Origin of the sequence: Rhodococcus sp. IEGM 1318, from assembly GCF_033142465.1 — a bacterium.
Lineage (GTDB): Bacteria > Actinomycetota > Actinomycetes > Mycobacteriales > Mycobacteriaceae > Rhodococcus_F > Rhodococcus_F qingshengii_B.
In genome coordinates this window covers 1-40,578 of the sequence record NZ_JAWLSC010000022.1, presented here as the reverse complement: position 1 = coordinate 40,578, position 40,578 = coordinate 1, and the positions used below count along the sequence as shown (strand labels likewise).

The window sequence follows — 40,578 nt, the reverse complement described above, 5'->3', positions numbered from 1 at the left end:
GGAAACGGCGGCGCCCCGACCACGACGGTCGCGCCTCCCACGACGACAGATTCGAGTGGCGGCGGAAACAACGGCGGAAACAACGGCGGCAACAACGGCAACAACGGCAACAACGGCGGCGGCAACAACGGCAACAACGGCGGCGGAAACGGCGGCGCCCCGACCACGACGGTCGCGCCTCCCACGACGACAGATTCGAGTGGCGGCGGAAACAACGGCGGCAACAACGGCAACAACGGCGGCGGAAACAATCTGTGGGGTGGCGGTGCGGGTGTGAAGCGTACGAACTCGGATTCTTGTGGCGGCCCTGTTGAGCAGCCCGCTGCGCCCACTGTTGTCCATGCGGGTGACGGCATTTCGATGGGTAATGGTGCGGCTGCGGGGAGTGCGATTGTCGGCGTGGGGGTTCTGGCAGTGGGTTCGGGATTCGTCTTGGCTCGTAAACGTGCGCTCTGACCGACGATGCGAAGTTCGATGAATACCCGGGGTCAGCAAACGATGACGCCATCGTGGTTTTCTCGCAGATTTGCCCCAAGTGCGCTGATCGTACTGGGGGCGGTTGTAACTGTCATCGGGGTCGTCGTCGCTTTCTGGTCGCCGGATGCCGATCGTCATGCCATATCGCAGTCTGCACCTGCGGTGAGCACAGGCGCCGCCGCCGTTGCACCGATATCTGCGCAATACCCGCCTACACATCTGCGGATTCCGTCGATCGCCATCGACGCATCCATCGATGAGGTTCGCAACAACCCTTCCGGCGAGCTCTACCCACCTGAAGATGTCGATCGGGTTGGATGGTGGTCACCGGGTGCACGTCCTACGGGTCCTGGTTCGACGGTCCTGCTCGCGCACGTCGACAGTCAAGTCCAAGGCCGCGGGGTGTTCTTTGATCTACGGAGCACAGCCACCGGCGCGGACGTTGTCGTCGACACCGCTTCCGGGCCTGTTCACTACGTCGTGACCTCGGTGGAGGAGTACGACAAGAAGGAACTTCCGGTTGAACTGTTCTCGATTGTCGGAGATCGACGGCTCGTCTTGATCACCTGTGGAGGTGACTTCGATCGGGAAAGTGGTAACTACGATGACAATATCGTCGTCACTGCAACCCCAGCCTGAGACAGGCTGCTCACGGGCTAGGCAAAGAACGTGCCATTGAACGGAGACGAATGCCAGCTGCACACTTTGTTGGCCTATCGTTTTCGTGTGGGGTTTTCCCAGCTCGGCTGCCCGCAGAGGTCAAAGGTGGGAGACCTGGTGATCACCGTTTCCGGTTGAAGATCAGCCTCGATTTCCCCGCAGCCCTCGGCGCATTCCCCGAACTGTCCTAACTGGAATGCGCCGAACAGGGAACGAATGCTCTCCTGCAAGTCCCCGAGCACACTCCAAGACGGCATGTCGCGGACAAACCCGCTGAGGGCGTCTTTGCCAATCAGTGGCCACATGCCGGTGAGCATGGATGCGGCTTGGTTCACCTGGTTGAAGGCGCCGAGGTCGATCCGCGGCAAAACTGTGTCCCAGTTCCCGAGCATGCTCGCTGTTGGAGTGTGTCAAGGTTCTTGGACAGCGACTCGGCGGTTTCAGGCAGCTGCTGCTGCGTTTGGATACTCGGCGAGGGCTTCCGCGGGGGTGCGATAGCCCAGCGTCGAATGCAGACGTTGCCGGTTGTAGAACACCTCGATGTACTCGGCGACCGCGAACCGTGCCCGGCTCCGGGTGCCGAACCTCTGCCGGTAGTACATCTCGTTCTTCAGAGTCGCGAAGAACGACTCGGCCGCCGCGTTGTCCCAACACACCCCTGTTCGCCCGACACTGGTTCGCAGGTACCTCGACTCGGCGAACTCTGCGAATCCCGTTGATCTGTACTGACTTCCGCAATCTGAATGGAACACTGCGCCCGTCCTGACGTGCCCACCGGTGACGGCCATCTGCAACGCGTCGACGATCAGCGACGTGCGCATGTGCGACGCGGCCTGCCATCCGACGACCATCCGCGTCGCGAGATCGATCACCGTCGCCAGATACAACCATCCCTCACTGGTGCGTAGGTAGGTGATGTCACCGACCAGACGCACGCCCGGAACCTGTGCGGTGAAGTCCCGGTCGATCAGGTCCGGGATCGCCGCTACCTCGCCGGCAATCGTGGTCCGCTTGTACGCACGTGGTTGCACCGCGCACAATCTCAGCTCGCGCATGATGCCGGCGACAGTACCGACGCTGACCTCGATACCGTCCCGATTCAACTGGGCGGCCACGCGCCGGCACCCGTACGTCTGCCGCGACGTGTCGAACACCCGCCTGACCTGCTCGCGCAACCCTCGCCTGCGCGAGGCGGTCGGCGTCTCGACCCGGACACGCCAGACATAGAACGTCGACCGCGGCACATCCAACAGTGTGCACATCCAGCCGATCGAGTAGTTGGCCTTCTCCGCTTCGATCAACGCGCAGCGCTCGGCTACGGGTGTGTCCTGGCGAAGAAGGCCGCGGCTTTTTTCAGAAACTCGTTTTCCATCCGCAGCCTGCGGATTTCTGACTCCATCTCCGCCACACGTGCCGCCTCCACAGGGTTCGTCGCGGTCGCCGGGTCGGGATTCTCCTCCCTCCACGCCTTGACCCAGTTACCGAGCGTGCCCGGATTGATCTCCAGGTCCCGGGCGACAGCGGTGAGTGAACGTCCCAGTCCGACAACCATTTGCACCGCTTCCGCCTTGAACTGCGGGCTGAACTGACGACGCTTCTCGGTCATGTACAGATCCTCTCTCATCCCGAGATTCACTGTCCAAGATCATTGGTACACCCCAAGCTAGCCCACGTCTCGATGCTGCTGCCGCCAACCACACGCACAGCCGGGTCCTTCTCACACCCCTGAACAGGGCAAACGACACGCCCCCTCGTATCCCGATGGCGACGTCCTCTACTGCTTGGATCCGGTAGTGCCGTCAGGTAGCCGGCACAAGATTGGCCAGCTTCGCCGGAAACGGGTACTTGCCGGGTGCGTCCGCGGTGGATTCGATGATTGCGGAGTGAGCGTCCTCGTCGACGCTGACGATCGTGAACACCGAGACGCCTCCGGTCCCGATTCTCACTTGGTCGGCCTGCTGCACGAAATTCTCCTCTGTCGAGATGCCGATGACTGCCTATCTTCTCAGCTGCTCGTCGACGAATTTCCGGCTGTCTCATTCCACGACGTCGCGGTGAAGGGGTTCGCGAGATTCGCTGGTATCGCGGCGATCGGGGTCGACATCGGGGTCAGCAGGTAGTCCGCAGACCGTGCATTCTGCATCGTAACGATGTCGCTGCCGTAGATCCAGCCTGTCGGGTCGACTTGGTTCCCGCCGCCACCATCCCTGTTCGACTCCCCCACACCTGGCAACAAGTCACGGGCGCGTGCCTCGGCCCCGTTCCACAGCGAGAGGCCGGGATTACCACCGACACAGCCTCCGGCGATCGACCCGATCGACACGGGCGTACCCGAACCCTCTACAAGGGTCGTGGGCCAGAAGTCCTCGGTGGCCGCATGCGTGGCGGGGAGAGGGATCTCGGAAGACGGGCACCGGTCGTGATCGCCCCCGATGCCCACCCAGATCAGCCGCGGAGCCTTTCGACGTCGCCACCGTCGTTCGGCCGGATCGTTGAATCCGCGGATCCAGTGCCGGCCCTGCGCATCAGTGATCGGCGTTCCATCTGGAGTAGCGCGCAATTGCTCGGCACTGCCATAAACGCGCCCCCGGTTAAGTGCTGCGTCGAAGTCGCTTTCGTAGCTGGCCATCATTCCCCTGTAGTTCGTCGAGTCACATTACTGATGCGTGCGTGCCGGAATACCCCGATCTACCAGTCGATTTCGAGCACCTTCGTGGAGCCGGTCAGCGCAGCATCGCGATGAGGATCAGGCTGAATCCTCCTGAAGGATCTCGCGGGCGGGGCGGTTCCGGTGATCGCTGAATACCCGAAGGTGAGTGGACAGAAGGACAAGCCCGACCAGAATCGCCATTATCACTGGGGAGTAGGTCATCATGAAGTCGCGCGCTGCGGTGGGGCATTGCGGTGCTCCGGTGCTGCCCAACAAGGTGGTGTAGCACTCGGGGGCTGGTTCGCGGGGTACGTAGCGAGGCTGCATGAACAGTCCTGCAAAGGCAGCGACCACAACGATGTCGATCAGCATGAGGACCCGGAACGGTGTGATCACTTCGCCGACCCCCTTGGGTCCTCAGTTCTCTTGACCCCGCGTGTTGACCTGTTCGCATCGCGGAGATTCTCTACGGCCTCTGCGGCGCCGAAGACAATGCCGGAGGGTGCATTCGGCCACCGCACGATGACTACGAACGGCACGAGGATAAGAGCCATCACCACCACAGACCAGTCGTTGACTGCACCTGCGATCAATGCCGCGCCGGTCGACGCGACTATCGCGTAGTGAGCGACAGTGTCGAACGTCGTGGGGGAACTCATCGCGCCCGCCGAACCTTCGAGTGCTGCGAGAATCTTCCACACCGTTAACCCTTCGTGTGGCGTAGGCCGCACAGATCAAATGGTTGATCTGAAGTTTGCGTCCTTCGCGGGCAATGAATGCGAGAACCTCGCTGAATGCGAGAACCTCGCTGCTGCTCGCTGGTGCCGGTTCGGCCTGAGGGGTGATCTGGATTTCGTCGAGTGCCAGGTGCTTCATGGTTCTTCTCCGTTTCGTGTGGGCATGTCAGAACAGGTGGGTGGCGCGGTATTCGTTGGTGCCAGGACATTCTTCGACGGCCGCGGCGGTGAATTCGGTGATCGGGGGTCGCCATCGGGCGCGCTCGGCTTTGCTGATGTGGCACCACATCGTGGTGTCTCAGAGGTCGAGGTCCTCGTCGCCTTCGCGTGCGATGAACGAGTCCGGGGATTGGTGGGTCAGCGCGGCCAGGGCGAGGAGTTGCTCGAATGAGGGGTAGCGGGTGCCGGCCTCCCATTCGTCGACTGCCGGCTCTTGTGCCCCACATGCAACGTCGACGTCAGGGCCGTACAGCTCGGCGGCGTCGAGGGCGCGGGTGATCCGGTACGGGACCAGCGCGCCGGTGATCCACTGTTCGTAAGCCCGGTCATGGGCAGCTCGGCGCTGCGCCGCAGTGAAAGCCCACTCGGCTCGTTTCCGCAGACGCGCTGCTGCACGGTCCCCGGCTGCACGGAATCTGGTAGGTGTCGACATGGTGTGCTCATCGGTCACAGCGTCTGCGGTTTCTCGTCGGCGCGACCTGCGTCCTCACTGACAGCGTGGCCGGCAGGGGTTCGGAACACGTCTTCCCCACGAAGTGTGAGAACGGTGATGAGAGCTTCTCGCGGTGTGCAGTCGGGACGCATATGACGCACCTCGATCGCTGCCAACCTTTCCCCGTCGGTGGCCTTGATCTGCGAAATCAGATCCCGCTCGGCATCGGTGAGCTCGAGGACGCCGGAGGTCTTGTGCTGGGCGAGGTAGCTACCGATTCGACCTGCCCATCCCCGACGAATCGCTCGGGCTTGCGCGATGCGACGAGGACGCGCGGTCAACTCGCCGCCGCAGTTCGGGCATTCGTTGTCCATCGCCGCTGAGCAGTCGACGCAGAAGGTGCATTCGTAGCTGCATATTGTTGCGGCGTTGTCGAGGGCGGTGCGGCACCTCTCGCACATTGTTTTCATCGCCAACATCGCCGCTCCTGGAGTCGTCTCGCCTTCCCGCGCAGTGCACCTTCCGGCGCAGTGCATCTGTCAGCGTCAGAGAACCACACCTGCCCGGAATCGGCCTACGTGGTCGACCTGCCTTTGGGCAGGACAATCAGCGGGTCGTCGCTGGGTCAGTTTCACTGCGGCCCCGACTTCGTACGGTTCGAGATGCGGCTCCGGAACGGAATTGATCATGGCCTGGACCACGTCTTTGTCGGTGAGGTTCGGGTCGAGCCAGTGTTCCCAGAATGATTCGGGCAGGATCAGCGGGGATCTGTCGTGTATGTGTCCCGTGGAATCCGTAGCTGGCCCTATCTACCCCTCAACCAGTGCCCGAACGGCTAAACGCAGGGTGAGCAGGAAGTTCAGAACCCTGCGTTCCCACACATGGCACCGAATAAGGCATGGCGGCGCACTCGTCGTGGTCACAACGTCGGCGACCGAGACGAAACGATGGTCGGGCACCGGAGGGCGATCCATGCGCTCAGAGAACCGCTTCTGTCTCCACTGTTCATCGCACGCAGAGCCAAGACTCGTCAGGGGCCGAAAATCGCAGCCGGGTCATGTCTTTCGCCGCGGAGCTCGCCAGCAACGATCGCCTGCTCGATGGTCAACATGCCCGGCGCCAGGCCGAGCACCACCATCGGATCTGCTCGAAGGACCGTCTCGGGTTGTCCGTCGAGTTCGATCGCGACGCGGGCACCCGTTTCGTCTACGCGAACGGCGAGGGTCATGCCGTCGACCTCGAAGCCGATGATCGCCGGTACCGCTGTTCGCTTGCCCCCCCATCAGTGATTCGAGCGCGACCACCAATCAATGAGGTTGGAAACTGTCGCCACGCGGACCGACAACCATGAGCGGCGTGCTCCAGTTCACCAACGCTGTGACAGCGCCGTACGACGGCATCGGGCTGGTCACGTCATATTCTCCCAGTTTGCCGCGTTCAACAACGTGACAGTGCCGTTCCTTTCGACCTGCCCCAAGTTTCGGAATCAGCGACGCGCGGTATCGACGGCAATCCGCTCATAAATGTCAACGCAGTCGAGCATCTCGTCCAGGGAAATCCGATCGACTCCGTCCGGCGACGGAAGTGAAATGAATGGTCCTACTCGTGCGGTATCAATTCCTGCCGCACGAAAGACGACGCCATCCGTCGATCCTTTCCACCGCGAGATCACCGGCAGGTCATCTGATTTCACTGTCTGCCAGTGTCTTTCAGCAGAGCGCACGATGGCCGATAATCGAGGTGTCGCGGCGCCCTGATCGATATGGACGATATCCACATCAATACGCACGCATTCGAGATCCAATGCCGTACCTCGAATGGAAGAGCGTAAATACCCGCCCAGTGATTCCCGGATGATCACAGCGTCGATCTCGCCGGGATGCACGAGGTAGCCGTACAGTTCCACCACTGCAGGAATCAGATCCGGCTTTGCCTTGATCCCACCGCGAATCGCACCCAAACCGACTTCGGCGCCACACTGCTCACCGGCCTCTGCAGAATCCACATAGCCTCGACCCCACTCCTCAATGGCCTCGATGATCAGACCACAATGCCGCAGCACCCCACCTTCGGGCGAATTGGTAGCCCGCCACATCACTGGACCCCACTCACCTGAAAGGCGAACTCGGAAATAGAGCGCACCCGGTTCGTCGTACAGAACCCCTCGCGGTCCGGCCTTCGCCACAATCACATGTCTCGGGTGTGATTGTGCTGCTAGGTATTCCGTAACTCCGGTCCGTCTTCGCGACGGGCTGTCAAAAGCTGATTCGAGTGTGCGGTGAGTACCGCCCGCAGCCAATAACAGTTGCAGGCGATACGGTCCTGACATGTCGGACACTTTTTCGGCCGCCAGTACAAACGCAGTGAGGGCAGCCGCTGCCGGTCCTTTGGCGACTCCCAACCCCAACCCGGAAACAATGCGAGATGCACCGTCTAGCTGAAAGCACTCATCCCGCACCACATCACCAAGAATTGGACGATCCACCACCAGATCTCCGAAGAGCGACGTGTCCAGGTGTGAATAAAGGAGGAGTCCGCCGGTTTCAGCATCTCGCGAAGCTGTCACCAGCACCGAGGACGAATGTTCCCCGTCGCCCTCGATGAGCTCCCAACGAAGGTGGGGAAACTGCGACATACCCCAACTGACGATGGACTCCGCAAGAAGTCGTTCCTCACCCGCGGGGCTCGACACACTGGTCAGCAACTCGAGCGCCTCCATGAGGAGGCGCTGACGAGTCGCGACCGGTGTCAGCTCAGAAACGTTCCCAGTCATCCGACGCTGCTCGCCATACATCGATGTTTCGGGGGTCAGCCGTCATCCGTCGCGCCTGATGAGTCTCGTGCTCCTCAGAGGTGAAAACACGATGTCCGTCGCACAATTCAATTCGGGGTCCGTGCTGCGGCTCATAGAGGTAGAAGGCGATCGAAGTGGATGCCGAATGATTGACGATATCGGAGGCGATGTTCACGTCTTTGTAGAGCGCCTTCGCGCGTCCCCTCATCACGTGGTCGAGGCTCTTCATCTTGAAGCAGAGATGGGCAACGTAGTACGAGTTGTCCTGCCGCAGTGCAAGTGAATGATGGTATCGATCTTCGCCGCGAATGAAGGAAGAGGCACCGAATCCGTCCGAGATGATGAAATCTGACGCGAGGAATCCGAGAACATCGAGGTAGAAATTCTGGGACTCACGATACGCCGGCGTGGACAGGAATGGGTGAACGATTTCGAGGGGGCGCCACTCTACGAGGGGCGGTTCCGCGTATTCCTCGAACCCGGTAAAGATTTCGATTGTCTGACCATTCGGATCCTTGACGGCAAATCCGTCTTCGACCAACGCCGCAGCGCGCGGATGCATGTCGAATACCTCAATGCCGTTGTCTTCGAGTCGCTGCCGAATCTCGGCAAGCACAGTCGCCGACTCTGCACTGTAACCCAAAGCAAGACAATGGAAATCGGATAATGTTGTGTCCTCCACCAGCTCGATCACATGGTGAGAGATATCTGCGCGCATAAATGCATGCTCGGCCGAGCGTTCTTCCAGACTCAATCCGACGTGATCGGTGTAGAAGTCGATCGAACTGGCCAGGTCGGGCACAGCGAGCCGCGCGTACTCGAACGCGTAAGGACCGCGCGGCCGTGTTGCGGTAGCAGTCATGGGATCAGTCCTATTCAGATGATACGAATCGACCGTGACGATTGTCTGTCGAGCGATTGCCGGTCGCCATTTTTCGGCCACGAACGATTCGTGTGATGGTCCGTTGAGGTATGCGTTCAGCTCTGTACGACTGGGGAATTCGACGGTAAATACATGAGACATCGTGGTGTCTCGTTCGCTGATGTTGGGTCCCAGTACCCAATTGCTCATGGCTGGATATTGAGCGGGGAAGGTGTCGAGTTCGTCGAGGATCGCTTGCCGATCCGTTTCCTCCACCTCCGGTTTGAAACTGAAGGCGACTACGTGCTTGATCATGTCGCTCCCCCGTTAGATGATGAAGCTCAGTCGTGCACCGGGAGTTAGCAGTTCATGCGAAAGCACCGAACGCCTGCGCCGGAAGCGAAGCCCGGACTCCGTGATCTCGAGAAGGTGCTTGTAGTAGCCCACGTAGCACTGGGTCGTTTCGTCGCGGAAGCGGTGAATCACGAACGACGCCTTGATCTCGACCAGATTTCCGGTTCGTTCGCCCACTGCGACATTGCTGATCATGCGGTGCACACGAGATTTGGGGTTCTCGGCGTGTGCCTTGCGACTCTTGAGTCTCTTGACCCTCGCCTGAATCAGGTCGTAATTGTCCAGGATGAAGAACCCGCCGCCGCGTTCGTCCCAGCCGCTCCAATCGGTAGTCGGTACCTCGTACACTGATTCAGAGGTGAAGAGCGCCAACCAATTATCCAACTGCCACGCGTCAAGAATCTCGGCCTCGCGGTACAGAAACTCCTCGACGTCGAAACGAGAGACATCCGCATGTTGTGTTGTGGGTGTAATCGATGCAGTCATGACTGATCCTCCTCCGCCGACCCGTTGACCTCTCCTACTGCTCGGCTCCAGTGACGCCAGAAAGTTCGCATCTGACCTTCGTCGATGGAACGCCCCTTTTCCCCGCGTACTTCGGAGATCATTCCGCGCGACATATCGCTGTAGTCGTTGATTCCACGTCGGTCACCGGCCGTTGCGACGATGCCACGCTGCACGGCTTCATAAGCCTCGATGTCGTCCGGCGTGGCCAATCCTCCTGGACCGACAAAGCTGGCCATGGTTCGCAGGCGGATTTCGCGGGCCTGGTCAGACTCGTCGGTGGGGACGTATTGCCAAGCGCGGACATCAGTTTCACCTGCTGCAAGCGGCTCGAGCTGACGAATGGTCAGGGCTTCGAGGTCGAAGAGCAGGAGATTCGGGAAGACAAAGAGTATTCGGCTCGCATCACCGACCGTGTCAGCACGCTCACGTCCGAGCCTTTCGGCCATCTCTTCCCGTGTTTTGCGGGTGCGCTCTTTCTCTTCCTCGCCGAACCGGGGCTCCCACAACATTCCGAGACGACCGTTGTGACCGGTGAGCACCAGCATGGAATGACCGTTGCCGAGGTTGTATCCGTACTGATCGTCGTCGGTAACGTGAAATCCGGTTTCTCTCAGATACCCGACAAACGTGTTGTGTGTAGGAGCGAAATGGTAACCGTCCATGGCATTTTCGACGGCAAGCTTCCAGTTTCCTTTGATGCCGTACCGCTGAATTCCGGGCACCGCGGCCATGCCGGCCGCACTCTGCTCGGTGGCCATGCTGATGACATCCGCTGCAGCGCCTAGGTGCTCTTCCAGCGAAGGTCCTTCCTCTGCGAACGAAATGAAGACGAATCCCTCGTGGCTGTCGACCCGCGGAACGGCACGCAGTTTCACCGAATCCCGAAAGTCACGTGAAAAGTCGTATGCATCCTCGCCCGGGATAGCTGCGATCTCGCCTGAGGTTGTGAAAGTCCATGCGTGATAGAAGCATTGAAGGTGGCGGGAATTTCCTTCCGCCTCACGACACAGTGTCGTTCCGCGATGCGGACAGGAGTTGAGGAATACCCTGATTTTGCCTTCGTTGTCGCGGACGAAGATCAGTGGCTTACCGGCTATCACCCGAACTCGGTAGTCGTTATTCCTCGGAATCTCGGTCTCGTGTCCGAGATAGACCCAGGTCTTCATCCATACCCGTTCGCGTTCGGCCGCGAATACCTCGGCGGATCGGTAGGCCTCGCGGTCTACACGAAAGGTCAAGTTGTCCCAGTCTTCTCGAACAAAATCGTTGCCCAGTCGTTCGGGTACATGCTGGGTGGTGCTTTGCGTCATGTTGTCAATCTCCTACAGTCGTATCTCGGGCTGAGCGAGAAACGGAGGGTTTGTGAACAATCTTTCGAGTCATGGTGCGATACAACGCTCAATGAGATTCGGTACGCCAGGTTGTTTCGCCAACCCTCGCCCGTGCTCATCTCACGGTCATTCCATCTGGGAGCAGGCTTGTCCGGTCAGGAGGTCCTGACAGTGATCAGCTGCAGCGAGTTCCAACCAGTCTCTGCTTGGCCTCGTCGAATCCGTCCCCAGCCTCTCGCCGGTTATCTACACCACCGCGGCTCGGTGACCGGTCGCGAGACGGTCCGCTGCGATCATGCGCCATAGGTCGTGAATATCCCCGACACGCGACTGGTCGGCAACCTCGAGTTCAGCGCACTCCGTATCGAACGCCGCTAGTTTCGCTCGTCGCTATTCCACTACCGCGCCGTGCAGCCTCAATCTTGATCGGAGTGAGAGTTTCATTCGCTGTCATTGATCGTCCTTGCGTTCGTGGCCGCGTAGCAGTTGCTAGATCGAGGAGTGCGACGACCGAAAGAGGCGGACAAAGGCACCCTCTCGACGCGATTCTCGACACAGCCGAGAGTATCAATGCGTGTCACTTTGCGCAATGGTATATCGCATATGGATATGATAGGGCTGGGAGGACCTGGTGCCGGCACCGCCACGAAAAGGGGGTCCGACTCAGTGACATGACAAACTGACAAAAGCTATGCTCAGCATTTAACCGTAGTCGAACCGGCGCACTCGCGAGTGTGTTCTGACTGATATTGCCTGGTTGAAGTACATTTTGGGCGGCCTTCCCACTGCCCGATTCGACCACATCGAATCAAGAGCAGCGCAGATGTGAACCTTGCCCCCACAAGGCATCCGTTCCACATCGCAATATGTAACACCAGAAAGCAATACACAACGATCGATCAGGACCAGCAGTACCTACCCACAGGCTGCGATCCGAATCGATGCATTAGCCAGTCACGCATACCGTAGGCTCTGGGGAAACAATTCGAACCCGGGGACACGATGACAAAGAAAACCGATCAACCCGATAATGCTGCTGAAGCCAGCCCCAATGCGATACAGGCCGTCGAACGTGCTGCGATGATCCTGTCCGCATTCACCGTTCGCAAGCCTTGGCTGAGCCTCAACGAATTGACCGCACATCTCGGCACCAGCAAACCCACTGCACACCGCTACACAAAAGCCCTCCGTGCTGTCGACCTACTCCGTTACGACGAAGCCAAGGCACTGTATTCGCTGGGACCCCAGATCTTGGCGCTGTCGTCAGCGGCCCGTGCCGGACTACCCATCATCACCGCAGCCGGCCCCTTCATGGATCGCCTCATGCGGGAGATCAACGAAACCGTCGTGTTGAGCATCTGGGACGGAAGCGATTCCGTTGTAGTTGTCCGCGCCGAAGACAACACCGACCGAACCACGAGAGTCAGCATTCGAGCAGGCACTCGGCTGCCGCTGTTCACATCCGCGCAGGGTCGCATATTTTGCGCATACGTCGACAACGACGAGAATCCGATACTCGTCAAGCGAATGGGCCGGGTTCCCGGATTGCGGGAAGAGCTTCGGCGAGTACGTTCGAGCGGCTTCTCAGTTAATTCGCCCGACGGCCACGGAACCAGGACCATCGCCGCACCAGTATTCGCCGATGGCGAGGTAGTAGCAACGATTGCAGTAGTCGGGACCGCAGAATCCATCTCGGCAGCGCCCGAATCCCCCATGGTCCGCGCATTGCTGCAGACGACCGCAGATCTTGCATCCGGACTAGGATCCTGATTCTTACTGGGGCACAATGTTTTTCGTCACTTGTGCCCCAGCAATATCAATTCTTTTCACACGATTCGTCTGCCGGCTCCTACCCTGCACAGCTATTCGCATCTGTTGTCCGGACCTTTGACAATGCCTTCGATATCGGAAAAGTGCCGCCAACCGTCGCAGACGGTTGGCGGCACTTCTTCGACAGCAAGGCTCTCAAGCACGGTTCAACAACAGGTTCCGTCGTCTACTGGAGCCAGATGGCGCACGTTCGTTCCGCGCCACGGCACCTGATCCACAAGTTCGCCCCGATTTACTACCAGTACCGGTTCCAGTCGTTTCACCGGCAGTCGATCATCACTTGCGTCCGGCAGAATATCGGGTTCCGTCAACTGCTCGAGGACTGTGATCGATGCCATCCCGCCCTCTGCCAAGACTCCGTATCCGTCCACGCTGATACCCAGAAGCTCAGCGGGACGTAGTGTCGACGCAACAAGCACATCGGACAACGGCATTCCCAGTGCAATCATTTTCGACATGACCGTCAGTAGGTCGTATGCAGGTTCACGCCAATTGCGCAGGCTGAGATCGGATCCGATCGTATCTGGATAAAATCCTTGTTCGAGTGCGATTCGCGCAACTCGATAGGCCAGTTGCGTCGTACCGTGGCCGACATCGAACAACACACCGCGTTCCCGCGCTGCGAGGGCGGCCTCATTCAGCCGGCCTCCATCGAGAAGCCCAGCGGACTTACCGTGGAATGAATGTGTGAGGATGTCTCCTGGACGAAGCTCGTCAAGAACTTCCTCAATCGAACATGCTGTCTCCCCGAAGTGCACCATGACGGGCTTGCCGATGCTCTCGCCTACTTCGATTGCTGCGCGCAAATATTCGAGTGGAGTTTCAGCTGCCTGACTTCGGGAGAGCCGAACCTTGACGCCCTTGACAATGTCGGGGTAATCCTTGCCGACTGCAATTGTCTTGTCCTGCATGACTGCTGCGGGCGACGCGAACTCGCTCACCTCCATGTTCGACAGACCCACCGAGGAAATATTGACGAACCCCACCACTCGGCACGGTGAATCCTCGACAATGTATCGACGAAAGCCTTCAAAATTGCTGCAACCGAAGCTACCTGCATCGGCCACTGCCACAACACCGCGTCGAAGGTGCGCTTCCACCACTGGAACCGACTTCTCGAAAACGCCGTCGTAGACATGAGTGTGCATGTCGACCAGGCCCGGAGAAACGATCTTGTCACGACAATCAACGACATGTGTAGCGGTGCCGGCGATGTCTTGGGCAATTCGTGCGATATGACAACCTTTGATGGCAATATCTGAGGTGCGGAAGGTCCCCGTCGTGGATTCGAAGACGTTACCTCCCCTCAAAATTATGTCGTACTGCCTGACAGAGGTATCTTCCGGCATTCGATTCTCCAAGTACTAGTAGTAGTACGCAGCACCCTGCGTACGAGATGACAGTTGTGAGTTACCGATATGCACGAAATCCACTGCCCTCGTAATCTTTTCGAGGTGGCGCGAAAACATCGATGTTGATGCAAAATTCGGTGACCGGTTCGATGTAATGCGGCCGCTTCGCGGGCACGAAGAGCATTGATCCCGCTCGCATCCGGTGCGGTATTTCGTCGACGTAGTAGTCCGCTTCGCCCTCGAGAATCAACGCAAGTTGGTCGAAGTCGTCATGCGAATGAGGACGAAGCACCATGCCGCGGGACAAATGATGCCAACACAGCATCACGTCAGGTGTCGAGTAGATCTTCCGGCGCACTCCGGGGCGAATTGTTTCTTCGTCAATCTCGTCCCAATTCACGGCTACGGGAAGGTGCTGCATGTCGTTCACGATTGCTCCTGGATGGTCCCGATCGGGTCGTACGTAGGTTCAGATTCGGGTGCCGGAATCAATGTGCGGAGTCCACTTGCAAGAATCTGAAGGTCTGATCCGATCACGGTGTAGCGGTCGCCCCATCTTGTTGATGTATCGAGTGACGACCGATCTGCAACCCACGATCCGGTCGGAACTCCTGCATCGCGGGCAGCATCCCTCAACCGAACGCGCTCTGATCGATACGCCTCACCGTCTGTGGCACCCGCAGCTCCCAGAGCGACGGACATATCCGTAGGGCCGTGGAACGCCACATCGACTCCGCGCACTATCTGGTTAAGTGGGTCAGACAAATTCGGAGACTCGATCTGGACAACGAGCACGGGCGGCTGCGCGACCTCTCCTGCCAGGTATTTCGGAATCCCTGAGCGGCCGAAATCGGCCTGGCTGTGAGCAAGACTGATACTCCGTTTCCCCGAACGGGCGTATCGTGTCGCCATTTTCAAATCGTCAACTTGCTTACGCGAGAGAACATTCGAGAGTTGAATGCCCACTGCCCCGGCTTCCAACGCACGATTCACGTACCCGATATCCAGCGTAGGTATACGGACCAATGCCGGAAAGCCAAGTGCACATGCATATCCGAGAAGTTGACGAACACTGTCGTCACCGAGTTGAGAATGCTCGGCATCGATGACAACAAAATCAAGCCCGGCGGTGTGCGCGATATCGACGACGCTGCGATCATTGAGCTTGACGAATGTCCCTATGACACTTCCAGTCTCGGCCAACCTTCGGCGAAGACCAGCACGCATATCCAGCATTCGCATCGACATCTCACACCGCCATCTCTGAGGAATGCCCCGGCGAGGCCGACCACGATGAATTGACCAGCGGCGCCAAGTTGTTGACAGCGGTGGCAGCCTCAGCGAATCCAACGGCGATGATCCTGATCTTGCCGTCGAAGTCTGCGATGTCACCGACCGCGTAAATCCTGGGTATGTTCGTCTGCATCGTACGGTCGACGAGGATACGACGCTGGTGGAGCTCGAGTCCCCACTCCTGCAACGGCCCCAGTTCCGCCAAGAAGCCGAGCGCAGCCACCACCGTAGTCGCGGGGAGCGTCGTACGGTCGCCGTGTACACCGCGCGCGACCACTGATTCGATGCGCTCGGTGCCACTGACAGATTCGATTTCGCATGAGGTAAGTACGTTCACCGACGAACTGCGAAGCTGAGCGACGCTGTGTTCGTGCGCACGAAAGCTCTCGCGCCGATGCACGAGGGTTACCGACGATGCGACGCCTTCCAGGGCGAGCGCCCAGTCCACCGCAGAGTCACCGCCGCCGACGACCACAACCTCGTGCCCGGCTAAGTCAGCCAGGCGCGGAACAAAATACTGGAGACCGCGGCCGAGGTAATCAGCTGCCGGTTCGAGCACGCGCGGTTCGAAGTTACCTATTCCGCCGGCTATGACAATGCCCTTGGCAGTGAGGGTAGTCCCCTGCGCGGTAGTCAGTTCCACGCCGTCGGCAGAGCAACTCAACTTTTCTGCGCGCTCACCGAGAACCCAGAGCGGCTTCGCTTTTTGCGCCTGAGCAACAAGACCATCGATGAGTACCTGCCCCTTGACCTCTGGGAAACCCGCAATATCGAAGATTTCCTTCTCCGGGTACAGGGCAGAACATTGGCCACCGGGCTCCGGTAGCGAATCCACGATCGCGACGGACATACCTCGAAATCCCGCGTAATAGCCGGCATAGAGCCCGACCGGACCCGCCCCGACAATCACTACATCGACCTCATGGTTTCCGGACGGGCCGACGCCGTTCATACCCGTCGGAACCAGCGGATCTCGCACCGGAATCCGCTCAGCGGCGGTCTCCGGCATCGATGCCGCACTGGCGAGCGGTGTGGTGTGGGTTATGTACTCCGGCTCAGCGGTTTTCACGGCGGGCGCCGTGAGCGGCAACGCCGCGACGTGCGGGTGATCGACGGCGAGGGGACCAATCTTGCGGGCACCTCCGGGTGAAGGCATTCCGAGGTTCACGAATACGGTCTCGTTGATCTCGCGGTACGGCAAGCGGTCTTCAGGCAAATCTTCTTCATGGAAAATTGAGATTGTCGGACAAACCGGTTCGCATCGGCCACATTCGACGCATTCGTCAGGATTGATGTACATCATTCGCGGGCCTTCGTAGATGCAATCCACGGGACACTCTTCCATACAAGATTTGTCCTGGATATCGACGCACGACTCTGTCACCACGTAAGCCATGTCACCCTTCCTTCATAAGCTCGCGAAGCGAGACCGAGCCCGAACGAGCACCGACGGTATTGACCAACGGCGCGCAGGTTCCCACCGAAATCGTCACAACATCACCAACATTCAAATATTGCCCGGAATCAATCCCCCGTCCTTTCGGTCCACCTGTGAGCACGACATCTCCGGGTAAGAGAAGCGCGAACCGTGAAATACGGGCGAGCAATTCCGGTACGGAATAGACCAGCTCGCGAGTGGAAGAATCCTGCCGAGGTTCTGAGTTCACCCAACTCCGGACCGCAATATCGTCGCGATTCTCGACACAAGACAGCGGCAACAGTGTCGGACCGATCGCCGAGAACTGTGGGAAGGACTTCCCGAGCGTGGGATTATCCGTTGCCTTCATCACGTCTCGGGCAGTGGAGTCGTTTGCGGCAGTGATCGCGGCTACGTAGTCCCACGCATGTTCCTCGGACACGTCACACATGTGCCGACCAATCACGACGGCCAGCTCGCCCTCATAGTCAAGCTGGTCTGCGATTGTGGCCGGAGCCCCGATCTCCGCACCCGGATTCGCCAGGCTGCTCGGAGCTTTCATGAAGATGGTCGGATTGCCCGAGCGAACAAACTGCGTCCACGTCTGCGGTCGATAATTCGATCCGACACCCCATATCGAAATCCGACGTCCAAGCGGGGTCAATACCCGGGCATCAGAGAATGCGATCTCGTTCCGAACCGGCGCCTTGCGAAGCTCCTCCAATGTGGATCCAGCCGCAAGAACTTCCGAAAGATCCGCAAACTCTGTGGCCAGCAATGTAATTGATTCGCCCTCTAACACCCCGATTCCGTCATCGGTAAGAAGTAGCTCCATGTCTCGTATATTGCATTGTGAGACGACATGATGTCAAGCAATACGCAGTGGCGTGCACACACTCTGCGGCCACTGCGCCGGAACGGCCCGGCTACAGCGCCTCCACCAGCACAGCTGGGATCGATGCACGAAGCCAGAGCGCCGGACTGACACTGCCGGTCGATCACAGCCCACCGCTGTTAATATCAAGCAAGACAATGAATTTCAGTCGACCCGGGGTTCCAACGTGGAATTGTTGATATATTCCGTGCGGACCATTTACGCGAATGGTCAAGAAATAGTCACAGTCGGCTTTCCGTCGACGGATTGTCAGGAGGGGTCTGAGTGGAACTCGCGGGTGACGTGCCACTGACGCCCCTGGGAATCACCGTCCTGGGCCTACTGTCCGAGCGTCCGATGCACCCCTACGAGATGTATCGACTTGCCTCGGTTCGCCGGGGGGATCAACTGGTGAAGATCAAGCCCGGCTCGCTCTATCACACGGTGTCCATCCTGGAAAAGCGGGAACTTCTCACCTCGATCGGTACCGATCGTGAAGGAAATCGTCCTGAGCGAACGACCTACGGGATCACCGCACGAGGCCGGATGGCCCTCGAACACCAAACGCGTGAGATGCTGGCAATTCCAGTGCGGGAGTATCCGCGACTGCCACTCGCACTCGCCGAAATGCACAACCTCCCGGCCGCGACCGCGTGTGAGATGCTTCGAATCCGCCTCACGCATCTCGACGAGACAATTGCGAAATTCGAGGCCGACTGCAAAGCGATAAATGGCGCGGAAAAGCCACGAATCTTCACGGTGGGCGCCGACTACGCCTACGCACTCACGGTCGCCGAACGAGAGTGGATCAACGCGTTGATTACAGACATCGAGAGCGGCGAAATGCCCTGGCTCTCACAAGAACTCATCGACCAGATGTCCGGCTCCACATACTGAATCTCGAACTCCGCGGCGACTGAACTACGCGATCGACACGACCGGTCCGGCCAAGTCGGATGCGACTCGGGCCGGGCCTGGCCATGAGCTAGGCGATCCTGGCATTCCAGCCCTTGATTCTTCACTCTCTGCCGGCCTGGTGGCGGCGCTTCCACCGTCTCGTGGGGTCGATGCGGCGGGAAATGCTTGACAATCTCGCCCGATGCCCACAGCATATCTCGTACTACGAGTTACCGAATCGCAATGCGAGATGACAATCGTCCGGTACACCACGGCGACAGTCGAAATCTTGCCGACAGTAGTCACCACGTCAGGTAGTTCAAGGCCCGCGTGACTCCACCAGCCCGAAAGGACACACCAGTGAGACCCTTCCAGCGAGGTAATGCCGCAAAGGTGGCAATGGCTGCTGTTGTCGTACTCTCGCTCGCAGCGTGTGCGAGCAACGAAGCATCCGGCAGCGAGCAGGGAAGCAAGGAAACGGCTTCGACCCCAGCGGGGCAGCCGGATGTCAACGGAGACGGCAAGGTCGTCATCGGAATTCTCAGCCCGGGCGACATCAACGACGGGGGCTACTTCCAGAGCTTCGTCGATGGCGCGGAGACGTTCTCAAAGCCCAAGGGCTGGACGGTCATCGCTCGTGGCAACGTCAGCACGGCCGATGCCCTGAGCGCCGCTCGTGCCTTGTGCGCGCAGAAGGTCGACATGATCGCCCTTGGTGCGGGTTCGCTCGCCGACGCGATCCCGGCATCTGAGGAACCTGCATGCAAGAACACCGTCTGGTACGTCCCCGCACAGGGCAACATCGCGCAGACTCCGCGCATCCTGCTCTCCGAGGACAGCGTCAACCAGAACCTTCTGGCCGCGGGCTATGCGGCCGGCCTGCTGATGCAGGACAATCAACTCAACCAGGCCGGTTTCGTCGGCGGACTCGACGTCGAGTTCGAGCGACGCGCCGCAGCGGCATTCAAGAGCGGAGTTCGCTCGGTTCTGCCCGATGCCAACGTGCTGACATCGTTCGCGGGCGATCAGAACGACTCGGCCAAGGCCAAGGAAGCCACCCAGGCGCAGCTGCGTCAGGGCGCAAAGGTCATCTATCCGTATCTGGGCGGATCGACTGATGCTGCTGCCCGCCTTGCCAATCAGGCGGGCGCGCTCACGCTGACACCGGGAACCGACCGGTGCGCGTCGACCGATCCGACGTTCGACATCTCGGTCATCTTCGATCCGGGTTCCTATCTGACCGCGGCGCTCGCACAATTCGCCGACGGCAAGCTCGAGATCGGCACGAAGAAGACATGGAAGATGGGCGTCGACGCCGTTCCAACCGTCAAGTTCTGCAACGGAACCGACGAGCAGAACCAGAAGCTTGATCAGTTCATTCAGGATATTGGTTCAGGAAAGATCAACGCCGATGACGAAGTCAAGCGCCTTGGTTCCTGAGGTCGCGCAGCGGGTTTCCGGGACTGCCGCGGCGGTCCCGGAGCCAGCGTTGGAGCTGCGCGGAATCAACAAAGCCTATGGCAAAGTCGTTGCCAGCGAAGACGTCAATCTGTCGATCAAACCCGGTGAGATCCATGGACTTCTGGGTGAGAACGGTGCCGGCAAGTCGACCCTCATGAAGATCCTTCTAGGCCTGGAGAAACCGGATTCAGGCATCATCCGTATGCAGGGCAACGAGATCCGCATCGCCAACCCGCAAGACGCGCGCAAGCACGGGATCGATATGGTCCACCAACATTTCAGCCTGATCGGTCCAATGGCGGTGTGGGAGAACGTTATCCTCGGAGACACCGGTGCGATCAACCGGTCGTCGGCCTGTGAGCAGATCGAGCACGTGGCCCACCGTTACGGACTGCCGATCGACCCGCTCGCGCGAGTCGATGCACTGTCCGCCGGCGAACGTCAGCGGGTCGAGCTGATCAAGTGCCTTCGCCGTGAGCCTGAGTTCCTGGTTCTCGACGAACCGACCTCGGTCCTGACGCACGAAGAGTCCGAGGAGCTGTTCGACGTCCTGCGTCTCATGGTTCAGTCGGAAAACCGGGCCGTGATCCTGATCAGCCACAAGCTGGCCGAAATCACGGCTGCGACGGACTCGATCACAGTCCTACGCAAGGGACGCGTCGTATTCCATCAGGAAACGTCGCTGACGACGCACCAGGAACTCGCCCGTCAGATGGTCGGACGCGATGTCTCGCTACTGGCCGACGCGGCAGCGGTCGGTGTTCTGCCCGTCCAGGGTGCCGACAGCCGGACGGGTGAATCCGCTTCTGATTTCTCGAACCAGCCGCCTGCCTTGAGCCTGCAGGAACTGACCGTCGTCCAGGACGGCACAGTGCTGCTCGACAAGTTCAGTCTCGACGTCGCTCCGGGCGAGATCGTGGGCCTGTACGGCGTCGAGGGCAATGGTCAGTCGGTGCTCGGCGATGTCCTTTCCGGCCTGGTCCTTCCCAGCTCTGGCTCCGTGTCGGTCCAGGGCGAGATCGTCGATCTGGGGCGTGCTGACGCACTGACTCGCGCGGGCATCGGCATCGTCCCGGAAGATCGGCACCGCTCCGGTGTCATTCTCGCTCTGAGCGTTGCCGAGAACCTGGCGATGAAATCCCTGAACGCTGTCAGTGGACGCTTCCTGCTGAGCCAACGTGCAATGCGGGAGAACGCCCAGCGACTGATGGCTGAGTACAACATCACCGCCCCGTCGGTAGATGCTCCCGTCGGCCGATTGTCCGGCGGTAACCAGCAGCGACTGGTGCTGGCACGTGAGCTCTCCAACCAGCCGCGTGTCTTGGTGGTTGCCCAGCCGACCCAGGGACTGGACATCGGCGCGATCGAAGACATGTACCGCCGCATTCGTATGGTGGCTTGGAAAGGTATTGGTGTGCTGCTGATCTCGACGGAGCTGGAAGAGGTCATGACGCTCGCATCCCGAGTCGCTGTCATCTCCTCGGGCATTCTCAGTGGTGTCCTTGCCGCCGAAGACGTGACCGCCGAGCGTCTCGGGCTGATGGTGGGAGGAGCTTCCTGATGGATGCATCGCAGAATCCGGCCGAGTGGAACTCGACCGAACCGAACCGTTGGCGTGAGCGCCTGGTCGGACTCAAACCTTCACGGTCGACCGCTCAGCTCGCGCTGGTGACGGTCGGGGCTGTACTTCTGGCGATGACACTGTCGCTGGGGCTCATCGTCTGGACCGGTGGTTCCGCGTGGGACGCGGTCAACGCGCTCTACACCGGAAGCATGGCCTCGACGTCCGCTTGGTCCACGACCTTGCTGTACGTCGCTCCGCTCCTGCTGGTCGCGATCGGATCATGCGTCTCGATGCGCGGCGGCATCTTCAACATCGGCCAGGAAGGTCAGGTGCTGATAGGTGCGCTAGCCGGCAGCTGGGTCGCACTACGACTCGCACTGCCCGGAATGTCACTCGTGATCGCGACGCTGGTAGCAGCAACCGTTGCCGGCGCTCTGTGGGCCGGCCTCAGCTCACTGATGTACCGACTGCGCGGGGTCAATATCGTCGTCAGCACCTTGCTGATGACATTCGTCGCGATCCAGATCGTCGGCTTCGCGGTGAGCAAGGACTGGTGGTTGCAGGCTTCCCGTATCGGCGATTCGGTCGTGGAGAGCCAGTCCAATCAGCTACCGGCCAACGCCCGGATGGGATCCTTCGGTGAGTATCCGAATATTCAGATCAATGGCGGACTGATCATTGCGTTGCTGCTCACGGTCGCCATCGCGATGCTGGTGTCGCGCTCGCGGTGGGGCCTTCAACTCAAGATGATGGGCCTGAGCCCGATCGCGGCCAAACACGCGGGCGTCAAGACGGGCCGGCTCTCGGCCTTGGCATTGACCATTTCAGGGGCAACTGCCGGCTTGGCCGGCGCAATCCTGGTCACCAGCCCCGTCGGCACCAATCGCCTTCAGCCTGAAGTGTCGAACGGAATCGGTTGGGACGGTTTACTGATCGTCCTGGTCGCTCGCTCGAATCCACTCATCGCCATTCCCGTTGCATTGTTGTTCGGCATGCTGCGTGCCGGCGGAGGATTCCTGGCCTCGACGGGAGTGCCGTCGTCGTTGGTCGACGTCATGAAGGCGTTGCTCGTGCTCGCCTTCGTGGTGCCACCCGCCGTGATGCAACTCCTCGAGCATCGACGCAAGCGGGCCAAAAAGCCCTTCATCACGACTCCGGTCACCAAAAATCCGACGCTCGAGGGAGCTGTGGCATGACTGCGGCAGATAATTTGACCACGATCCTGTCCAGCGGAATGCGACTGACAGCACCACTGGCGTTCGCGGCGTGCGGTGAGTACCTCGCTCATCGCGCCGGTGCAATCAATATCTCCGTCGAGGGCATGATGCTCGGCGCGGCCTTCGGCTCGGTGGCCGTCGCCAGCGCGACCGGCAGCGCCACAACGGGTTTGGTGGCAGGAGCCCTGGTTGGCCTCGTCATCGCGATGGTCCACGGAAACCTCGTGCATCGCGCTCACATCAACACATTTGTGGTGGGTCTCGTCCTCAACGCCCTGGTCCTCGGGCTCACGACATTCCTGATCGCGATCAGCACCTTCACAAGCCACCAGGTCTCCAAGATCGAAATTCCACTCTTATCAGACCTACCGCTGATCGGCGAAGCCTTGTTCACGGGTCGCTGGCCGATGTATCTGCTGGTGCTGATCATCCCGCTGACCTGGTGGCTGGTCGAACGCAGCAGGTGGGGTCTCGAACTCCGGGCCGTAGGCGAGGACCCCATCGCCGCCGACCTGACGGGCATCGAGGTCAACAAGCGTCGGCGTCAGGCGCTGATGTGGTGTGGTCTGCTGGCCGGACTCGGTGGTGCGTACCTGGCCGTCGGTGAGGTCGGCTCGTTCAACCAGAACATGACCGACGGCCGTGGCTACATCGTGCTCGCCGCAGTGATCTTCGGCGGCTGGCGCCTGGGCCGCACGATGCTGGGTTGCGTCCTGTTCGGCCTGGCCGACGCGATGCGCCTGGCACTGCCCTCGATGGGACTAACGTTGGACAGCCATCTGCTGATGGCGACGCCTTACCTGCTGGCGATCGTAGTGATGCTGATGTTCGCGAGCTCCAAGCGCGAACCTCGAGCGTTGGCGAAACCCTTCCAACGAACTATCTAGAGCGCAACTCGGTCTACGACACCCTCCGCGAACCTCGGAGGGTGTCGCACCGTCCCCAGCCCACCCTCGACCGCAGCGTGCCGGAACGCCGAAGCGATTTGTGCCCTGCCATTTTCGATCCGTCTCAACCGAGATTACAAGGCGCACAGCGAAGCGACGCTACTGCTCACGTCTTGATGGATTGGCGTATCGACAGCACTCAAGGGAGCACCACTGCCCTTGTAGCGAGTCGCGATGATCTCGGCGGCGATCGACACCGCTACTTCCTCGGGCGTCCGAGCTCCGAGGTCGAGTCCGATCGGACTGTGCAGGCGTGCGATATCGGACTCGTTCACGCCTGACTCCCGCAGCCGACGGTTTCGATCCTCGTGAGTCCGCCGACTCCCCATCGCGCCCACATACAGAATTGAGTGGTAGCGAAGCGCTGTCGAGAGCAACGGAACGTCGAACTTCAGGTCATGGGTGAAGACACACACCACGGTGCGTGAATCAATGCGTCCGGCGGATATCTCGCGTTCGAGGTATCGGTGGGGCCATTCGACGACAACATCATGCGCCGCAGGGAATCTCGATGCAGTGGTAAATGCTGGACGAGCATCGATCAGGGACACTCGGTAGCCGAGTTGTTTGCCTTGTTTGACTACGGCCCCGGCAAAGTCGTTGGCTCCGAATACCAACATACGAGGAGCCTGCGTGTGCGGCGCAATCAGCACCTTCTGATCGGGGTACGTGAATACCGACGTCTGACCGCTCGCCAGCGCACGGCGAGCATCAACGGCAACTAACTCTTCCAACGGCGCTGAGTCGCAATGTAATACGGCTTCAGCACTCAGTACTACGTGCTTGCCGAGCATCCCCGCGTCGATGTGCTGGACAACCGTGGCAATCACCGCAGGCACGTCGACACGAAGACTGGTGATCAGCGAAATCATTGCCGCACTGTTCGATACCGAGATCGGTTGGACGAATACGTCGATGGTCCCGCCGCAGGAGAGACCAACTGAGAAGGCCGTATCGTCGTCGACACCGAAGTGCTCGAGAGTGGATTCTCCAGTTTCCTGCGCGTACTGGCATGCAGTAAATACGGCTCCGTCAACACACCCGCCCGAGACCGAACCCATGACCCGCCCGTCGCCGGTGACGATCATCGAACTTCCGGGTGACCTCGGCGCCGAGGCGAACGTCGATACAACTGTAGCGAGTCCGAATGTTGCTCCGGCGTCGACAAGTAGGGCCACATCGTCAACGACGTTATGCATGACAACCTCCAACACAACGATCATCGATCCCGCGTTCTACGGTCACTGCAAGCATGCACCTTATCTTACATTCCGAGACATCATCCTACACAGCGTTACGAACGTACTGTGTGCGCCACTGCGCGCCATCGCCGATGCCCAATCCCCTACGCTGCAAGGGAATTTGACACGCGCGAATACCCGGCACCGAAGATCCGGTGCCGGGTATTCGCGCCGCTTGAGAGGAGTTACAGGTCAAGCACCAAGCGAGGTGAGCAGGACCGGCTCACGCAGATGATCATGGAATGCCCCGACTCACGCTCGGCCTCACTGAGCACCTCGTCTCGATGGTCGGGCTCGCCCGCGATGACGCGGGTCTCGCACGATCCACAGAAGCCCTTCTCGCAGTCATAGGCGACGCCCGGAACCACTTCGCGCACAACCTCGATCAGGCGCTTGTCCACCGGGACGTCGACAACAATGCCTGATCGGGCGAGCTCGACCTGAAACGGAACATTGTTCTCCGTCGAGGTGAGTCGCGCTTCCATCTCGTCACTCGCAGCGAAACGTTCGACGTACAACCGGTCCGCTCGACCGAGATCGTCGCACACACGTTGCACCTCGGCGATCATCGCGCCGGGTCCGCAGCAGTACACAGCCGTCGCCGGCCCGCTCTGCCCGACAGCCGACCGAAAGTCCGGGAATCCGTGCTCGTCCTGGGGAACCAACTCCAGGTCGATCCCCTCCAGACCTGCCAGCTCGTCGACGAATGCCATTGTGCCGCGCGAACGTCCACCGAAGAGCACCCGTGCCGACTTGCCGCGCGCCGACAGCGAACGCGCCATGGCCAGGATCGGAGTCACGCCGATGCCGCCGGCGATCAACAGGTAACCGTCTGCCTCCACCAGGGGGAAGTGGTTTCGTGGCCCACGGACCGTCAATTGGAGGCCGCCGACGGCAATTTCGTGAAGCTCCTCAGATCCACCGCGACCGGACCGCTCTCGGAGCACACCGATCTGATAGGTCTCCGGATCATCGAGACGCCCGCACAGCGAGTACTGACGTAAGCGGCCCGACGGCAGCCGAACCTCGAGGTGAGCACCCGGCTCCCATGACGGAAGCTTCGAACCATCCGCGGCACGAAGGGTCACCGCGATGACATCCTCAGCCATCACGTCGACGGCGTCCATCACGACGTCGAAGGTGTCGCCACCCTGGCTCGCGACGGTGAACTGCTCGACCTGCTCACCGACACGGGCGCCGGGAGTGAAGGTCGCCGGGATGACGTCCCAGCCCATGTGGTTGCCACGCGAGGCGTACCCCACCACTGCCTCGTGGTCGACCTTGTAGTCGGGCAGCCGAGTCAGGACCTGATGAATCATTTCCTGGAACATCGCCCGCGCCAGGTGTGCACCCGGGCAGCGGTGCGTACCGATGCCGAAGGTCAAGTGGCGGCTCGCATCGCGGTCGAGACGGACCTCGTGAGGCTCGCTGAACACCTCCGGGTCGTGATTCGCAGCGAACCAGGGCACCAGGACGCGCTCACCGGCCTTGACTGGGCAGCCACCGATCTCGGTGTCCGTGGTCGCCGTCCTCGACATCGCGGTCACCGAACCGTAGCGGCGCAGGAACTCATCCGTTCCGTCGATCAAGATGTCCGGTGCATCGATGAGTTGCTGACGCATCTCGGGATGCTCGTCGAGGTGGACGAGCACCGAACCGGTCAGCGACGTCGTCGTGTCGACGCCGCCGGTGACGGCGACACCGATCACGGACAGCAACTCGGCGTCATCGAACAAGGAGCCGTCAGCCTTGCGCTCCTGCACCAGCACACTGATCGCGTCGGATCCCGGGTTAGCACGGCGCTCGGTGATGAGCTCGGCAATCCGCTGCTCCATGTAAGACATGCCCTCGTACGCGCGTTGCGCCCGCTCACTGCCCGGCTCGGAGGTGAAGACGTCGTGGATCGGAGCACCGATCCGAATCCAGTCCTCCTCCGGGAAGCCGAGCCAATCCAACGTCACCGCACTGGGCAACGGATTGGTCAGCGCAGTAACCATATCCACGCTGCCGGACTCGATGAACCCGTCGACGATCCGCGAGGCGTGCCGCGCGATCATCGGGCGCAAATCGTCGATGGCGGCCGGTGACAAGATCAGGTCAAGGAGTCGGCGGTACTCGAAGTTGTCCGGCGGGTCCATCTCGAGCGGGTACTGCATGTTGCCACCGAAGGGCCCACTCGGGATCACGATCGCCGTCCCCTCGAGGTCACCGGCGGCGCGCGTCGAGGAGAACAGCGCGTCATTGCGCGCGACATGGAATACGTCGGCGTAGCGCGTGAGGTAGACGTAGCCGTTCTCATGCGCGGTAGACCGACCGACCGGGCATTTGTCGCGGAACGCCTCGTAATAGCCGACGATGTCGTCGCGACATTCCGGCGAATGGTGGTCGAAGTTCTCGTAGGTTGACATACCCGTCCTCATCGGCCGTTACCTGTGTGAGCTAGATCTCAAGGAGACTAACAACGTCTTGCAAGGTGAGTCAACGTCTCGCATTGCACAATCGGTGTACCTGCCCTAACGTCGGGGATACAGCACGTGCCGGCCGTTCGTCCATGACAAGATCCAGGATCCTGAAGGACACCTGACTCGGGCGTCCCGAGCCGCACCCGGATACGAGAAGGAACCCAACATGCGAACCAGAGGCGCCATCATCCGCACCGCTCCCGGCCCCTACGAGGTCGTCGACCTGGAGGTGGCCGACCCAACCGACGGAGAGGTCCAGGTTCGGCTTGTCGCTGCCGGCCTCTGCCACTCCGACGACCACGTCACGGTCGGCGACTCCCCCACTGCCATCTACCCTTTCGCACTCGGCCACGAGGGTGCGGGCGTCGTGACCAAGATCGGTCCCGGCGTCAGTGACGTAGCGGTCGGAGACCACGTCGTCTTCTCCTTCCTGCCCGCTTGCGGCCGCTGCCGGTGGTGCGCCCGAGGGCAGCAGAACCTGTGCGACGAGGGCGGCAAGGTCTGGATGGCCCCGGAGGTCCCCCGAGTACGCCTCGCCTCCGACGGCTCCCCCGTCGGCCAGATGTGTGGTGTCTCCGCCTTCATGGAGACCACCACTGTCTCGGCGCGCTCAGTAGTCAAGGTAGACAAAGATATTCCGCTGGACAAGGCCTGCCTCGTCGGCTGCGGCGTCGCCACCGGATGGGGCGCCGCCGTGCACTCGGCAGCAGTCCGACCCGCGGACGTCGTCATCGTGATGGGCATCGGCGGCATCGGCATCAATGCCGTGCAGGGCGCCGTACACGCCGGCGCCACCACCGTGATCGCGGTCGACCCCGTCGAGTTCAAACGCGAGCAGGCCAAGCGTTTCGGCGCGACTCACTCCTTCGACAGCATGGACGCGGCCGCTGATCTCGCCCGCCAGCTCACCAACGGCCAGGGCGCCGACTCCGCAATCGTCACGGTAGGCGTCGTCCAGTCAGAGCACGTCGGCGATGCATTCTCCGCCATCCGCAAGGGCGGCACCGCCGTCGTGACCGGCCTCGGTAACAGCGAAAACACCGGCGCGCCCATCAATCTCGCTGAGCTCACCCTCTATCAGAAGCGCTTGCAGGGCTCGCTCTTCGGCCAGTGCAACCCGACCGCCGACATCCCGGCTCTCCTGGACATGTACCGGGCCGGTGCACTCAACCTGGACGACATCGTCACGCAGACCTACTCGCTGGACGAGATCGGCCGAGGCTACGAGGACATGCACGCCGGCAAGAACCTGCGCGGCGTGGTGCTCTTCGACTGAGATGCGTACCAAGGAAGCGGGGCCGTGCCGATAGGTGCGGCCCCGACTTTCGTGGAATCTTCCGAACAATTCGCATGTCTGTCAGCCGATCCCGGGGACCTAGATAGTTTCGCAATGCAATACAGCATCTTGACTTATGAGATTCAACGGGCGGAAAATGGGGCGTGTGAACACCCTTGAGACGACTCCCGCACCCGCACCGCCGACGGGCGACCACCCCGGCACCTTCATCGCCGGCGAATGGCTTGACCGAGGTCCTGCGTTCCCCTCGATCGATCCCGCCACCGGAGACACGTACGGCCACATCCTGGCCAGCGAGGTCACCGATGTCGACCTCGCTGTCGCCGAGGCCCGCCGCGCTGCCCGCCAATGGTCACGAACCTCCCCATCCGAACGAGGCGCGATCCTCGGCCGCTGGGCTGGATTGATCTTCCAAAACCAGCATCGCCTCGCGGCGATCGAGGCCCGCAACGTCGGCAAGCCCCTCTCAGCCGGGCTGCTGAACGTCCAGATTGCCGGGTCGATCATGCAGTACACGGCTGGTGGAGCCGACAAGCTCACCGGCGCAACCCTGCCCGTTCGCCAACCCGACTACTTCGGATTCACCCGCCGCGAGCCGCACGGCGTCTGCGCAATCGTGTTGCCGTGGAACGTGCCCGCCGTACTCTGCGCCGCCAACTTGGCACCCGCACTCGCTGCAGGCAACACGGTGATCCTCAAGCCGTCCGAAGTCGCCCCGCTGGTGATCCACGCACTCGTGGAGCTGGGCCAGGAGGCCGGAATCCCGCCAGGTGTCGTGAGCGTCCTCACCGGCCTCGGCGCTGAGCTCGGTGCCGCACTGGTGAGCCACCCCGGCGTGAACCACATCAGCTTCGTCGGCTCGGTGGCCACCGGCCGCCTGGTCATGCAGGCCGCCGCCCAGAACCTCACACCACTGAAGGTCGAGCTGGGCGGCAAGTCGCCCAACATCGTCTTCGCAGACGCCGATCTGGATGCTGCCGTACCGGCGATCGTACGTTCGATTACCGAGAACGCCGGCCAGAATTGCAACGCCGGATCGCGACTTCTCGTGCACACAGACGTAGCGGACGAGGTCCGTACGCGGGTCGTCAAGTCGATGTCCGCACTCCGAATAGGCGCCTGGCACGAGGACCTCGACATGGGCCCTCTGGTCAGCCAACTGCAGCATGACCGGGTCAGCAAGTTGATCAACTCCGCGCTCGGCAACGGAGTCGACCTACTGCTCGGCGGATCGCGCCCCGAGGACCACACAGTCGGCCACTTCCTCTCCCCCACAGTGCTTTCCGTCTCCAACCGCAATGCGCCGATCGTCTCGCAGGAGATCTTCGGACCGGTCCTGACGGTGGAGACCTTTACCGACGAAGCCGATGCCCTGGACCTGGCCAACTCCACCGATTTCGGGCTGCTGGCTTGCCTGTGGACCAACGACGTCTCGCGCGCGCTGCGGATGTCCGCGGAAATCGGCGCCGGCCAGATCTCGGTCAATCAGTTCTCCGACGCGGGCGTCATCGGACTTCCGTTCAACATGTACAAGCACAGCGGCTTCTCCTCCGGCAACGGCTACCGCGGGCTGTACGAGTTCACCCGTGAGAAGGCCGTGGCGATCAAGCTCCTCCCCTGAGCAACCACGCAGAAACACCGAAGCCCGCGCCCCTCATTTCGGGGCGCGGGCTTCGGCCTGTTGGGGGTTGAGCGCGATCAGGTCAGCCGCAGGAATGGCCCACGACGCCGCCGACAGCGGCCTCGATCTGCTCGAGCATCGGCCGGACCTCTTCGAAGCGCGCAAGGCGATCGGGCAACGTGGTCCAGATACGGGCCGCAATGTCCTTAGCCTCGGCGCGAATAGCATCCTCGTCGATGGTGATGAACTTACGATCGACCATGACGGCCTCACCGGCGATGTACACACTGCGGACCGCAGCGCCGAGCTCTCCGTACACAATCTGATGGCGGAGCTGTTCGGCAGGCGCAGGCCACACGTAATTGGTATCGAGCACCGTGAGGTCAGCCGCGGCACCGACCGCGAGACGCCCGAGATCGGCCCCCATCACGGCAGCGCCGTTGGTCCAGCACATCCCCAGCCCGTCGGTCGCGCTCGGCCACGTGGACGGCGGGCCCTGGACCCTGTGCAGAATCGTCGAAAGTTTCAGGGTCTCGAGCATGTTCTGCGTATCGTTGCTGCTGGCACCATCCGAACCGATAGCCACTTTGGCACCGGCCTTCAGCAACGCCGGCACCGGCGCTACACCCGCACCTAGCTTGAGGTTGCTCGCCGGGTTATGCACCGCAACGGCATCCGTCTGAGCGAAAAGCTCAATCTCATTCTGATCGAGCCAGATCGCGTGCGCGAACGACGTCCAGTCCTGCAGCGCATCCATTTTCGCCAGGAACTCCACCGTGGAGACCCCATATCGCTGCTGAGCCATGGGCACCTGCGACGCCGCCGACAGCAAATGGGTCTGCATCCGCACGCCGCGGGTGCGTGCCATACGCACACTCTCCTCGAAGAGTTCGGTGGAACAACGCGGTAGCGAGGACGGACCGAGCACCGGCTGCACCAATCCCGACTTGCCCTGCCAGCGGTCCACGAACCGGTTCGCCGCAGCAAGCACCGTCGCCGGATCGGAGACCGGCGGCTTACGCAGCGCCGCGCCACCAGGAACCAGATCCACCGGAATCGAGGAGAAGAAGTCCAAGTCGGAATACTGGATCGCTACGTTTGCACGCATTCCCAGATCCGAGTACGCGGCCATGATCGCGTCCATGCCGTCATCGACCCACTCGTTGTCCGAACGAGCGCAATCGAGCACCGACGTGGCACCGCTGCGCACCATCTCCAGAGCGCCGACCATCGCGGATACATACAGGTCGCGCGGTGAAAGTCGCGCTCCTGCACCGCCGTAGCTGGCAACGACCATCCACGCATCGAGCGGAAGTGCGTCGCACAGCCCCTTCTCGATTGTCTGATTCGAGTGTGTGTGGGAGTTGATCAGACCAGGGATCAGGATGTCCCCGCCCAAGTCGACCGACTCCACGTCACCGGTCGCCTGAAATCGGTCAGCGGCTCCGGGTCCGAGGTCGGCGATGACGCCGTCCACCACCACCACGTCTCCGATCTCACCGCCATGCTGAAGATCAAGCAGTCGAGCATTGCGCAACAGTCGCGTTGTCATAGTTCCTCATCCTTCGGCCGTTCCCAGTTCGCAAGTTGTGTACGGAACAGCTGCTGAGCCTCAGCGCCCGAGAGATCACCGGGGCCGCCGTACGGCGACGGCTCCGACTCCACCTCGACGACGAGCATTGCTGGTCCTGGTGTAGCACTGAATAATTCGCCGAGTTGCTCGGCGAATTGCGCAGTCGTCGCGCCTCGTGCGGCGCGGGTGGCGAACGGCCAACCCGCTCCGCGCGCAATGGCGACGAGGTCGGTACGCTCGGCAGCTGCCAACGGTTGACCGCCCCCGGTCTCGTACCTGCCGTTGTTGAATACGATCATCCTCAGGTTGTCCGGCGCGGCATCGGCGATCGCCAACAGCGAACCCAGGTTCATGACCAGGTCGCCGTCGCCCTCCAGCAGGACGAACTGCAGATCCGGTCTGGACAGGGCGGCTCCCAGCGCCAGACCGGGTGCGGCTCCCATCGGGTCGGAGGCATAGAAGGTCGGGTTGGCTCCGCCGTGATCGCGCCACGACCGTCCTGCGGTGCCGAGGCTGGCTATCACCACGTGGTCGGGGGCAGCCTGAGCGATAACCTGTGCCACATCAGCGCGCCTCATGCCGGAACTCCCAAAAGTGCACTCCGCGAGCACAACAGCACGACCGGACGCCGTTCGAGCCACGCCTGCTCACTGGCTCGTTCAAACAGCCAGTCGTCATCCGGCCCGTTGACGTGATGCACGGCGAGGCCCGCCGCGGTGGCTACCGATTCGGTGACCTTGCCTTTGTACATCTGGTAGTAGAACCCGTCTTCGGCGCCGCCGCGGGCCGCAGCCACGATGACGAGAGGCAACTGGTGGTGGTGGGCGAACGCCGACAGCACGTTCGTGGAGAGCAGCACGCCCGCGTTCTGACACAGCACGGCAGCGCGGCGACCCATGAGCGCGGCTCCACCAGCGATCGCCATCGCGTCGTCTTCTCGGCTGACGCGTACATCCTTGATCGACTCGTCGGCGATCACCCGCTCGATGAGCGGGGTGAGCCAGCTATCGGGCAGATAGGCGGCGAGCTCGACGCCACCGGCAGCGAGCCGAGCGGCAATCTGCTCGCCGCGTACTGCGGCTGCCCCGCACTCACTCATCGTTGACAACCTTCCCGTGTGCGTCGACGGCGACACTGCTGTTCTCTCCGCCGATCAATCGTGCGGTTGCTTTCCGCGCCAGCCCGACTGCAGCGTCGAGCTTCCATCGGGTCCCTGGCAGGGGGTGTGCTTCCCACTCGAACTCCTTCTCGAGACTGGTGATGACGGTCTCTGCCGTCGGGGTAGTTCCGGCTAGGACGCGCCCCAAACCCTGAGGGGACCATGGAGTGGGGGCAATACCGCCGAAAACGTAACGTGCCGACTGCCAGGTGCCGTCGGCGTTGACACGCGCTGCGGCAGCGACGGAGACCAGCGCAAAGTCGCCGTCCCACTGCTGCAACTTCGCGAAGGTACTGCGCAGCGAGAAAACGTCGGCCGGTAGCAATACCGTCTCGATCATCTCGCTGGACTTAAGGCTCAATTCGCCTGGCCCGCTGTACAGCTCGGAAATCGACAGGGTCCTGGAACCAGAAGCGCTGCTCACCACAACTTCGCCGCCCAGCGCGTCGAAAGCAGTCGCGAGGTCTGACGGCGTCACCGCCTGGCACCGGTGCGCACCAATCGCAGAGTGGTGCAATCGGTGATCACCGGTCACTGCGTAGCAGGGACAGCTCCCGCCGCCTCGCTTGTAACAATCGAACCCGTTGCGGAAGAACCAGCAACGCTTCTGCTGTGCGAGGTTGCCGGCGAGCGTAGCCACTTCACGGATCTGACCCGACGCGATAGTCCGGACAGCCTCGGCAAGGAGCTCTACCTTGCCGTCGGCCCAGTTCTCCAGCTCGGCCAACGTCACGGCCGCTCCCAGCCTCCATCGGCCGTCGGGGAGCTGGTCGATTCCCCGCATCGAGGTGATTGCACTGGTTCCAATGAGCACCGTCGGGAAGGTCAGGCCTTGATCACGCTGCACCAAAAGGTCTGTGCCACCGCCGATGACGGCGGTGCCCTTACCTCCGAGCTCGGCAACTGCCGCTGACACGCTCGCTGGCAACTCGACGCGTTCGATCGCACGTGGGGTGGCCCGGCGAGCGAAACGCGTGCCCCACCGATCGAGCACGAAGTGCATTCCGACCGGGTAGAGCTTTCGGAATAGTTCGATCTGCCAGCGCGACGGCCGCCGCGCAAGGTGATGCCGACGCGGCTGCGCGCCCTCACGTGCACGCAGCGCGGTCAAGACCACATCGGGGGTCAACGGCAGTTCACGGAACCGGATTCCGGTTGCCGCATACACCGCATTCAAAAGTGCTGGCGCCGCAGGGATTAGAGAAATCTCACCAACACTCTTGGCGTCGAGCGGCCCGGCTTCTTCCGGTCCCTCCACCAGCGCGACGTCGATTGACGGCGCCATGGTCGAACGCGGAACCGAGTAGTGCAGATAGGCCGGGTTGACCGGTCGGCCACCTTCGTAGATCAGTCGCTCACCGAGTGCTGCGCCGAGGCCCTGCACAACTCCCCCGATGATCTGGCCCTCGACAAGCGTGGGATTTATCGCGCGGCCGATGTCATGGACGGCGGAGTAGTTGAGCACCGTGATGACGCCCGTGTCGTTATCGACCTCGACTTCGACGGCGTGCGCAGCGAACGAGTAGGTCGCCGAGATGTTGGGCCTTGGGATGCCGGTCCAGTACGGCTGCATCCGTTGCTCGATGTACTCGGTGTCGATTCGCAAACTGCCATCGACTGTTTCGGGCGCGGCGACGACGAGATCGGCGATGTCTACTCCGTCCGCGTCCGCCTCGACTCGACCTCCCCGTAGTCGAACGTCTGTGGCGGCGGCACCGAGTTTCTCGGCGCCGAGCTCACACAGCCGGCTGGCCATTGCCTCTGCCGTCTGGCGGACGGCATGCCCACCCATGTGCGTTCCCCGGGACGACCAGGCCCCCATATCGGGCGGCGTCTCGTCCCAGTCGGTCATGATGACCTGCACGGAATCCAGTGGAACGTCGAGGATTTCGGCGGCGATCTGCGCAAGGATTGTGCGTTGCCCGGTACCGGCGTCCGAGCCACCGAACCGCACGACGACCTCACCGCTACTGCGTACCTCCACTCCTGAGGCACTGGTGTTGCCTCCCGGATAGGCGTACGAGCCACTGGCGTGCATCCCGGAGGCGACGCCGATACCGCGCAACGGGGTGTCAGCGCGACGCTTCTCGTCCCAATCCGTCCGCACCCGCAGCTGTTCCAAGCACTCGGCCAGCCGGTTGGAACCGACCTTGGATCCGGACAGTGCCTGGGTGTGGGGACGGCCCGCATTATGTACTCGAAACTCGAGGGGATCCATCTCACACAGTTCAGCGAGCTCGTCCATAGCGGTCTCGAGCGCGATGCCGGTCTGCGGCTGTCCGTAGCCACGGAATTGGCCGCCGGGTACCAAATTTGTGTCAACGAGCCGGGCATCCCACCTCACCGCATCCGGACGATACATCGAACCGAGTTGCTTGATGCCCGCACGCATCACCGACGGGCCGTAGTGGTTGTACGCGCCATTGTCGACATCGATCACGGCGTCGAGAAAGCACAGTCGGCCGGTCTCGTCGGCATGCGCCTGCAGGGTAGTGACAAACTCGTGGCGCGGCTTGGTGAAGGCGAACTCTTCCTCCCGAGTAAGCGCGATGAGTACCGGGCGAGAAGTTTTCATCGACAGCGCCGCGGCGAGGGCTTCGTGCTCGGAAATCTTCGACTTCGAACCGAAACCGCCGCCTACCGACACATCGCGGCAGACCACCTGGTCAAGGCGCAACCCGAACAATGCCGACAGCTCGTGGACTACGAAATGCGGTGCCTGGCTTGACGTCCACAGCTCCAGGCGCTCGTCGTGCCACCAGGCCAGCGTGGTGTTGGGCTCCATGCAGGCGTGGTTGACGCGAGGGTAACGGTAAGTGCTTTTGGTCGTCACTCGGGCATTACCGAGAGCAACGTCGACATCGCCCCAGTGGTCGGCAGTCTCGACTGCCACGTTGGTCTCGCTCTCACGCTGGTGGAGCACGGGCGCACCCTTCGCCAGTGCATCGGGAACCGACAGCAACGGACGCAGTCGGCGGTAGCGAACCTTGATCCGTCGCACGCCTTCGTCCGCAGCCTCAATGGTTTCCGCTGCGACTGCGGCGATTTCATGGCCGACGTAAAGCACCCGGTCGGTTGCCATCGGTGGTCGATCAGAGTACGGCGCGCCGCTGTGTTCGTAGATTTTCCCAGGTGCGAAGTCCGCTGCGGTGATGACCGCGTGAACGCCTGGCACCTTCAACGCCGGGCTCACGTCCAGATGACGGATTCGCGCATGTGGAAACGGGGAGCGGAGCACCCGCACTACCAGAGTCCCCTCCGGCGGATTATCAGCCGCGTACGACGCTGTGCCCGTGGTCTTTTCGATCCAGTCGATCGGGCGGACCCGTTGGCCGACAACCTTCATGACTTGCCCTCCGGGTCATTGCGACGCGAGCTGGCCACAGCGCATACAGCGTCGATGATCTGTCGGTATCCGGTGCAGCGGCAAATGTTGCCGGACATGCAGCGGACCACCTCGTCACGCGAGATATCAACACGCTCACGAAGAATCGACTCCGCGCGCACAATCTGACCCGGCGTGCAAAAACCGCACTGGAAGGCACCGTAGTCGGCAAACGCCTCACGCAGGTCCGCGGCTGCCTCACCCAGACCGTCGGCGGTCGTGACGTCGCCGGTCACCAACGCAGCTAGTTGCGTGCAGGCCATCACGGCACGCCCACCGACAAGCACGGTGCAGGCGCCGCATTCACCACGCCCGCAGGCCTCTTTGACGTCGGCGTAACCGGCCCCGCGAAGAACCTCCAGCAGCGTCGCCCCCGCAGAGCTCGTGACGGTAAGCGGCTCGTCGTTGACGGTCAAAGTCCGGCCGGGCCGGGGCACGTCGGCGCCCCGGCCGGCCAGATCAGCCATCGAGCGCTGCGGTCAACCCGGCCAGGTCAGTGACAACGCCGTGGAAGCGTTCGATGCTCGCCAGGGTCGCGGCATGCGCTGCGTCATCGGAGTCGGCCACGCAGTCGGCCGGAACAACGACGTCGAAATCACGCGCATACGCATCACGAATCGTCGAGTCCACACAGAAGCTGGTGGTCGTACCCAGCACAACCAGCACCTGCACGTTCCGCATCCGGAGCTCACCCTCGAGTGGGGTCTGGAAGAAAGCGCTGGATCGGTGCTTGACGACGACCTCGTCGCGGTCCTCTTTGATCGCCTTCATCTCGTCGAGCATCTCGGCATCCCACGTCCCACGGCGGCACAACTCGAGTTTGACGCCGCGACGTTCCAGGTGCGACGGAATCCGGCGACGTCCGCGCGTCACGTCGTCGTTGTAGTGCACCTGCTGGGTGAACCAGACCGGAATATCAAGGCGGTGAGCGAGATCCACTGCTCCGACTACGTTAGGGATGATTGCCCGGGGGTTCGCCACGGAGTCAGCGCCGAACGCCTGTCCTCGTGCACCTTCCGGGTGACAGAACCCGTTCTGCATGTCGACAATGAGCAGGCCCACGTCCCGCGGGTCGAGCTTCACATTAAGCGGCATGCCAGTTCCTCTCCTTGGTCAAATCAGGTTCGGGCTTCACGATCACTTGACCGCTGCCCGGTTCAGCCAGGACTTTGCCGTCCCGGTAGATAACTTCTCCGCGTCGCATTGTCAGCGTCGGCCAGCCGCGCAGCGGCACACCCTCGAATGCACTGACATATTCGCTCTGGGTGACATCTGGACCGACGACCTTCTCGGTCTCCATGTCGACGATCACCAGGTCTGCGTCGGCACCGGGCTGCAACGTACCCTTGCGCGGGTAGAGGCCGAAGAGTCGCGCGGGGTTGTAAGCCATCGTTTCGACGACTTTCTCGATGCTGATCCGCCCAGCCAGCACGCCCTCGGTGAGCACGACCGGGAGCATCGTGGCGAGACCGGCGAAGCCGGGTGCCTCTTCCCAGAATCCCTTGCCGCTCTTGGCGATCGGGACATGGTCGGAGCCAATAGTCGAGATCCAGCCTTCACGGAGACCGCGCCATAGCTCTGCCTGATGCTCATGGTTGCGTAGCGCCGGCGCAACCTTCCCCACACCTGATCCCTCGGCAGAGAGACGAGGATTGTCGGCGGTGAGGGCGAGGTAGTGCGGGCAGGTCTCGAGGACCACCACACGACCCTTACGGCGCGACTCGGCCGCCGCGTCCACAGCCATGCCGACAGTGGTGTGCGGAACGTACAGCGGACATCCCTGCAAATCAGCGAGCCAGATCGCCCGCAGCAGGTCCTGCTCTTCGACGAAGTCCGGTCGCGACTCGGAGTACGCAGCGAGGTCTTTACCGCCCTCGGCCTTCACCTGGGCAGTGAGGTGGCAGACCAGCGAGTCGTCCTCGCAGTGCACCATGCACCAGCCGTACGGCCCCAGATCGCGGATGTGTTCCATAGCCGCATACAGGACGGCGTCGTTGACCGACACCAGCCCGATCGGATTGCCGGGCTCGTAGCCTCCCATATAGAACTTGAAGCTCGTGACGCCGAATTCCTTGGCGTAGCGAGGGATTTCCTTGACCTGCTCCATCGTCGAAATGATGAAGTGAAACTGAGTGTCGACCAACATCCGGGTTTGTGCGAGCTCGAACTCCGCAGGGAATGTCTCCAGGAAAGTACTGGGCGAGCGGCGGTACTGGAGCACCGTCGTTACGCCACCCACAGCGGCACAGGCCGTCTCCGAAGCGAAGATCTCCGAGAGTGGTCGCCCGCCGCCTAGGTGCACGTGGGGGTCCACAATCCCTGGCAGTACATATTTGCCTTCGGCGTCGATGCGTTCGGTCGCCTCAGGAAGAACGCTCTCGTCGCCGATGGCGACCACACGGCCGTCTCTGATGGCAATTGCCGCATCGACAACGCCGCTCGGACTCACAACCCGTCCGTTTGCGACTATGGTGTCCACGCGCATCTGACCTCCGGTTCTTGCTCCGCAACTACGGAACTCGCCTCGCAGACGCATGGTAGAAATGGCAGGTGGCTGTCGGCCGCACACCCGGCGCACATGCGTCAGGGCTTCAATCGATCCACCGGTTTGGGGAGCGATGCCGTCCTGCGGAATGCTAGTGACCCACACCACTGCACGTCAAGGTTATGCGTGATGGCATCGCGCATTGCAAGATATTTCCCCCACACTCAAACAGGCGGAGCGCCGGACAGCGGATCCTCGTAGATCCGCTCACAACATCTGGATCCAGATCGTGAGTTGACAGCTCTACGATCCAGATCGTGAGTTGGCAGCTCTACCTCGCCTGCCGCTTTGAACCGTGCCGGGTTTCTTGCCGCTCCTATGCTGGCGACATCTCCGGCTGGAGAATCGATAATTGAGAGTAATAGACGGCCTCGAACTCGTCCGGAGTGACATAGTCCAAGGTGCTGTGCAGACGGCGGGTATTGAACCAATCCACCCATTCCATCGTCGCGAATTCGATGTCGTCGATCGTCTTGATCGGGCCCTGCAGAAAGGGACTACTCTTGGAAACCGCTTCTGTCTTGAACAGTCCGATCGTCGACTCCGCGAGGGCATTGTCGTAGGCGTCGCCGACACTTCCGATTGAAGCTGCAATCCCTTCCAACACAAGCGTTTCCGCGAAGGAAATAGATGTATATTGGGCGTATTCAACCGGTCGTCGCAACAGTGTGTTGTTGTGCAGATCGTAGCAATTCTTCGAATACCTCCGCGGGGGTGCGCCAATCAAGGATTCCTCGGGGGCGGTTGTTGATCACGCTCGCCACTGCGGTGATCTCCGCGGAATTCCATCGGGAAAGGTCGGTCCCCTTCGGAAAATACTGGCGCAGCAAACCGTTGAGATGCTCATTGCTGCCTCGCTGCCATGGGCTCTTGGCATCAGCGAAATATACTGGGACACCGGTCTGTTCGGTGAAGAGTGCGTGAGCTGAGAGTTCCTTGCCTCGATCCCATGTCAAAGACCGCCTGAGGGTTTTCGGTAGAGGGGTGACGGCCTTGGCCAGGGCGTCTTTCATGGTCAAGGCGCCGTAACCGGCCAGTGCTGGGCCGTTTTTCCTCGGGGGAATCATCCCGTATCCTTTTTGGCGAGGGAGATGGACGAGCACCGCGTAGCGGGAGGTGCGCTCGATCAATGTCGCTACCGCAGAACGCTTCAGTCCGATGATTAAGTCGCCCTCCCAGTGGCCGGCGAGTTTACGATCAGCGACCTCTTTCGGACGTTTAGCCAGCACGGTGTCTGCAGTGACATGAGCCCACGTTTGCTGGCGTGCACGCGATCTGGGCATTCGTTTGGTCCTGCCTCGCCGTAGATGCCAGGATTGCATTCGCTCCAACCCGCCACGGATTTCGATGTAAAGAGCCTGGTAAATCGCCTCGGCTGAGATCCTCATCGATTCGTCATCGGGGAAATCGAGCGGCAGC

38 protein-coding genes and 3 pseudogenes are annotated in these 40,578 nt (G+C 61.2%); 10 read left to right on the top strand and 31 right to left on the bottom strand.

What is annotated here, in order from left to right; translation table 11 throughout:
* Together R4P65_RS30865 and R4P65_RS30860 are read left to right on the top strand one after the other, a co-directional pair.
* Positions 1-456 (top strand): annotated as a pseudogene (locus R4P65_RS30865) (hypothetical protein); the annotation flags it as partial.
* A 183-nt stretch (positions 457-639) separates the two neighbouring features.
* Positions 640-1,116 (top strand): class F sortase, encoded by a 477-nt coding sequence (locus R4P65_RS30860; protein WP_317829349.1) that lies wholly within the window; start codon positions 640-642, stop codon positions 1,114-1,116.
* 74 nt (positions 1,117-1,190) lie between these two features.
* On the opposite strand, the gene R4P65_RS30855 is transcribed toward R4P65_RS30860, so the two are convergent.
* The 14 genes and pseudogenes from R4P65_RS30855 to R4P65_RS30790 form a co-directional block, all read right to left on the bottom strand.
* A complete protein-coding gene (locus R4P65_RS30855) occupies positions 1,191-1,505 on the bottom strand; it encodes a hypothetical protein (protein ID WP_317829348.1) in 315 nt (104 codons plus the stop codon).
* Between the two features lie 72 nt (positions 1,506-1,577).
* Positions 1,578-2,743 (bottom strand): IS3 family transposase gene (locus R4P65_RS30850; RefSeq protein ID WP_317829347.1). Its coding sequence is split into 2 segments (ribosomal slippage): positions 1,578-2,485 and positions 2,485-2,743, totalling 1,167 coding nucleotides; the frame shifts between segments, so codons are not numbered across the junction.
* 193 nt (positions 2,744-2,936) lie between these two features.
* Positions 2,937-3,101 (bottom strand): hypothetical protein, encoded by a 165-nt coding sequence (locus tag R4P65_RS30845; protein WP_317829346.1) that lies wholly within the window; start codon positions 3,099-3,101, stop codon positions 2,937-2,939.
* 41 nt (positions 3,102-3,142) lie between these two features.
* The gene (locus R4P65_RS30840; protein ID WP_317829345.1) at positions 3,143-3,766 is read right to left on the bottom strand and encodes a hypothetical protein; all 624 of its coding nucleotides are present in this window, start codon (positions 3,764-3,766) and stop codon (positions 3,143-3,145) included.
* Between the two features lie 117 nt (positions 3,767-3,883).
* Complete coding sequence (locus R4P65_RS30835) at positions 3,884-4,183, bottom strand: hypothetical protein (protein ID WP_317829344.1); 300 nt, start codon at positions 4,181-4,183, stop codon at positions 3,884-3,886.
* Positions 4,180-4,488: a hypothetical protein gene (locus tag R4P65_RS30830; protein ID WP_317829343.1), complete on the bottom strand. Its 309-nt coding sequence runs from the start codon at positions 4,486-4,488 to the stop codon at positions 4,180-4,182. The genes R4P65_RS30835 and R4P65_RS30830 overlap by 4 nt, the downstream gene beginning before the upstream one ends.
* A 334-nt stretch (positions 4,489-4,822) precedes the next feature.
* Positions 4,823-5,176, bottom strand: coding sequence for a hypothetical protein (locus R4P65_RS30825; RefSeq protein ID WP_317829341.1), 354 nt, complete (start codon positions 5,174-5,176; stop codon positions 4,823-4,825).
* Between the two features lie 14 nt (positions 5,177-5,190).
* Entirely contained in the window at positions 5,191-5,655 is a 465-nt protein-coding gene (locus tag R4P65_RS30820) for a DUF1272 domain-containing protein (protein ID WP_317829340.1), read from the bottom strand.
* 66 nt (positions 5,656-5,721) lie between these two features.
* Positions 5,722-5,976: pseudogene (locus R4P65_RS30815) on the bottom strand (SOS response-associated peptidase family protein); the annotation flags it as partial.
* Between the two features lie 230 nt (positions 5,977-6,206).
* On the bottom strand, positions 6,207-6,404 hold the full coding sequence (locus R4P65_RS30810; RefSeq protein ID WP_317829339.1) for a hypothetical protein: 198 nt from the start codon (positions 6,402-6,404) through the stop codon (positions 6,207-6,209).
* Positions 6,405-6,662: 258 nt separating this feature from the next.
* Positions 6,663-7,895 (bottom strand): hypothetical protein, encoded by a 1,233-nt coding sequence (locus tag R4P65_RS30805; RefSeq protein ID WP_317829338.1) that lies wholly within the window; start codon positions 7,893-7,895, stop codon positions 6,663-6,665.
* Between the two features lie 34 nt (positions 7,896-7,929).
* The gene (locus R4P65_RS30800; RefSeq protein WP_317829337.1) at positions 7,930-9,147 is read right to left on the bottom strand and encodes a Dabb family protein; all 1,218 of its coding nucleotides are present in this window, start codon (positions 9,145-9,147) and stop codon (positions 7,930-7,932) included.
* Between the two features lie 12 nt (positions 9,148-9,159).
* Positions 9,160-9,672 (bottom strand): aromatic-ring-hydroxylating dioxygenase subunit beta, encoded by a 513-nt coding sequence (locus R4P65_RS30795; protein ID WP_317829336.1) that lies wholly within the window; start codon positions 9,670-9,672, stop codon positions 9,160-9,162.
* Positions 9,669-11,003: an aromatic ring-hydroxylating dioxygenase subunit alpha gene (locus R4P65_RS30790; RefSeq protein ID WP_317829335.1), complete on the bottom strand. Its 1,335-nt coding sequence runs from the start codon at positions 11,001-11,003 to the stop codon at positions 9,669-9,671. The genes R4P65_RS30795 and R4P65_RS30790 overlap by 4 nt, the downstream gene beginning before the upstream one ends.
* Positions 11,004-12,026: 1,023 nt before the next feature.
* Between R4P65_RS30790 and R4P65_RS30785 the strand changes: the two genes are divergently transcribed.
* Positions 12,027-12,794, top strand: coding sequence for an IclR family transcriptional regulator (locus R4P65_RS30785; protein ID WP_317829334.1), 768 nt, complete (start codon positions 12,027-12,029; stop codon positions 12,792-12,794).
* Positions 12,795-13,000: 206 nt separating this feature from the next.
* Here the strand turns inward: R4P65_RS30785 and R4P65_RS30780 are convergent, their stop codons facing one another.
* The 6 genes and pseudogenes from R4P65_RS30780 to R4P65_RS30755 form a co-directional block, all read right to left on the bottom strand.
* On the bottom strand, positions 13,001-14,203 hold the full coding sequence (locus R4P65_RS30780) for an amidohydrolase family protein (RefSeq protein WP_317829333.1): 1,203 nt from the start codon (positions 14,201-14,203) through the stop codon (positions 13,001-13,003).
* A gap of 61 nt (positions 14,204-14,264) precedes the next feature.
* Complete coding sequence (locus tag R4P65_RS30775) at positions 14,265-14,627, bottom strand: cupin domain-containing protein (protein WP_317829353.1); 363 nt, start codon at positions 14,625-14,627, stop codon at positions 14,265-14,267.
* A 5-nt stretch (positions 14,628-14,632) separates the two neighbouring features.
* Positions 14,633-15,448 carry an HpcH/HpaI aldolase family protein gene (locus R4P65_RS30770; protein WP_317829332.1) on the bottom strand — a complete coding sequence of 272 codons (816 nt, stop codon included), beginning with the start codon at positions 15,446-15,448 and terminating at the stop codon, positions 14,633-14,635.
* A 7-nt stretch (positions 15,449-15,455) separates the two neighbouring features.
* Positions 15,456-16,451 carry an NAD(P)/FAD-dependent oxidoreductase gene (locus R4P65_RS30765; RefSeq protein ID WP_317829352.1) on the bottom strand — a complete coding sequence of 332 codons (996 nt, stop codon included), beginning with the start codon at positions 16,449-16,451 and terminating at the stop codon, positions 15,456-15,458.
* Positions 16,452-16,583: 132 nt separating this feature from the next.
* Positions 16,584-16,895 (bottom strand): annotated as a pseudogene (gene fdxA, locus R4P65_RS30760) (ferredoxin); the annotation flags it as partial.
* 1 nt (position 16,896) lies between these two features.
* On the bottom strand, positions 16,897-17,751 hold the full coding sequence (locus tag R4P65_RS30755; RefSeq protein ID WP_317829331.1) for a fumarylacetoacetate hydrolase family protein: 855 nt from the start codon (positions 17,749-17,751) through the stop codon (positions 16,897-16,899).
* Positions 17,752-18,075: 324 nt separating this feature from the next.
* Here R4P65_RS30755 and R4P65_RS30750 point away from each other — a divergent pair, with 324 nt between their 5' ends.
* From R4P65_RS30750 to R4P65_RS30730, 5 genes are all read left to right on the top strand, one after another.
* Positions 18,076-18,687 (top strand): PadR family transcriptional regulator, encoded by a 612-nt coding sequence (locus R4P65_RS30750; protein ID WP_317829330.1) that lies wholly within the window; start codon positions 18,076-18,078, stop codon positions 18,685-18,687.
* A 360-nt stretch (positions 18,688-19,047) separates the two neighbouring features.
* Positions 19,048-20,127 (top strand): BMP family protein, encoded by a 1,080-nt coding sequence (locus R4P65_RS30745; RefSeq protein WP_317829329.1) that lies wholly within the window; start codon positions 19,048-19,050, stop codon positions 20,125-20,127.
* Positions 20,099-21,709, top strand: a complete 1,611-nt coding sequence (locus R4P65_RS30740) for an ABC transporter ATP-binding protein (protein WP_317829328.1) — start codon at positions 20,099-20,101, stop codon at positions 21,707-21,709. Before R4P65_RS30745 ends, R4P65_RS30740 begins: the two co-directional genes overlap by 29 nt.
* Positions 21,709-22,908: an ABC transporter permease gene (locus R4P65_RS30735; RefSeq protein ID WP_317829327.1), complete on the top strand. Its 1,200-nt coding sequence runs from the start codon at positions 21,709-21,711 to the stop codon at positions 22,906-22,908. Before R4P65_RS30740 ends, R4P65_RS30735 begins: the two co-directional genes overlap by 1 nt.
* Positions 22,905-23,816 (top strand): ABC transporter permease, encoded by a 912-nt coding sequence (locus R4P65_RS30730; RefSeq protein WP_317829326.1) that lies wholly within the window; start codon positions 22,905-22,907, stop codon positions 23,814-23,816. The genes R4P65_RS30735 and R4P65_RS30730 overlap by 4 nt, the downstream gene beginning before the upstream one ends.
* Positions 23,817-23,950: 134 nt before the next feature.
* Here R4P65_RS30730 and R4P65_RS30725 read toward each other — a convergent pair whose 3' ends face one another.
* Both R4P65_RS30725 and R4P65_RS30720 read right to left on the bottom strand, forming a co-directional pair.
* Complete coding sequence (locus R4P65_RS30725; RefSeq protein ID WP_317829325.1) at positions 23,951-25,075, bottom strand: XdhC/CoxI family protein; 1,125 nt, start codon at positions 25,073-25,075, stop codon at positions 23,951-23,953.
* 227 nt (positions 25,076-25,302) lie between these two features.
* The gene (locus R4P65_RS30720; RefSeq protein WP_317829324.1) at positions 25,303-27,525 is read right to left on the bottom strand and encodes a cytochrome P450; all 2,223 of its coding nucleotides are present in this window, start codon (positions 27,523-27,525) and stop codon (positions 25,303-25,305) included.
* A gap of 220 nt (positions 27,526-27,745) precedes the next feature.
* On the opposite strand from R4P65_RS30720, the gene R4P65_RS30715 reads away from it, so the two are divergent.
* Together R4P65_RS30715 and R4P65_RS30710 are read left to right on the top strand one after the other, a co-directional pair.
* Entirely contained in the window at positions 27,746-28,855 is a 1,110-nt protein-coding gene (locus tag R4P65_RS30715) for an NDMA-dependent alcohol dehydrogenase (protein WP_317829323.1), read from the top strand.
* 166 nt (positions 28,856-29,021) lie between these two features.
* On the top strand, positions 29,022-30,497 hold the full coding sequence (locus R4P65_RS30710; protein ID WP_317829322.1) for an aldehyde dehydrogenase family protein: 1,476 nt from the start codon (positions 29,022-29,024) through the stop codon (positions 30,495-30,497).
* An 82-nt stretch (positions 30,498-30,579) separates the two neighbouring features.
* Here R4P65_RS30710 and R4P65_RS30705 read toward each other — a convergent pair whose 3' ends face one another.
* The 9 genes from R4P65_RS30705 to R4P65_RS30665 form a co-directional block, all read right to left on the bottom strand.
* Positions 30,580-32,049, bottom strand: coding sequence for an amidohydrolase family protein (locus R4P65_RS30705; protein WP_317829321.1), 1,470 nt, complete (start codon positions 32,047-32,049; stop codon positions 30,580-30,582).
* On the bottom strand, positions 32,046-32,648 hold the full coding sequence (locus R4P65_RS30700) for a thiamine pyrophosphate-dependent enzyme (RefSeq protein ID WP_317829320.1): 603 nt from the start codon (positions 32,646-32,648) through the stop codon (positions 32,046-32,048). Before R4P65_RS30700 ends, R4P65_RS30705 begins: the two co-directional genes overlap by 4 nt.
* Positions 32,645-33,169 (bottom strand): thiamine pyrophosphate-binding protein, encoded by a 525-nt coding sequence (locus tag R4P65_RS30695; RefSeq protein WP_317829319.1) that lies wholly within the window; start codon positions 33,167-33,169, stop codon positions 32,645-32,647. The genes R4P65_RS30700 and R4P65_RS30695 overlap by 4 nt, the downstream gene beginning before the upstream one ends.
* Complete coding sequence (locus tag R4P65_RS30690; protein WP_317829318.1) at positions 33,162-36,575, bottom strand: molybdopterin cofactor-binding domain-containing protein; 3,414 nt, start codon at positions 36,573-36,575, stop codon at positions 33,162-33,164. Before R4P65_RS30690 ends, R4P65_RS30695 begins: the two co-directional genes overlap by 8 nt.
* A complete protein-coding gene (locus tag R4P65_RS30685; RefSeq protein ID WP_317829317.1) occupies positions 36,572-37,081 on the bottom strand; it encodes a (2Fe-2S)-binding protein in 510 nt (169 codons plus the stop codon). Before R4P65_RS30685 ends, R4P65_RS30690 begins: the two co-directional genes overlap by 4 nt.
* On the bottom strand, positions 37,074-37,709 hold the full coding sequence (locus R4P65_RS30680; protein WP_317829316.1) for an isochorismatase family cysteine hydrolase: 636 nt from the start codon (positions 37,707-37,709) through the stop codon (positions 37,074-37,076). Before R4P65_RS30680 ends, R4P65_RS30685 begins: the two co-directional genes overlap by 8 nt.
* A complete protein-coding gene (locus tag R4P65_RS30675; protein WP_317829315.1) occupies positions 37,699-39,099 on the bottom strand; it encodes a dihydroorotase in 1,401 nt (466 codons plus the stop codon). Before R4P65_RS30675 ends, R4P65_RS30680 begins: the two co-directional genes overlap by 11 nt.
* A gap of 376 nt (positions 39,100-39,475) precedes the next feature.
* Positions 39,476-39,823: an integrase core domain-containing protein gene (locus R4P65_RS30670; protein ID WP_317829314.1), complete on the bottom strand. Its 348-nt coding sequence runs from the start codon at positions 39,821-39,823 to the stop codon at positions 39,476-39,478.
* Positions 39,807-40,578: IS30 family transposase (locus tag R4P65_RS30665; protein WP_317829313.1), on the bottom strand; the 772-nt coding region annotated here is incomplete at its 5' end. The genes R4P65_RS30670 and R4P65_RS30665, both read right to left, overlap by 17 nt.

Bases quoted from the DNA above. Each gene is read 5' to 3' on its own strand.
- R4P65_RS30700 (WP_317829320.1), bottom strand. From the start codon at position 32,648: ATGAGGCGCGCTGATGTGGCACAGGTTATCGCTCAGGCTGCCCCCGAC.
- R4P65_RS30795 (WP_317829336.1), bottom strand. From the start codon at position 9,672: ATGACTGCATCGATTACACCCACAACACAACATGCGGATGTCTCTCGT.
- R4P65_RS30790 (WP_317829335.1), bottom strand. From the start codon at position 11,003: ATGACGCAAAGCACCACCCAGCATGTACCCGAACGACTGGGCAACGAT.
- R4P65_RS30785 (WP_317829334.1), top strand. From the start codon at position 12,027: ATGACAAAGAAAACCGATCAACCCGATAATGCTGCTGAAGCCAGCCCC.
- R4P65_RS30775 (WP_317829353.1), bottom strand. From the start codon at position 14,627: ATGCAGCACCTTCCCGTAGCCGTGAATTGGGACGAGATTGACGAAGAA.
- R4P65_RS30695 (WP_317829319.1), bottom strand. From the start codon at position 33,169: ATGAGTGAGTGCGGGGCAGCCGCAGTACGCGGCGAGCAGATTGCCGCT.
- R4P65_RS30770 (WP_317829332.1), bottom strand. From the start codon at position 15,448: ATGCGAATGCTGGATATGCGTGCTGGTCTTCGCCGAAGGTTGGCCGAG.
- R4P65_RS30805 (WP_317829338.1), bottom strand. From the start codon at position 7,895: ATGGAGGCGCTCGAGTTGCTGACCAGTGTGTCGAGCCCCGCGGGTGAG.
- R4P65_RS30685 (WP_317829317.1), bottom strand. From the start codon at position 37,081: ATGGCTGATCTGGCCGGCCGGGGCGCCGACGTGCCCCGGCCCGGCCGG.
- R4P65_RS30680 (WP_317829316.1), bottom strand. From the start codon at position 37,709: ATGCCGCTTAATGTGAAGCTCGACCCGCGGGACGTGGGCCTGCTCATT.
- R4P65_RS30720 (WP_317829324.1), bottom strand. From the start codon at position 27,525: ATGTCAACCTACGAGAACTTCGACCACCATTCGCCGGAATGTCGCGAC.
- R4P65_RS30820 (WP_317829340.1), bottom strand. From the start codon at position 5,655: ATGTTGGCGATGAAAACAATGTGCGAGAGGTGCCGCACCGCCCTCGAC.
- R4P65_RS30840 (WP_317829345.1), bottom strand. From the start codon at position 3,766: ATGGCCAGCTACGAAAGCGACTTCGACGCAGCACTTAACCGGGGGCGC.
- R4P65_RS30735 (WP_317829327.1), top strand. From the start codon at position 21,709: ATGGATGCATCGCAGAATCCGGCCGAGTGGAACTCGACCGAACCGAAC.
- R4P65_RS30755 (WP_317829331.1), bottom strand. From the start codon at position 17,751: ATGGAGCTACTTCTTACCGATGACGGAATCGGGGTGTTAGAGGGCGAA.
- R4P65_RS30690 (WP_317829318.1), bottom strand. From the start codon at position 36,575: ATGAAGGTTGTCGGCCAACGGGTCCGCCCGATCGACTGGATCGAAAAG.
- R4P65_RS30825 (WP_317829341.1), bottom strand. From the start codon at position 5,176: ATGTCGACACCTACCAGATTCCGTGCAGCCGGGGACCGTGCAGCAGCG.
- R4P65_RS30800 (WP_317829337.1), bottom strand. From the start codon at position 9,147: ATGATCAAGCACGTAGTCGCCTTCAGTTTCAAACCGGAGGTGGAGGAA.
- R4P65_RS30780 (WP_317829333.1), bottom strand. From the start codon at position 14,203: ATGCCGGAAGATACCTCTGTCAGGCAGTACGACATAATTTTGAGGGGA.
- R4P65_RS30765 (WP_317829352.1), bottom strand. From the start codon at position 16,451: ATGAACGGCGTCGGCCCGTCCGGAAACCATGAGGTCGATGTAGTGATT.
- R4P65_RS30715 (WP_317829323.1), top strand. From the start codon at position 27,746: ATGCGAACCAGAGGCGCCATCATCCGCACCGCTCCCGGCCCCTACGAG.
- R4P65_RS30740 (WP_317829328.1), top strand. From the start codon at position 20,099: ATGACGAAGTCAAGCGCCTTGGTTCCTGAGGTCGCGCAGCGGGTTTCC.
- R4P65_RS30810 (WP_317829339.1), bottom strand. From the start codon at position 6,404: ATGACCCTCGCCGTTCGCGTAGACGAAACGGGTGCCCGCGTCGCGATC.
- R4P65_RS30725 (WP_317829325.1), bottom strand. From the start codon at position 25,075: ATGCATAACGTCGTTGACGATGTGGCCCTACTTGTCGACGCCGGAGCA.
- R4P65_RS30675 (WP_317829315.1), bottom strand. From the start codon at position 39,099: ATGCGCGTGGACACCATAGTCGCAAACGGACGGGTTGTGAGTCCGAGC.
- R4P65_RS30730 (WP_317829326.1), top strand. From the start codon at position 22,905: ATGACTGCGGCAGATAATTTGACCACGATCCTGTCCAGCGGAATGCGA.
- R4P65_RS30705 (WP_317829321.1), bottom strand. From the start codon at position 32,049: ATGACAACGCGACTGTTGCGCAATGCTCGACTGCTTGATCTTCAGCAT.